The organism is Lentibacter algarum (assembly GCF_018860975.1).
Lineage (GTDB): Bacteria > Pseudomonadota > Alphaproteobacteria > Rhodobacterales > Rhodobacteraceae > Lentibacter > Lentibacter algarum_A.
This window is the reverse complement of sequence record NZ_JAHKQI010000002.1, coordinates 113149-169637: the sequence shown is the minus strand read 5'-3', so window position 1 is coordinate 169637 and position 56489 is coordinate 113149. Positions and strand designations below refer to the sequence as shown.

Sequence of the window (56489 nt, the reverse complement as noted above, 5' to 3'; positions counted from 1 at the left end):
CTGCGTCCAAAGGCGCGCCAAACACAGTGATCAAACGCGCAGCGCAGGACCCAAAGGCAATTTCACCGGCAGCGAGCGTGAGCCAGCGCTGGACCTCGGCCTCAGCCACGGGCGTGTCGGGTATCCAGTCGGGCGCATAGGTCCGGGCAAGGTAGACAAGGATCGCGTTCGAATCCGGCACAATCGCATCGCCGTCTTCCAGAACCGGGACCTGGCCATTGGGGTTCATGGCCAGAAATTCGGGCGACTTATGCGCGCCAGCGGCCAGATCAACGGGCACGGCCTCATGTGCAATTCCTGCGAGTTTGGCGAACACCAAGGCACGATGCGCGTGCCCTGATTTGGCGAAATGGTGAATGCGAACGGCGTTTGGCATCGGTGTCTCCAGTCATTTTGAGCGTCTTGAACTGACATACCTGCTACATTGCATTGCGATAATTGCCGGTTTTAGTGTAAGTTTAAGCCCTGAAAGGGCGCAATAAGATGGACAAGATTGATCGCATGCGCGCATTTGCGCTGGTTGCAAAGAACGCCTCATTCACCGTCGCAGCACAGCGGATGGGGCGATCGGCGCGTTTGGTCAGCAAATACGTAGCAGATTTGGAGAACGCGCTCGGTGTGCAACTGCTTAACCGCACGACGCGCAGCGTGGCTTTGACTGATGCAGGCGCGACATATCTGGCGCTGTGCGAGCCGCTTCTTGACGGGTTTGATGAGCTTGAAGAACGCGTCAAAAATGAACAGGCCTCGCTGCGCGGCGTGATCCACATCTCGGCGCCTACCGGCTTTGGCACTTTGCGTCTTGCACCATCTCTCGCGCGCTTTGCCGCGAAACACCCGAATGTCGAACTTGATCTACAGTTCTCGGACCGAAGGGTCTCCATCGTCGACGAGGGGATTGACCTTGCCATCCGAATTGGCCCCATGCGCGATAGCTCACTCAAAATGCGCCAGCTTGGTCGCATGCCCTTGGTCGTTTGTGCATCTCCTGCCTATCTGGAACGTGCGGGGACGCCCGCTCACCCACGCACATTAGCCACCCACGAGTGTATTCTTGATGGCAATATGACAGAGCCGACCGTTTGGAGATTTCGTATCGAAGGCCAAGAAGAAGCGGTGCAGGTGACCGGACGCTTTCGCATGAGCGCGCCGGCAGGATCAGCCCGCATCGCCGCAGCGGGCGCCGCAATCGCGCGATGCCCAGCCTACACAGTTGCAGATGCCTTGAAATCCGGCAAGCTGGTCGAACTATTCGCCGAGCACCGCGTCTCACCCTATGTTGTGGCCGCGCTCTTTCCCCAAAACCGGCATCTTACGACACGCGTGCGTCGGCTCATTGATCACCTCGCGAGTGATCCGACGTTATGTCCTGATGGTGCATGAAACCGCTATTGTTGGTCCGGCCGTTTGTGCGAATAAGCAGTCAGAGCTACAAACAATGGGCGACACGCTTGTTTACGGTTTACGTAGCGCCTTACAGTCTCTGTCCAAAGAAGTGGGCTTTGAGTTTGATAACCTGGATGTCCGATTGATCTGCGAACTGTAAGCTCGGTGCCCAAGAATTGCTGCTTTGCCGCGGAAGGAACGGTCATTCACGCAAGCCACCGCGAAAATCAGACGTCAAACACACAGATCGCGGACGTTTCTTACGTTCGCCGCATGCTCTCGAATGGCTGGTTTGCAATTCACTTCAGCTCACTCGGCTTGGAAAGTGAGCTCCGTGCGGCGTCTCAACCGTACAATACTATCGTTCGGGGCATGTACCCGATATGCAGCGATCATTGCGGCGTCATCGTCAAATTTCGGCGTGCACTTGTGCTGACGGTCAGCTCCGCCCGATACTGCAACAATCGGTTTTAGATAGCTGCAGTTGTTTTGGCCACTTTTTCGACATTCGTCATTCACTTCTTTTCGAACACGATTATCGCTTCGCCGACGCGAACGCCAAATCGGGAAACATAGGCCCGGTTCAGCACCCGGTCTTTTGTCAGCAGCCACATCCAATCATCGAAATCGACGCGCATCGTTCCTTTTCGGACCGGCAAGTCGATGCGATAGACCCAGTTGAACGTGTCGCCGTTTTCGCGGCCTTTGGCTGTGCCCAAAACACCGGGCGCCGTGCCTTTCCAGGTATCCTCACCGGTCTTTTCAAGTGTCCAGATGCGCTGTTCGGTATCGCCGTCGTCATAGCTGAAATTTTCCACCAGTTTCAGAAAGCGGCCATCCCATGTTCCGGTAATCTGAACATCGAACCGACGTTGAACATTGCCGAAAACGTCCTGAAACTGACCATGGGCTACGGTCTTGCCCTCAAAAAATTCCTCAAGATTGAACGATTGGTTAGAAAGGGTTCTGTCCTCAACATCCGGGGTTCCGGAGCAGGCAACCAGGGTTGAAACGGCCAGAAGGGCAAGTGTCTTTTTCATTGGGGTCTCATGAGTACAAAGCTGGATTTTTCGCGAAGCTTTTTGCAATTGGGTTGCGGAAGATGTGTCGTTGTCACATGCGCCAAGCTCGACCTGACTGACTGCTCAGAAGGACCCTAACGGCCAGCGTGACGATCCCGACCGCAGACAGCGCACTCACAGACCAGTTTTCAGAAGGTGCATTGGCGGCAATGACCCCGATCAGAGCCCACATAACCGCCAGCGGATAGGCCCATTCTGCCGGTCGGAAGGACTGAACTATAACTGCGACAACCAAAACCGCAGCCAGCATGGCCAGTGCAGCAACCTGCGCGGTCAGCACGCCATATCCACCAAGAACCACGCCCGTTCCGACCCCCGTCGCCGCCGTCAACCAGCCAGCATAAAGCGCAACTGGTCGGGCCTGCCAGGCTGGCGCGTCGTTTCCCGCGCGCAGCATCGCCGCTATCGCAAAACCCGCCATAGCAACGATCATGATCGTCGCCAGAATTGGCGCGGCATTGGCGGTGGCAATCCAGAATATGCCGAGGCCAAGACTCACCAACAAAGGTGCACGCATTTTCTGCCAATGCAGGTCGTGCGGCGCATTCAGTAACCCCCAGATCGACCCGAGGATTAACCAGATGTAAATCACGCCCCAGATGCCAAAGGCCCAGCCCGCTGGCTGCACCGGCCAGAATTCCAGAACCACGGGAAACTGCTCGGGCCGGTAACCGGCGAATTCGCTTGTCAAAAGCGGCGAAAGGGCAAACGCGATGGTCGCCAGCATAACCGCAATCGCAAGACCAGGTATTTTTCGGGGCATCACGACAGATCCTTTTCGTTCACAAACACACGTCCATTATTACTGTGCATCGGGGTTGGGGCGCATTGTTGCAATCAGCTCGGCCACTTTGACGCCAAACTTGCGCATCTCGGATTTGTTCATGATGACACCGTTTTCGGTCAGATAAAGCCAATCGATCGCGGTCAGGGTGTGACCGCCGGCGTCCTCTGGCAGTACGATTTGGTATTCCATTTTGATGGTTGATCCGGACACGGTGCCACGCGCCTCACCGACGATATCCTCGGCGGTGGCGGTAAAGCTGTTACCTTCGCCGAGTTTAAGATACCATTTGCGGCTATGTTGCTTGCCGTTGGAATAGGTGAACTCTTCACTCAGCGTGCCGGTGTCACCGTCCCATTCGCCGACCATTCTGGCAACGAAGCTGTTGGTCATCTTGCCGGTTGGTCCATAGATCAAACCCTCGGACAGGATCTCGCCCGACAAATGCGTTTTGGGCGAAAAGGCAGGGCCGCTGTCGGCATAGTCCGATGGGTTCTGCGCGCGAAAGCTAAGAAACATGGATTTGGCGAGCGCGATCAGAAGGACCACAACAAGCAGGGCAGTAAGGAGTTTCATATCGGTTGGTCCTCTCTGGGGAGCGCAAGCACAAGAGCCAGCGCGCCAAGTTTCAGGATGCAGGGAATAACGGCGTAAGTGATGTTGAGCGTGTGCAATGCCGTGGCACTGTTGGATGCACCCGGAGTAAAGCCACTACGCTCTAGCATGGGCAGGACGGCAAATGCGGCCAGTGCAAGGCCAAGCTTGCCGGCGAAGGACCAGATACCAAACGCCAGTGACGCCTTCAGGCCCGCCTTGGTCAGCGCCACGGAAAACATGGCCGGGAGGATCACCATATCGGCCCCCAGTGCGGCCCCGGAGGCCACACAAACCAAAGCAAATCCCACCAAGTTGCCGGGCGCCAGGAATGCCGCGCCGACAAAACCCAGAATGGCCAGTGGCATGGCCATCACCAGGGTGGTTTTCGCGCCCAGCCGTTGGCTCATGCGCGCCCAGAGCGGAACGCTGAGACCGGCGCTGAGGAAGAACAGGATCAACAAAGGTCCGGCTTTGCCCGGCAATTGCAGGCGGTCCTCGACAAAGAACAAAAAGAGCGTGGATGTGATGGCAACAGGCAGGCTGTTGACCAGCGCAAGCGCCAAAAGCCGCAGCGCCCCGGCCTGACTGAGGCCCGCAAGCGAAAAGCCATCCCCTTGGATAGGGGTGCGCCGCCAGATTGGCAGGGTGATCGCGGCTGCAATCAAAGCAATCACACCCAGAAACTGACCAAAGGCAGGATAGCCCTGCGCCCCGTATCCCAAGGCGATGAAAACGGCAGGCGCAATCGCGGCTATGATCACGCCGGCAAGCATGCCGCCTTCGCGAAAGGCGGCGAGCGTCATCAACGCCTTGGGCGTTGGTTCCTTCGCAAGTGTCGCGCTACGCCCGTAGAGCAGGATCATGCCTAGGCTGTAGGCCGAGAACAGCAACACCAGGATCGCCACGAGTTGCGGGATGACGTTTGGCCCCGATCGTGGCGAAAACAGCATGGGGAATCCGATAGCCAGACCCACGGCGGCAGTGGTGGCAAACAATGCTTGCGCGCGCGGCCAGCGGTCAATCGCCCAGCCGATCAGCGGGTCCTGAACAAGATCTATCAGTCGGATGACCAAAAGGATGGTCCCAATGGTGCCCAGCCCGATCCCAAGCTCTACCGAGGCAAAGCGCGGCAGGTGGATATAGAGCGGGATGCCAGCCGCAGCCAGCATCAGCGCATAGAGGCTGACGCGCGGGTAAAGCATCACTGGCCCTTCAGCTCCCGGGTGAAGTATTTCGAGCGCGAGTTGTCGCCCAGGAAAATCGCCATGAAGCGGGTTTTGATCTGCGGGTGGCGCAGGGTGCAGACGCGGGTCCCGTTAAGCCAGAACCCGATCTGGTTTTGCCCCTTGGATACGGCGACATAGCGGTCGCCCTTGCGGACATCCCGGAAGCATATCTGCAGTTGATCCCGCACCGGCAAGGCAGGCCCGGTCCGGTTGAGTTCGCGCATTGTCCCCTCGACAAGGTCATATCCGGTCAGCTTGCGCATGTATTTCAGTTCGAGCCCGAAATCCTTGTTCCAGTCCAGTGGTGCGCCGGATTGGGTGAAAAGCCGTGCTTCATAGAGAGGAAAGCCGACATATCGAAAGGTCGCAACACCACGCAACTCGGCACCGGGCAGGGCGGATTTGACGGTTGAGGCCTGCGCGCTTAACGGAACAAGAAGTGTAGCGGCTATCAGCAAAAGTCTACGCATGAGCCAGCTCAACCTGCACAACATTGGTGTGGCCGACGGCAAAGGAGGCGGCGCAAATCTCGAGGTAGTATTGCCAGTTGCGGAAGAAGCCGTCGCTATATCCCATCTCGGAAATCCGACGTTTTTGAGCGCTCAGACGTTCCGCCCAGATCCGGCAGGTTCGGGCGTAATCCTGACCGAAAGCGAAATTGTCGCGGACCTCAAACCCGGCCCCTTTGGCCTGATGTTCGATCACGCTGTCCGACAACAGCATGCCGCCGGGAAAGACATATTGGCGGATGTAATCGGATGAGCTCTTATAGGTGTCGAAAAAGTTGTCCTTGACGGTGATCGCCTGCAACAGAACACGCCCTCCTTCAGCCAGGTTTCGCTTGAGTGTCGCGAAATAGCTTGGCCAGTAACGGGCGCCCACCGCCTCGATCATTTCGATCGATACGATGTTGTCATATTGCCCGTTGATGTCGCGGTAATCGCACAATTGAATGTCAGCGCGCCCATCAAGGCGGCATTCAGCATAGCTGTGTTGATTGCGCGAGATAGTCACGCCGGTCACGTCGCGGCCTTCGGAGCTCGCGTGTTCGGCAAACCCGCCCCAGCCACAGCCGATTTCAAGCGTACGCTCTCCGTGACCCAGTCGCGACAACACGCGTTCATTCTTGCGCGATTGCGCGCGCGTCAGATCATCGTCGGCCTGTTCGAACAGCCCCGACGAATAGGTCATCCCTTCGTCCAGCCAAAGCCCGTAAAACTCATTGCCGACATCATAGTGCGAGCGGATATTTTTGCGTGATCCACGGCGCGAATTGGCCCGCATGACAGTATCAACCAGCCGAAACTTGGCCTTGTTGAACGGGCTGGCCTGATCGTAAGCGCCCAGATGATCGCGATTGTTCATCGCGACCGACATCAGCCCTTCAACCGACGGCGTGTCCCACAGGCCCTGAACATAGGTTTCGCCCAGGCCCACCTGTCCATGCGCCGCCAAGGCAGACACGGCCCCCCAATCGCGAATGACCATTTCCGCCTCGGGGCCGGAATGACCAAAATGATAGCGTTCACCCTCGGGCGTGCGCAGGGTCAACTGCCCGTCACGCAGACGCTCGCAGGTCGACAGGAAGTTCGATTTCAGGGCTTTGTTGGTGAAGCGCATGGTCAATTCCTTTAGCTTGGTGACGTTCGTTAAGTGCACGCACGATGCGCACGGCACTCGCGATGCCATCTTCGTGAAATCCGTGACGGTTCCAGGCGCCGGCAAACCACGTCCGATTGCGGCCCTGCATCTGGCGGATGTCCTGCTGTGCCCGCAGCGCAGCCTGATCGAACACCGGGTGGGCGAACTCAACCTTGTCATACACCGCTTCCTGCGGAATTTCGGTTGACGGGTTCAGGGTGACAAACAGCGGATCATCTTCCGGGATATTTTGAAGCTTGTTCATCCAGTAAGTGACCCCGATATCTCCACCCTGCGAACGGTAGGCCCAGCTTGACCAACAGGCGCGCCGCTTGGGCATCTGACCCGGATCGGAATGCAAAACGGCGGTGTTTGGCTGGTAACGGATACTGCCAAGAGCATTGCTTTCGGCATCGCTGGCGTCCTCGCCCAGAATGCGAAGCGCCTGATCCGAATGGCAGGCCAGGATCATCTCATCAAACTCCACGGACAGGCCATCGCCCGCGTCAATTCGAACCTCAAATGCATCACGCTGTGCACGATGGACCGGCGTGTTGGTGTGAATGGAACAGCCGCGCGCGATCAATGCGGCTTCAAGTCGGCGAACATATTCGATGCTGCCGCCCTTGACCGTCCACCATTGATGCTGGCCCGCCCCTGCCAGAAGCGCATGGTTGCGAAAGAACTGCACCAGAGATTTCGCCGGGAACTGGTCCACGTCATCCACCGGTGTTGACCAGATCGCGCCGCACATCGGCATCAGGTAGTTGTTGCGAAACCAGTCGCCCAGACCAAGTTCGTCGACCAGTTCGCCAATGGTTTTGTTGTCATCTTTTGCGGCGGCTTCGGCGTGCTTGCCGTAACGGATGATGTCGGCGATCATCTTGTAAAACTGCGGGCGCAGAAGATTGCGTTTTTGAGCGGTAATCGCACCCATGCCGGACAGGCCATATTCCAACCAGCCATCGTTGATGCTGGCACCAAAGCTCATCTCGCTTTTGATGACGGGCACGTCGAGGTCACGAAACAACCGAGTCAGGTAGGGATAGGTCACGTAATTGAACACAATGAAGCCGGTATCGACGGGTTGGTCCCCGTTTTTCCCTGCCATAACCGTGCGCGCATGCCCGCCCAACCTGGGGGCGGCCTCGAATAGAGTGACATCGTGATAGGGCGACAGATAATAGGCTGCCGAAAGTCCCGAGATGCCGCCTCCGACAATGGCGATCTTTTTGCGTGGGCCTTGAGTTTGATCGAACATGCAGTCCTCGTCTTGCAACTGTTATGAGAGGTTTACGCAGGGCCCGAAGGTTCGGATCATTTATTTGTTTGAAAAATTTCTGCGCGAAGTGATCCAAGGCACTCGCGCGCGCGTAATATTTGTATGATGTTGGAACATATACAGGCCCAAACCCACCACGCCCGGCGCGGCGCGCTGAAAAATGCGTTCAGTTACGGTGTGGACTACGTGCTGAGCGACCTGGGGGGTTCGACACCTTGGGTGATGTCGCGCAACCGCTTCAACCTTTGGTCCCTTTGGGACCATCGCCACGGTGGCATCCGGGGTGAAGGCCATGGCGTGGCGTGGTTTAAGGAGGTTCTGCAAACCCGAGGGTTTGAAACAGAAGGCGCCCAGCTTTTGCTGCTAACCCAACCCAGTTTCCTGTGGTTCCATTTTAATCCGGTCAGCTTCTGGATCGCATTGGTGGACGGCACGCCACGGGCCTTTGTCGCCGAGGTCAACAGCACCTTCGGCCAGCGTCATTGCTATTTCTGCGCGCATGATGATTTCAGCCCGATCAAAAGGAAAGACACGCTGATCGCCGAGAAACTGATGCATGTGTCGCCCTTTCAAAAGGTGGCGGGTCACTACCGGTTCAATTTCGGCGTGAGCGAGACAGAAGTCGACATCCGCATTGCATTTGAAAATGGAGACCAGGGCGTTCTGGCCACGTTGTCGGGCAAACGTCGCCCTGCGACCAATGCGTCTCTGCTATGGGCCGCAGTCCGCCGCCCGCTGGGGGCGGTTCGGGTGCTAGCCCTGATCCATTGGCAGGCCGCCATTCTCTACCTGAAACGCGCGCCCTTTTTGAAAAAACAGCCCGCACCAGAACACCCAATGACCGAGAGCCACAATCTTCGCGGGGCCGGCAAATGACTGACTTCTCCGGCAAAACCTACTGGCTGATTGGCGCTAGCGAAGGCTTGGGGCGTGCCCTGGCAAAACAATTGAATGCTAAAGGCGCTCGCTTGGTCCTGTCTGCGCGCAATGCGGATCGGCTTGACTCTCTGAGTACCGAGATATCCGGTGCGCGCGTACTCGCCCTGGATGTCACGGACATTGACGCAGTGCGTCGGGCCGCAGCCTCCATTGGTGACCTGCACGGTGTGATCTACAATGTTGGATCCTACGAACCGATGCGCGCGACCGATTGGGATAGCGACACTGTTCTCGCCATGGCGGATGTCAATTTCACCGGAGCGCTCCGCGTTCTGGGCGAGGTTGTGCCGCAATTTGTCGAACAGGGACACGGCGATATCACACTGGTCGGGTCATTGGCCGGATACCATGGCCTGCCCGCCGCGATCGGTTATGGGGCCAGCAAGGCTGCGTTGGTCAGCCTGGCGGAAACCATGCGGTTTGATCTCAATGGTACGGGCGTCGTGGTCCGGCTGGTAAATCCAGGTTTTATCAAGACCCGCCTGACCCAGAAAAACAGTTTTCGCATGCCAATGTTGATGACACCCGAAGATGCCGCGCAAAAGGTGCTCCGAGCGATGGGAAAACGGCGTTTTCGCACTGATTTCCCCGCTCCGTTCTCATGGCTGATCCGCAGCTTGGACTACCTGCCTGACATTGTCGTTTACCGAAGAAAGTAACCCAAAACCGGCTCAGATGAAGGGGTCGTGCGCCCATTTCAGCTGCGCCTGACGTTGCCTTGGTCTGCAGTAAATGTCACCGGGGTAGCAGTTTGCACGCACCTGTCCGACCTGCCGACAATCTAGCGTATGTTTTACATGCTTGGGGGCTTTGGCCGATCGGCTCCTAAAATGAATTTGGCCAAAGGCATGCCCCGCTGCGCCCTCAGCGGATCACATCCCCACGGCTCCGTGCTGTAATTCGTCGAAAACAAAAAGAAACCACCAGAAAACTGGTGGTTCCATGACGTTCATTCTTTGAGGGGTATCTCTAAATTCGAAACAAGGGCTGTAGCAGCCTGGGCACAAGTGCGCGAAACCTCAACCGCGCGTCCGTAGCCGCCAGACAAATGCAGGCCTCACCAGGATCGGCAACCGGGGTATGCTCCAAATTCTCATCAGCGATCTCCAGATCACCAACCCCGAACCGCCCTGTCTCGTCGCTAAAACTGCCCTGCAGAACGAGGGTCAGCTCCAATCCGTTATGACTGTGATCCGGAACCGCCTGTCGCGGCGGAATGTAAAGCAGGCGCACCGAACCATTGGCATCCGCTGACAGGATGTCCTGTCGCACGCCCATGCCCAGCTTTTTCCAACGTGGTGCACGGCCGTTCATCGCCTCCATAACCGGCCCGGGGAAAATCCCGTTGCGCTCATAAACCGGTTCCGGCGTGAATGGCGCATCGAGTTGGGCCAGAATATTGTCCTTGAGAGACGATGAAACCGCAACGGCACCGGTGTCTTCCAGAACGGCTCCGCCAACCGCTTGATGCGCTTCTAGGGCCACACGGCACTCAGCGCAAAGCGACACATGGCTGGCCACGGCGACGGCGAAGGCGTGCGGGAGATTTCCCGCCGCATAGGCGGCCAGCATGGCATCAGGGATATGGTGGGTTATGGCACTCATTGCTTGAGGTCCTTCAACTCGTGTCTCAGACGTTCCAGGCCGAGCCGGATACGTGATTTAATGGTTCCAAGTGGCAGGCCGGTCTGGGCGCTGATCTCCTGATGGGTCAACTCGCCCAGATAGGCCTTTTCAACTATCTCGCGCTGCTCGGGTTTAAGCGTGGCAAGGGCTTGCTTCAACTGTCCGGCCTCCTGTTCGATGGCAAGGATTTGGCTGGCATCGGGTTCCATGCCCGGTTCTTCTTTCAGCTCTTCCGGCATGGGGCGGTTTTCTTTGCGCGCGATGTCGATCTGGCGGTTGCGAGCAATTTGATAAATCCAGGCCGACACTTGGGCGCGGTGCGGATCAAACATCGCCGCCTTGCGCCAGATCGTCAGCATCACGTCCTGAACGATTTCTTCCGCCTGATGCGCCGACGCCCCCGAGCGGATGATGAATCCTTTGAGCCGTGGAGCAAAATGATCGAACAGCGCCGCAAACGCATTGCGGTCACGGTTATCGCGAACGGCAATCATCCAGTGAGTTTGCTCCGATAATTCGGTTTCGGTTTCGGTTTGCGACACAGGCGTTCTTTCGTAACGGCGGGCCATAGGAGCATGACGAGCGTTGCGCGGGTTATCAAGAGTTTGTGTCAACATACTCTCTTTACGGAGGTCTGTGAGATGCGGATCACATTTTTTTGGATTTTGATCGGGCAACGACCCAGATGATTAAGGGACTACGCAAGCAGTTCGAATAATCTAAGGGCTCACTTACACCCCCACGTTTGATCCGGGCCAATCTCTCGGATGGAAACCCAAAACTGCGGGTTTTGGCATCAATCATTTATAATGTTCGCTTCGCTGCAAAGAATCTCGACCAGCAGATCACTGCCAGACCTGGGTTCTGGCAACAGCGGCTGGACAAGCGCAATTTCACGGATTGCAGCTGCATCTTTCAGCGCACGCAAGCTGACATCCGTGCCGCGGCGGGCCTCAGTCGCGGCGTAGATGCTGGGAAGGACTGCGATTCCAGCGCCGCCCGCCGCCATCAGGCGGATCGCATCAAGGCTTGTCCCTTCATATTCGTCAGACACACGTCCACCAGCCCGGGCGGCGAGACTCGCGACGATATGTGACAGCCGATACTTCGGGCCCAGCGTCAGGAAAGTTTGCCCCTTCAGGGCCCCAAGATCCACCGGCTCTGTGTTGTTTACAAGCGGATGATCCAAGGCCATGGCAATCCAAAACCGTTCCGTAAAGAGGTGCGTGTGCAGGGCCCCTGGGTGGTCTTCGGGGGTGGAAATGATCATGTCGAGCCGGCCGCTACGCAGCCCTTCATCAAGGTCGCGGGTGCTTTCTTCGCGGACCACCAGACGCAAACCGGGGTGTTCTCTGTGCAAACGCCTGACGACCCCGGGCAGAAGGTAGGGCCCGATTGATGGCAATACGCCCAGGCGCAGCCGCCCCTGGAAAATGCCATCTCCCTGCGCTGTGGCGCGCAGGTCTTGTAACTCGTGCAGGATTTGCCGGGCACGTCGAACGATCTCGTCGCCGATGGGTGTTGGTTTGGCACCGGACCGCCCGCGCTGGAACAAGGATACACCCAGGTCGTCCTCGATCGCGGTTAGTTGGGCCGACAGGCTTGGCTGACTGACGTTAAGCTGCGCAGCAGCCAAACCGATCCGCCCGGTTTCAGCTACCGCAACAATGTATTCCAACTGGCGCAAGGTCGGCCGCATTTCATAGCCTCAAACTATATTAATTATAAGAAGCATATATTTGAAATATGTTGCGGACAACCAATATCAGATTAAACCACCGTATCTGCATGGGAGCCATCCGTGGAAAAGACCTTGTCGCGCATTCAAACCTTCATGAAACTCGAAGCCAGTGCTGGGCTGGTGTTGATGGGGGTCGCCCTTATGGCCATGGTGGCTGCAAACAGCGTTTTGGCGCCGCTTTACGATGGTTTTCTGAACACCAATGTCCGGATGGGCGTCGGCGCATTTGAAATCTCGAAACCGGCACTTCTTTGGATCAACGATGGCCTGATGGCGATTTTCTTTTTCCTGGTGGGGCTGGAGATCAAACGCGAAGTTCTGACCGGCGAGTTGTCCAGTTTCGACAAGGCGGCGCTACCTGTTCTGGCCGCCATCGGCGGGATGATTGTGCCCGGAGTGGTTTTTACCGCGCTCAATTGGGGCACCCCTGAAAACCTGCGGGGCTGGGCCATTCCGACCGCCACCGATATTGCATTCGCGCTGGGCATTCTCGCGCTTCTTGGCTCCCGGGTCCCGGTGGCGCTCAAGGTTTTCCTTTTGGCAGTTGCGATCATCGACGACCTTGGCGCAATCGTGATCATCGCGGTGTTTTACACGTCTGATCTATCCACCAACGCGCTGACGCTGTCGATGTTGGGCTTTGCGCTTGCGGTGACACTGAACCGCATGGGTGTGCAGCGGATTGCACCCTACCTGATCGTCGGCGTGTTCATGTGGGTGTTTGTGCTCAAATCAGGTGTGCATGCGACACTGGCTGGTGTGCTGATCGCCCTGACCATCCCATTGAAAGAAAACAATGGGGACAAGGCGCTGCTGCACCGGATCGAACATGGCCTGCACCCTTGGGTGGCCTTCTTGATCCTGCCGATCTTTGCCTTCGCCAATGCCGGGGTCAGCCTTGTCGGGCTAACCGTTGACGATTTCACGCAACCTTTGACTCTCGGTATCATTGCGGGCCTGTTTTTCGGCAAGCAGGCGGGCGTTCTGATTGTCACCTGGGTTGGTGTGAAAAGCGGGCTTGCCAAGCTACCAGAAGGGGTGACCTGGCGCCATATCTACGGTGTGGCCTGCTTGACCGGCGTTGGCTTCACTATGAGCCTGTTCATCGGCTCTCTCGCATTTAGCAGCGATGACACTTTGAATGCGGTGCGGCTTGGTGTTGTTACCGGCTCTGTGCTGTCTGGCCTGCTGGGGTTTGCTGTGTTGCGCACGGCTGCCGCCAAGCCCGCCACCTCAGCGGTACCAGCCGACTGAATCAGGGAAGGGTCGTCCTCGGCCAGCCCTCTCAGCTCTGACGAGCAGTCCAATTGAACCGGCCGCGCATTGGCGCGGTGCAGAGAAGAGCGCCAGGAAAACAGGGGCAAAGGAGAAGACTAAAGTGCGAGCCCGTGAACCCCTTCGGAATCTGATCGAACACCGGGTTTTCCGGCACTTCATCCTGGCTGTGATCTTATTCAACGCGATCGTTCTGGGCGTAGAAACCTCGCAGGAAGCGATGTCGAAATTCGGGTCGATCATCCTGACGCTGGACGCGATATGCCTTGCCATTTTTGTCGTCGAACTCGCCACGAAGATTTACGTTAACCGATGGCAATTTTTCCGCAGCGGATGGAACAACTTCGACTTTCTGATCGTTGCGGTTGCACTTGTTCCCGTCACACAGGGCCTATCGGTTCTACGTGCACTTAGGGTTCTCAGACTCTTTCGTGTTGTCTCGGCCGCGCCAACCTTGCGTCGGGTTGTGGAAGGATTAATCAACGCCTTACCCGGGATGGGTTCCGTTTTTCTTTTAATGGGGTTTGTATTCTACATCGGCTCGGTCATCGCGACCAAACTGTTTGGGTCAGCTTTCCCAGAATGGTTTGGGACATTGGGTGGTTCGGCCTATTCTCTGTTCCAGATCATGACCCTGGAAAGTTGGTCCATGGGAATCGCACGCCCGGTCATGGATGTCTTTCCCCACGCCTGGCTCTTCTTCGTGCCCTTCATTCTGATCACGACTTTTGTTGTGGTAAACCTCGTAGTTGGATTGGTCGTCAATTCGATGCAAGACGCACATAACGTCGAAGCTGACGAGCGGACGGACACCTATCGTGAGGACGTGATCGTTCGATTGTCAGAAATCGAACGACTGTTGAAACCGGCTGAACATCGATAAAGGCGCGTGGCTGCAGAAGCGTCACACCTTACATTGGCCAAACGCGCCAGTGCCACGCGAGCGGCTTGGTCCAGTGCCTCAAAAGCGTTCATGGTTTCGCAATCCAGAGATCAAATGAGAACACCCTAAAACAGAAGCCGATTGTTGTTCAAAATAGCCTGGCATCCGAAACAGCGACGTCCGCTTGAAAAACGCGGCCAACTGCAACGATGCCGATGCGACGCAACTTGGCAGGATCAAGAACGTTGTCCGTCTTGTGAGGTTCAAAGTCCGGAAAGGGCAATCGCACAGTTGTCCATTGCGCCGATGCATGGAATGGCGCGCGAAAGGATTGCCATGGCCGGTCCAGATCATCTGTTCTAATGCGAAGATCATAAATCTCATCATTGCCGCAGACATCAATCTCGATGCCGGCCCAGTTGCTGGCATCCAAACCTGAACCGTCCCGCTTCAGGTCCGATGCCATCTGAATGAAGCCGCCGTTGTTTTCCAGCGAGACCATCCCGGTCAGTCGTGTCGCGCTGCGTCCATCCACAACCTGATTGGCAATTCGACCGCGTGAGACTCCGCCCATGACTGCATCAGCGACAAACTGCCAGTTTGTTTCTAGTTTTAACATACAGCCAATCCTCTCGATATGCTCTCAAACCAGAGTGGGCAGGACCCGTCTTCGTAGATAATGTGCGCGCCATCTGCGACGCTGCCGTGCGATGTTGTCTGCAAGACTACGACGCCTTCGCTTGATTTCTTCATTATACTCTCTCTGTTTCTCACCGGAAAACCGAATTGGACGCTTGGCCTACCGCCACCATCAATGGGCCTCGTAGGCTGCGAGAGCCCTTTTGCGCCCTTCAGCAAGCCCGACAATCGGGGTCGGATAAGCATCATCCGGCGAAAGCCCCCAAGCGCGCGGGCAGGCGTCGAAAAACGCCAGAGCCGCTGGGCCGGGGTCCGGTGCGCACTCGGCCACATATCTTTGAATGTACTTCTGCTCGGCATCGAACTTTTGCGCCTGTGTTTCGGGGTTGAAAACGCGGAAATAGGGCGCAGCATCCGGTCCGCTCCCCGCAACCCATTGCCATCCCATAGCGTTCGCTGCAGGGTCCCAATCAATCAGGCACTCTTCGAACCACTTCTGTCCAATTCGCCAATGCTTGAGCATGTGTTTGGTAAGAAAGGACCCAACAATCATGCGGCCCCGATTATGCATGTGGCCGGTGACATACATCTCCCGCATGGCAGCATCAACGAGGGGAACACCCGTCCGCCCCTGCTTCCATCGCAAGACTGCTTCGTCCTCATGATCCGACCAAGGGAAGGCGTCCCATTCCGATCTCCAGTTCTTACGAGTGATCTCGGGGGTGTGGAAAACCAGATGGTAAGAAAATTCGCGCCATACCAGTTCTTTCAGGAAGTGCTCTGCCCCTCTTTGACCTTCCAGATGCGCACGCAGTCCAGCATGCCAGACCGTACGCGGACCGATCTCACCCCAGGCCAAATTCTCAGACAGGCGGGAGGTCGCGTTTTGCGCCAGGTAGTCGCGACGCTCCTTGTAGTCACCGATTGACCCGCACAGGAAATTAGCAAGGCGCTCATGGGCTGCGGGTTCGCCAACATTTGCATGTCGGGCCAAGACCTGTGCCCCCCGATCCATACTCTTGTCGAGCGCCCAGTCCGAAAGCCGATCAGTGTCCGGCCACTTCTCAGGTGCCAAAAGCCGCAGTGGCGCAGGGTCAGGCGGCGCGACGTCCAGATCTTTAACGGCACGCCACATCGGGCTGTAGATCTTGAAGAAACCGCCCTGCTTGGTCTTCACTGCCCAGGGTTCGAACAGAAGGTGGCCGGGCCAGCTTTTCGCCCCAAAACCCGCGTCTTTCAGACCCGATTTGACTTTGATGTCACGCGCGATTGCTTCGGGATCATAAGCCCGGCTCCACCAGATGTCCCCCGCTCCGGTTTCACGCGCCAGAGCGAGCAGTTCGTCTGCGGCGGTGCCACGACGCAAGATCAGCCGGGATCCAACTTGCTTCAGGCGAGCTTCGAATTGTTCAATCGCTTGCGACAGGCGCCATCTGGGGGCGGAACCGAAGGTTTCGACAACCTCGTCCAGCAAGACCACTGGAACAATGGGGCGCCCGCTTCTGCTTGCTTCAGCAAGCGCCGGGTGATCAGCCAGCCTGAAATCTCTTCGAAACCAGATGATTATCGGTGTTGATTCGTTCATCTCTACGCGGCCTATTGCTTTCATTTCCAAATACGAAGGCCAACCGTGGATGGTTCAAAAAAGCCCAGATTGGAATTCGTTTGTGATCTGAATCTGAGCCTGGACCGTATCAGAAACATGATCGAGAATGCGGACCTGATCACCATGCGGATTCAGGTCTCGGGAGGTTAAGGACCGTGCGAAAAAGCCAGATGCCATCGAAAACATGCCCGGTGTGTTGCCGCCCGTTCTCGTGGCGTCGAAAATGGTCCAGATCCTGGAGCAATGTGCGATACTGTTCCGAGCGCTGTCGCAGGTCGCGAAAGGTAAAAGCAGGATGACGCGCCGCGCACTTGTCATAGGGGCCTCCGGAGGGATCGGCACGGCGCTATGCACGGTTCTTGCAACAAAAGGCACTGAAGTGACGCGGCTTTCGCGCACCGCAGACGGGTTCGATATGAACGACCCCACGAGTGTTGAGGATGCCATGAACAAGCTCCGTGGGCCCTTCGAAACGGTTTTGGTAGCCAGTGGCATTCTGGCCCCTGAGGGCGCACGCCCCGAGAAGTCTCTCGCCGAGGTTGACGCAGAAAACATGGCACGGGTCATGGCGGTGAATGCCATTGGCCCGGCGTTGGTGCTGAAAAACCTGCCACGGCTTTTGCCGCATGGTTCGCGTTGCGTGGTGGGTGTTCTCACTGCCCGGGTCGGGTCGATCGGCGATAACCACCTGGGGGGCTGGTATAGCTATCGCGCGGCCAAGGCTGCGGCCAATCAGATTGTGCGCACGGCTGCCATCGAGATCGCGAGAAAGCGGAAAGATGCCGTTGTTGTGTCATTGCATCCGGGTACGGTGGAGACATCGTTCACCAAAGCCTATCCCGGGCATCCAAAGGTGGCAGCGAGTGAGGCAGCCACGAACCTTGTTGAGGTTCTTGATCAACTGACTTCGGCCCAGAATGGTGGCTTTTTCGATTGGGCGGGGAAACCCGTCCCATGGTGAAACCGCGTCTCATTTTGGTGCTTGGTGACCAACTATGTGCTGACATCTCTTCCCTGCGAACAGCTGAAAAAGAGCGGGACGTGGTCATAATGGCCGAGGTCATGGCAGAGGCAACTTACGTCTCGCATCATCCCCAAAAGATCGCGCTTGTTCTGGCTGCGATGCGCAAATTTGCAGTGGCACTTCGAGAAGATGGCTGGACAGTCGCTTACAGCAAACTCGATGATGAGGCCAACACGGGTTCAATTCCGGGTGAGATCGTCCGCCATGCCTCAGAGTTTGAGGCCGATGAAATTATTGCCACGACCCCCGGAGAATGGAGGTTGATAGCGGCACTGAACGATCTGCCGCTTTTCGTACGCCAGTTACCGGATGACCGCTTTGTCACCTCGCCCAAGGAGTTCGCCAACTGGGCGGAGGGCCGCAAGGAACTTCGAATGGAGTGGTTCTATCGGCAGGTCCGGCGCAAGACAGGTCTGCTGATGGAGGGAAACGCACCGGCGGGGGGAAAGTGGAACTATGACAGCCAGAACCGCAAGCCTGTACCAGAAGACGCCCGCCCTCCGAAACCGCCTGGTTTCCAACCCGACACTGTTGTCGGCGACGTGCTTGACCTCGTCGAAGATCGTTTCGCGGAGCACTTTGGGGAATTGCACCCCTTCAAGTTCGCAACGGATCGGGAACAGGCTCTTGAGGTTCTGGACCACTTCATAACCCATACTCTTGCGCGATTTGGTGATTATCAGGATGCCATGGTCGCAGGTGAACCTTGGCTTTGGCATGCGGTCATCTCGCCATATCTCAACATTGGCCTTCTTCAGCCAATGGAAGTTTGCCTACGGGCTGAAGAGGCCTGGCGTGCAGGTACGGTGCCTCTCAATGCGGTCGAAGGGTTCATCAGGCAGATCATTGGCTGGCGCGAATACGTGCGGGGCATCTATTTCTTCGAAGGCCCGGACTACACGTCACGAAATGCTTTGGACCACAGTCGCTCGCTTCCTCCTCTTTTCTGGGGGGGCGAAACGCACATGCGGTGTGTTAGCGAAGTTGTGGGTCAGACCCGAGATCACGCCTACGCCCACCACATCCAAAGACTGATGATCACGGGCAACTTTGCCCTGCTTGCCGGCCTTGACCCGGGGGCAGTGCACCATTGGTATCTTTCCGTTTTTGTCGATGCGTTCGAATGGGTCGAAGCGCCCAACACCATTGGGATGAGTCAGTACGCAGACGGCGGTGTGGTCGCATCCAAGCCATATGTTTCATCAGGCAACTACATATCCAAGATGTCAGACTATTGTACCGGCTGCCACTACGACGTCAGAGCCAAGACGGGCGCGCGGGCTTGCCCCTTCAATCTTCTCTACTGGCACTTCATCGAACGCAACCGGGACCGCTTTCAACACAACCCTAGAATGGCCGTTATTTACCGAGGTTGGGACAAGCGCGATGCGGGCCAACGAAAAGCTGTATTAAGTGACGCGACGGATTGGCTGGGTCGGCTGGACTCGGGCGAGACTGTATAAGCACCTGTCGATCGCCGGACGGTGCCTTTTTTTGACCGATCGAATAGCCAAATGACCACAGGCCGCCAAGGGTGTCCGGTCAGATGATGAGAACGGAACCGAAAGCGGCATGGCTGTCGTCGTTTGCCGTAGGAGATTTGGTTGTTCCCAAAAAAAAGCGCACCATTTTTGATCCGATCAGGTGAGTGATCCGTAACCTTTATATTCCGCACAACGCGGGTCACAAATGAATGGAGATACCATGTTACGCAGAACTTTTCTCGCCACATCGACCGCCATTGCCATGTTTTCAGCAACCGCGGCATTCGCCGATGGCCACTCGAAAGACATCGTAGACACCGCCATCGACGCCGGTTCCTTCGGGACACTCGTTGCTGCCGTTCAGGCAGCCGGTCTGGTTGATACGCTTAAGAGCGAGGGTCCGTTTACCGTGTTCGCCCCAACCGATGAAGCCTTTGCCGCGCTGCCTGCAGGAACCGTCGAGGACCTGCTGAAGCCCGAGAACAAGGACAAATTGACGGCCATCCTTACCTATCACGTTGTACCAGGCAAGGTGATGAGCGGCGATTTGAGCAACAACATGATGGCGAAAACAGCACAGGGTGGTGACGTCACTATCATGACCGAGGGCGGCGTTACAGTGAACGGCGCCAACGTTGTCACGGCAGACATTGCAGCGTCCAACGGGGTCATCCACGTGATCGACGCCGTTATCCTGCCCGAATAAGCCTGTTCAGGACAGCATTCCGTTCCGGCGATGGCGTCGGAACGGTTTGCCCCTGCTGAGGTCACTCAGTTGAGCTGGCAATATCCCAATGGTTGATGACAGCCGCAAAATGATTGGAAACACCTTGAAAACCATCGTCGTTCTGGCCGTCGCCAGCCTTGTTGCCTCGCCATCACTTGCCGACGTGAAGGTCGCTTTCATTGAAGGCGCGCCGAAAGACAAATTCCTCGTCACCAACATCGGGGCATGTGATCTTCCCGCCGCCAAGGTCACGATTGATCTTTCGAAGTCCGCATCTGGTCTGGTCTTTGACGTGACTGACACAGGACCGGGAGTCGAGGTTTTTCAGCCGTTTCAGATTGTGTCGGGTCAGCACCTTGTAAGCCGTGCAACGGATGTGTTCGATGGCGACAGATCTGTAACACTTGAGCTGGACAGCCTGCCAATGGGCCAGGCCGTGAGCTTTACCATAGACGTGGACGACACCAACGGAAGCCGTGAAATTACGGTTGCGGACGATGAAATCGTGGGGGCAACTGTCGGCGTTATCACCCAAAACGGACAATTCACCGATGTGTTTGTCTCAAACTCCGAAGCCGTGGTGCGCATTCCGGGCTGCGCGGCCTAAAGCCGCTTTCATGTTCGGCAGCCGGACGGTTCCATTGCCTCGGGCGCTGGCGCCTTTACGTTGGTTTGGGAAGCACTTCCTGCCAATGCGACCCGCCCTGTCAGCCCTGTTTGGTCGACTGACCCGCAGTGCCGATATAAAAACCCAATCAGCCAATACTTAGGCTCGAGGCCAGATGTTTCGTCAATAGGTGCTGGAAGCTTGAAAAGGTGAGACTGGAGTTAAGGCAGAACATGCAGACAAACCTGTTCAATGCGGAAACCAGAACCGATGGCCCCATCGATGCCGTCATTACCTGGGTCGACGGAAGCTCAGAAAACCACTACCGCAGGCGTAACCGGTACATGGCGAAAGCACATCACCCGCTTCATGAAAACGCGAGCAATCCGCATCGTTGGGCTTGCAACGACGAAATCCTGTACTGCCTGCAATCAATAGAGAACTACGCACCTTGGGTGCGCAAAGTCTGGATTGTTGTCGACGACGAAATGCCGAGCCTGCCAGGTCTTTCGGACAGTCTGCGGGCAAAAGTAAACTTCGTTTTTCATCGTGAGATTTTTGGCGAATTTGCAGCGGTGCTTCCCACGTTCAATTCACTGGCAATTGAAAGCATGATCTGGAGGATAAACGGGCTTAGCGAGCGATTTATGTATTTCAACGATGACGTGTTTTTAACCGCGCCCTTGCAGCCAACTGACGTGTTTGAAGGGCTTTCTCCAGTTCTGCGCGGAAAGTGGGTGGATTATGGCGATGCTCTGCGAAGTCCCGAAGCCCGACATGATCCCACCAAATTCCATCTCTACATGCAGCTGAACGCTGCCCGCTTACTGGGGTTTGATGAGACTAGGTTGTTTTCATCTGCCCATGTGGTTCATCCACTCCGGCGTTCGGTCCTGTCACAGCTGTTTGATCAGCACCGAGATGTTTTCATGAACAATATCCGGCATCGATTTCGCGATTTGAGCCAGTTTTTTCCTCAAGGCCTGCATAATCACGCATGCATTGCAGCGCATGAGGCTGATTTTTCGGTGACCGAAGATTACCTTCATATCAAGAGTGGCCAAGGGCTAGGATGCTGTCCGTCCGAAACGATGTCGCTTTTGCGCAGGGCGACTGACTCTGTGATCAAGTTTCTTTGCGTCAACGATTTGCCCCAGTTGGAACGGGTCGTCCCTGAGGCGCGTGACTGGCTAAGCGTGGCAATTGGCGGCTTTCCCGGGCCAAAACCGAACAATCGTGGCACTGGATAGAACCAACTGGGCTACACGAGCACACGATAAACGGTGGATTGAACATGCCCCTGTGTGAGCAGGAATAGTATGACAGACCAATCAGGAAATCCGCCCGTCCCTGATTTCGATCCGACTTGTGCATTGCGCGGCGATATCCTCGTCGTGGGTTGAAATCAGGAACGCTGTGTTTTCGCTTTTGTTCACCCGCGTGATCAGGTCCATAACCTGCTGCGCTGACTTGCTGTCCAAATTGCCTGTCGGTTCATCTGCAAGGATCAGGTCGGGGTTATTCATCAGGGCGCGGGCCACAGCGACGCGTTGTTTCTGACCTCCCGACAGTTTTGTTGCTCGGAAGTTGATACGGTCGCTGAGACCCACGATGTCGAGAAGTTCGGCACCGCGGCGGCGGGCGGCGGGGCGTTCGACACCATCGCGCACTGCGCTCGGAAAAATGACGTTCTCCAGCGCGGTGAAATCGGGCAACAGGTTGTGGAGCTGGAAGACAAAGCCGATGTGGCGATTGCGAAAGTCGGTCAGGGTTGCATCGTTTGCCGTGAAAAGGTTCTGCCCCAGCATTGTGAAACCTCCTGATGTTGGTCGCAACAGGGTGCCGAGAATGTTCAGCAAGGTGCTCTTGCCCGAGCCGGATGCGCCGAGAAGGGCGATCATGCCGCCTTTCTGTAAGGTCAAGTTCAGGCCCTTCAACACCTGCGTAGCGGTCTCGCCCGTGCCAAAAGTCTTGGTCAGGTCCTGCAGTTCCAGCAGGGGCGTTTCGTCAGAGGGCATCATTGGCCGATCGCCTCTACCGGGTCGATTCGCGAGGCGGCACGGGCGGGCAGGATCGCTGCAAGTGTCGCGCCAATCATGGTCAACGCAATGGCAAGACCAATGGATCCTTGCGCCACGTCGATCGGCAATTGTCCCGAACGCACCTCGCCGATCGGTGTCAGAGGCGTCAGGATCGCCACTCCAAGCCCTGCGCCGATGAGACCGCCAAACAGCCCGATGATGGCCCCTTGCGACACGAAAACGAACAGGATGAAGTTTTGGCTGGCCCCCATGGCGCGCATGATGCCGATCTCGGGCCGCCGGCGATAGGTCGTCAACATCAGCGACGAGGCAACCCCGATCACAATGGTGAGCAGCGCAAAGGATTTGAGGATCAGCCCGGTATCGGACTGTGCCCGAAGCCCCTCGTAAAGCTGTTGGGCGGTTGCCGTCCAGGGTTCCGCGTCAAGCCCGGTCGTGGCCACGATCCGGGCGGCAACCGTTTCGGCGTCGTAAAGGTCTGTCAGCTTGAGCTCGATCCGGGACACGGCATTGGGCATGTCGAAAAGGTTGCGGGCGGTGCGGATATCAAGATAGGCCGACGCGGTATCAAGCTGGCCAACGCCGGACGAAAAGATGCCAGAAACGCGAAGTATTGCGGTGTTGCCCTGGTCGGTGCGCAGGGTCACCGGGCTCTCGACCGACAAGTTCATGTCATTGGCAAGGATGGCCCCGATCAATATCCCATCCCCTTCCAACGACAATCGCCCGGTATGCAAATACCGTTCAAAGGGGATGATCGCGGTGACCCGATCGGGGGCAAGCCCGGTCACGCTGACCTGTCGCACACGTTCGCCCCGGATCAGCACAGCGCCGCCGGTGATCTGAGCCGAGCTGACGGCAACACCGGGCACCTGATCGATGACCGGCAGCAAAGGCATGGCGTCCTGTATACCGGTGGTGTCGCGGGTGGATTTCTGCCGTGCTACAAGAACCCTGGCTTCGGAGTCGGTCTTAAGCAAAGGCAGCGCCTTGTCTTCGACCTTGATCGTGACATGAGCCAGACCACCCAGCGTCCGGTTGACCATGAGGTCGGCCAGCCCGCCGATCAGCGCGCTCATGAAGATGAAGATAAAGACCGCCACAGCCACGCCAAACACCAGCAATCCCGTCTGGGAGAGGTTGGACGTCAAATGCCGCAAGGCAACTTTGAGACCATAGCGCATGGGCCTAATCGCTTGCTGCTGCGGTGTCTTGCGCGTTCAGCGCCTGACCGTCTTCGATGCCCTCGGGGGACAGCACGATCCGGTCGCCCTCGGTTAGCCCGGACACGACCTCGACCCGATCCGCCGGCCAGTCGACATAGGATATCGGGGTCAGGTGGGCCTTCCCTTTGCGCAGCACAAAGACGGCGGCATCTGCTCCGCTGGACACCATAGCGCTACGCGGCACAGTCACCGCCCTGGCAACCGTCTCAATCCGGATATTCGCAACCGTGGTCAGGCCGATCTGCGCGTCTGGGACAGTGTCGAAGGTCAGTTTGACCCGCAGGCTACCCGTCAATTCATCCACCTCGGCGGCAACAAAGAACACCGCACCGGTCAGGGTTTCCGTCCGCCCTGCCAATTGCAGCCAAGCGCGCTGGCCAACGCGGATTTCGTCAGCGTAGATCTCGTCGACCTGAACCTCGACATGCAGGTTGTCCTTGTTCGCAAGGCGCATCAGGATATCGGAGGGGCTGATCAGGTCGCCCGGCTCGACCGACCGATCCAGCACAAGACCGCTGATTGGGGCGGTGATCCGATAGTCCGGCAAAGTCAGGCGCGCCTGTTCAAGCGCCGCCCTCAGTCGGGCGACCTCGGCCTTGGCCAGAGCAAGATCCCGCTCAGCATTGTCGAGGGCGACGGCCGATACCGTTCCGCTTAGTCTTGCCACGCGATCCCGATCCGCTTGCGCGCTCTGCTCTCTCAGGATCGCCGCATCCAGCACCGCCAAGGCCTGTCTGACGCGGCTGCCTTGTTGCGCGGCATCCAGAATGACAAGCGCATCACCCGCCGCGACGCTATTGCCTTCGTTCACCAAGACCTCGGTCACGCGTGCAGTGACCAAGGACCTGATATCAGAATGGATATCGGTTTCGGTCCGCCCGCTGACGGCCAGAACCCGCTCGACCGGGCCAGCCACAAGTGTTTCCATAGCGGTACGAGGCGCTCCGCCGCTTGCATTCAGCCCCCACCAGGCCGCAGCCAGCACAAGAACAGCCAAGCCAGCGACAACAACCGCAAAACGTCTGCTTTTGCCCAGCGATGGAGTTCGCTGCGGCGTTGAAACCGGCACAAGGCTGTTCGACCGAGCACTCGCCGCAGGTTGCACCAAGGCATCGTCTGTCTTCTGTGAATTCAAGTCTCACCTCGGCCTTGTTACACGCGCGTTGGATACCGAACTTGGCCGAGGATTGAAAGAATGAAATCGGGCAGCTGTTGTGGCCGGGAACAGAAGAAAACCGCTCAAAAACTGGCGAAAGCACTTGTTTTGGTCGTTCCGATGCGTCGCCGAAAAGCCGTTGTTGCATCCGCAGACAAAGATTTGGGATTCGTGCACGAGTATCCGCTGCATGCGCTTTAGTCTGGGAAGTCCACGTCTCGGTTATGGTTGCCACCTGCACGAATGGCCGGTTATTCTGCTGCGCGACAGCATGAAGTTTTTCGCTCATGCCGCATTTCTCCCGCTGCGAGCGCACGCTGCGTTAACCGATTTTGCCTGCCAAAACTGTGCATACGCGTTCTGCACTATGGTATGCACTGCTATATGCACCCGAGTCACAGCCGCTATTACGCCGTTAACCAAGCGGAACGTAGCCATTAACAGATGTTAGAAACCCCAGTTTAACATGGGTGTTTCCTTATTCAGGCGCCTTGGGCTTAAGCGGTCGCATCAGCCCCTCCTGGGCCACACTGGCAACCAGTTCACCGCTCTGCGAAAAGATCGCCCCGCGGTTAAACCCCCGCGCGCCGCCCGTCCAGGGCGCGTCTAAATCATACATGTGCCAGTCCGAAAACTCGATCGGTGCGTGAAACCACATCGCATGATCAAGGCTCGCGGTCATAACCTTGCCCTGAAACCAAGTCAGCCCATGCGGCCGCAATGAAGAGCCGAGCAGGTTCATGTCAGAGGCGTATGCCAGCAAACAGTGCTGCATCTGCGGGCCCTGTCCTTTGGCGGCTTCCATACGGAACCAAAGCTGGTTCTTGTCGCTGGTTTTCTCTGGCGTGAAGAAGTCACGCGGCGCAACTTCACGCAGCTCGATCGGGCGTTGGCGTAAGAAATCATCGTGATATTTCTCGGGCAGCTTCCCGACGTTCGCGGCGCGAAGATCATCGCGGTTCGGCCAGTCTTCCGGCGTGCCTTCAACCTGCATCGGGTGCTGATATTCCCAACCGCTTTCATCGATGTGAAACGAAGCCGACAGGTTGAAAATCTGCTTGCCGTGTTGAATAGCAACAACCCGGCGTGTCGTAAAACTGCCGCCGTCACGGGCGCGATCTACTTGATATATAACAGGAATTTTTGGATCACCCGGGCGGATAAAATAGGCATGCAACGAGTGGCACAGTCGGTCAGGCACGGTGCGGTATGCCGCCATCAGGGCCTGTGCGATCACATGACCACCAAAGATACGCATCGTGGTTTCACCGCCGCTACCGACGCCGCGGAACAGATCAATTTCCAGCTGTTCAATGTCCAAAAGATGCAGCAGTTCGTCAGCAGGTGTCATGTCTAGGCCTTAGGTTTTGGCCCGTGCATTCGCGTAGGCGATAAAGAAATCAAAGCTCTCGGGGTTTGCCATACTATCACGGTTCACCACCTTTGAAGGATCACCGCCAAGCAACAGCTTTTTCACTGGAACTTCAAGTTTCTTCCCAGAAAGCGTGCGGGGTATCTGCGCGACTTCGACAATCTCATTGGGCACAAACCTTGCCGAAACCTGCTCACGGATCACAGCGGTGATCTGCTCTTTGAGCCTGTCATCAAACGCCACGCCATCAGCAGGCACGACAAAAAGCGGCATAAAGCTTTCTTTGCCGAGAAACTCCAGATCAACCACAAGGCTGTCGGCAACCGCTTCAAGCCCCTCAACAGCTTGGTAAATTTCCGCCGAACCAAGCCGCAAGCCCTTGCGGTTGATCGTAGCGTCCGAGCGGCCATAGATCACACTCGCACCTTGTTCATCAATCGCGATCCAGTCGCCATGCCTCCAGACGCCCTCATAGTCGGCAAAGTAGCTGTCAAACAGGCGGCTACCGTCATCATCACCCCAGAAGTATAGCGGCATAGAGGGCAGCGGCTCGGTGCAAACCAGCTCGCCAACTTCTCCCGTAAGTTCGTTGCCCGACGGGTCATATGCACGCACAGCATTGCCCAGAAGGCGGCACTGCATTTCGCCAGCCCGCACAGGCATCCCCGGGTGTCCGCCAACAAAAGCACCGGCGAGGTCAGTTCCACCCGAGATCGGTGCCAGCCATTGATCGGCTTTCACATCGCGGTAAATCCAGTCGTAAGTGTCAGCCGACAGCGGCGAGCCGGTCGAGCCAAGCGACAGCAACGCGCTTAGGTCAACCTCCTCGCGCGGCTTTACTCCGGCCTTCATGCTGGAGCTAAAGTAAGCCGCCCCTGCGCCAAAATATGTCAGCTTTTCAGCGGCAATAAAGCGCCAAATAACACCGAAATCAGGGTAGTTCGGCGCGCCATCAAAGATCGCGACAGTCGCCCCTTGCCCCAGAGAAACCCACTGGTTGTTCCACATGATCCAGCCCGAAGAGGTGAGCCAGCAATAGCGATCCTTGCTGGATATATCTATGTGCAGCGACTGCTTGCACGACTCAATTATGATGCCACCGTGCCCATGCACGATAGGCTTAGGGTTGCCTGTTGTGCCGGAGGAATAGACAATCCACAAAGGGTGCTCGAAAGGCACCTGCAGCGGCTCAAACTTCACGTTGTCTTTGACAAGATCACCCCAAGCGACATGCCCTTCAGGCAGGCCGCCGACAACAGGCAGCGTCACAAATTGCGCTACAGAAGGAAGGCCCGCACCGATCTCGGCCAGCACATCGCGGCGGTCAATGGTCTTGCCTGCGTGCACATATCCGTCTTGCGCAATCAGCACTTTCGGCGCGATTTGTTTGAAGCGGTCAAGGATAGCAACGTGCCCCATGTCAGGCGCACAAAGCGACCAGACAGCTCCGATGCTCGCACTGGCCAGACAGGCGATTAACGCCGTTTCGGTGTTGGGCAGTATCGCTACAACGCGGTCACCCTGCTCAACACCCATCCCCCGCAATCGCGCCGCGACACTGGCAACCCGGCTTCGCAGTTGCCCCCATGTCAGCTCGGAGCGGCCAAAGGTTTCTGACTGCACGATAAGCGCTTGATCGCCCTCGCGCCCCTCGGCGTTTTTCAAGATGTTTTCAGCGTAGTTAAGCAACCCGCCTGTGCCCCATTCCATGTCGGGCAGTTGTCGCTTCACCAGGATTTTCTCGGGCCGCACAGAAGCACGCACATCAAAGAAATCCCAGATCGCATTCCAGAAATCCTCCAGATCATCAACGCTCCAACGCCACATGGCGTTGTAGTCGTCAAACGTCAGGCCGCGTGTCTCTTTGACGTAACGCTCGAACTGCGCCATGGTTGAAGCATCGGCGCGTTCCTCGCTCGGCGTCCACAGAACCTTTCCACTCATCTCAGAGCTCCTTGTACCAGCGCCTTGAGTTGTGCCCTTGAAGGGTATGAACTGCTCGGTGCGAGCTGTGTGAAAAACACAACCGACAAGTCATGCACAGGATCGATCCAAAAGAATGTCGACGCCATGCCACCCCAAGAGAAGTCGCCATCTGATCCGGGAACCCGCGCACGCGCCGCGTCAAGCACGACGGCCCCGCCAATACCAAAGCCCATTCCCTCCATCGGCTGTTCAGCAAAGCTGGAAGGGCCCATCGACGCGATGTCACCGTTCAAATGGTTGCGCATCATAAACGAAACTGTGTGTGGTGACAGGATACCGCTACCGCCCTTGCGCAACATTTCTGTGAACTTGAGGTAGTCATCAATCGTTCCGAGCAAGCCGCCGCCGCCGGATTGCAATGTTGTGTCAAGAAACGGCGAGTTTTCAGTGTCATCAGCCTGCCGCAAACTGTCTTTGCTTTTGGCTGTTGCACTCAGATCAAACGAGCTGCCAGCCAAGGGCGTATAGAGAGCGGCATAGCGTTCTTGAGTTCCCTTTGGCACGCGAAAGCGTGTTTCGTTCATGCCCAGCGTGTCGAAAAACTCCTCGATCAAAAACGCCTCAAGCGACTTTCCGGTGATAACTTCTATCACACGACCGATGATGTCGATGCCGACAGAATACTCCCAGCGCGTGCCAGGATGAAAGACCAACGGCAAGCTCGCGACTTCATTCGCCACTTGCTCTAGGGTCTGCGGGCCAGGCGCGAAATCAAGCTTCTTCTCGCGCATCGCGTCAGACACCGGACCACTGTTGAATGAGTAACTTAAACCAGATGTATGCGTGAGCACTTGGTGCAGTGTCGGCGTCGCGCATGGCTCAGTTTGGGTGATGTCTGTCGCGCCCTTAACAAGGCAGCGCGCCTCAGAAAAACCAGAGATAAACTCCGACACAGGCGCATCCAGATGCACCAAACCACGCTCGACCAGCAGCATCAGCGCAGCCGAGGTTATCGGCTTGGTCATCGAATAGATGCGCGCCACGGTGTTGCGCCGAAACGGCTGTTTGTTGGCAATGTCACGCAGGCCACAATCGTGGTAGAAAACCTCATTGCCATTCTGAGAAATCAAGACCGAACAACCAGCATATTTCTGGTCGTCAACATAGCCCTGCATCCAACCCCTGATCCGCTCAAGACGATGCTTCTCAAAGCCGTTTTTCACTTGCAATCCTCCAGTCATTTCCGGTGCATTCCCTTTGCAATCGGCTGCGCCTGCTCGACCCGCAAATTAGAGATGCAGCGTTTCGCCAACTTTGACGCCATCTGTCACTTTGAAAGACTCGCACACACCCGAGAAGAGTCAAGTTTGCTGGCCGAAGTTTCCTTACGAAACTTGACACCGCAGAACAATCAATTCGCAGGCCGAACACTCAAGGCCTTCGCTGACTCGATAAGCATCGGGCCATAGACAGCCTCAAGCTGCTTGGGTTTCACACGAAAGGAGGGGCCTCCCGTGTTCAATCCATACACCCGTGACCCACTAAGCGAGAATACCGGAACAGCAACGCCGTTCACGTCAGATCGCCAAGTGCCGTAGCCCGTGCAGAAGCCTTTGTCCTGATAAACAGCGCTGGCTTCGGAAAATCTCGATCGGCCTTCTGCTTCAACCTCTGGCCCCCGACGCCCGGCAATTTCAAACACCGCTTCGCGGGCGTCGTCGGTCATGCCAACCAAGATCGCCTGCCCTATGGCCGAGTGAAAGATCGGCAAGCGCGTGCCGACTCCAATCGCCAACGAAACGTCTTCGCGGCTGTTGCAAGTCGCGAGGTAAACCACATCCAGCTGGTGCTGTTCACCAATCGCAACGGTGATGTAGGAGTTCGGTCCATCGCGTAGCTGCTCCATCTGCTGTTGGGCACGGTCCTGTATGTCCATTGCCGACAACACACCAAACCCCAAATGCAGCACCCCTGCACTCAGCCGGTAAGTTCCTGCGCGATGGTCAGCAACCAGATAATCCAGCGCACAGAGCGTGTAGGTCAGCCGCGAAATTGTCGCCTTGGGAAGACCCGTGCGTTCCGAAAAATCAGAGTTGGTTAGCGTCACCTCACCACTGCGAAAGCAACGCAAAATTTCAAGCCCGCGCGCCAGAGCCGTGACGAAGTTTCGCTCCTTGCTGTCGTCATGCTGGAACTCGTCCGCCATACCGCTTTAACCTTTCTTCAGTGCGTCAAGCCCGTGTTGCGCAAAGACAGGCACAAATGCCCCGAGTTTCATCGCACGTTCGGGGTTTGACGCATTACCATCAAGTGCGCGCTTCAGCACCCCTTGAATAATGCCCGCCATACGGAAAAAGCAGAACCCCAGATAATACCCAAAATTGTCGATGCCCGCCAAGCCGCGACGCTCACAGTATTGAGCGATAAATTCCTGATCGGACGGCAGGCCCAAAGCTTTGCGGTCAAGCCCGCCCATACCTCGGCCTTCGGAACCAGCAGGCAGTTGCCACTGCATAATCACACCAGCGAGGTCGGCAAACGGGTGGCCTATGGTTGAGAGCTCCCAGTCTAACACCGCACGGCACTGTGGGCCGGTCGCATCAAAGATCATGTTATCAATGCGATAATCACCGTGCACCAGCGTGCGTTGTCCGTCGTCTGCTGGTTGCGCCTCAACCAGCGCACCCATCAGCTCGTTCATCGCCGGAATGTCGACAGTTTCGGAAGCCCGATACTGCTTTGACCATCGCGCAACCTGTCGCTCGAAATAGTTGCCCTCAGGCCCATAGTCACTTAGCCCCACAGCGCTGATGTCAACTTCATGCAGGGCCGCCAACACGCGGTTCATATCGTCGATCACACCGCTGCGGTCTGCGTTCGTGAGTTCTGGCATCTCAGGATCAGAAAAATTGCGGCCCGCAACGTGGTCCATGATATAAAACATCGAGCCGATCACGCTATCATCTTCGCAAAGTAGATGCATTTTGCTGACAGGAACCTCCGAGCCTTCAAGCGCTTTTTGCACTCGAAACTCGCGGTCAACTGCATGCGCTGACTTGAGAAGAACTCCCGGCGGCTTGCGGCGCAGCACATAATTATGCGCTGGCGTTTTTAGCATAAACGTCGGGTTTGACTGGCCGGTTTGAAACTTGGAAACTTCCATCGGCCCTTCAAAACCGGCAAGGTTTTCGCGCAAGTAGCGGGCAACTGCGGCCTCGTCGAATGTTTGTGTGTCCATGCCTAAACTCCCTCTAACTGTAGCTTAACAGAGCCGTGCCGCTCCGTGTCATGAAATGCGGTGTGGCGTTAAACTCATGCAAAGAGCAGCGCTCGCCTTTGAACATAAAGCGTGTCATCGAAGTGTTCTTTATCTGCAAGTTCAGCTCCATCATGTGCCGTTTGTTCGCGCCAAGAGCCGTGGAGGCCAACTGGCCGATCACGCCGCCCGAGGAAACGACCAAAACCCGTTTGGCTTCTGTGTCGGTGGCAAACTTTCGAGCTGCCTCCACCCGCTCGGCAAACTCCGCGTAAGTTTCCGAAGCGCCGTCAAAAGCCGCATCTTGCCACTCGAACACGGTTTCGCGTAGCGCCTTGAAATGGGTCTTGCGATCGCCCTTCACGAGGTCAGGCACATCGCCCTTGTAACGCGCGTTGAGCAAGTCGCCAAAGTCGTACTCATCAAAGCCCGCGTGCTCTTCCGGCGCCTGCGCAAAGCCCATAGAGGCTAGCGTTTCTTTCTGGCGGGTTAGCCTGCCAGTGATCAAGCGGTCAGGCGCCCAGCCGAGCTCGCGCAGCAACGCACCAACAGCCGCCGACTGCTTGTGGCCCAGCTCGGACAGCACATCATAGTTGTCCTGCCCGAACGAGGCTTGCCCGTGGCGTATGACGAGAAGTTCAGCCACGACGCCCCCTTTGGGCGGCGCGCGGGTGGCAGCGTTCGCCTTCGAGCGCGTACCCGCTCCGTTTCAATGGCAGAGCAACGTTCATGAGAACTCAGCCGCCAGCTTCTTGCCTGCCGCCGCATATTCAGCAGCCATACGATCAACAATCGCGCCCGCAGGCCCAACTGATTTGATAGCGCCAATACCTTGGCCAGATCCCCATATGGTTTTCCAGGCCTTCGGCTTTTCGCGGTCAGATCCGAAGTTCATCGTCGATGCGTCAGCCATCGGTAAGTTGTCAGGGTCCATACCCGCCGCCTCAACCGAGCCTTTGAGGTAGTTCCCCCAAACACCGGTGAACAGCGAGGAATAGACAATATCTTCTGCGCCGCTTTCAACGATCATGTCTTTGTAAGCTTGGTCGGCGTTGGCCTCATCCGTGGCAATAAACGGCGATCCTGTATAGCCCAAGTCAGCGCCCATCGCCCGCGCCGCCAGCAGTGACTCACCTGTGGCGATAGAGCCTGACAAAGCCACTGGCCCGTCAAACCACTCGCGGATTTCGTGCATCAGCGCAAAGGGCGACTGCTGCCCGGCGTGCCCACCAGCGCCAGCCGCAACAGCGACCAATCCGTCAGCACCTTTCTCAACCGCCTTCTGAGCAAAGCGGTTGTTGATGATGTCGTGCAGCACAATGCCTCCGCAAGAATGGGCGGCTTCGTTTACCTCAACGCGCGCACCAAGAGAGGTGATCCAGATCGGCACATCATGCTTCACACAAATCTCCAGATCACGTTCGAGGCGCCCGTTCGAGCGGTGCACAATCTGGTTCACCGCATAGGGCGCGGCTGGTGTGTCGGGGTTGGCTTGGTTGTGACGGTCAAGCTCTTCTTTAATTTGCGTCAGCCATGTGTCGAGCAGCGGGTGCTCGCCTTCGCCCTCGCGCGCATTGAGCGCGGGAAAGGAGCCAACAATACCCGCTTTGCACTGCGCTATAACCAGTTCAGGCACCGAAATGATGAACAAAGGCGAAGCGATCAGGGGTATTCGCAACCCCTGAAGTGCCTTTGGCAAGTGGCTCTCGTCACGCATTTACAGAACCTCGAACAGGCCAGCAGCGCCCATGCCGCCGCCAACACACATGGTGCAAACAACGTATTTCGCACCGCGGCGTTTGCCCTCAATGAGCGCATGCCCAACCATCCGCGCGCCTGACATGCCGTAGGGGTGCCCGATCGAGATCGCGCCGCCATCGACGTTGAGAAGCTCATCAGGAATGCCCAGAACATCACGTGACTGGATCACTTGCACGGCGAATGCTTCGTTGAGCTCCCAGAGGCCGATGTCGTCCATCGTCAGCCCATGCGCCTTCAAGAGCGGCGGCACAGCGTAGATCGGGCCAATGCCCATTTCGTCAGGCTCACAGCCCGCAGCCATAACGCCAACATAGCGGCCAAGCGGCTGAAGGCCGGCTTTCTCGGCGGCTTTCGCTTCCATCACAACACAGGCTGAAGCACCGTCTGACAGCTGCGAAGCGTTACCAGCGGTGATGAACTTGCCTTCCTTTATGTGGATTCCGTCTTTGTGCACTGGCTTGAGGCCAGCAAGGTTTTCAGCCGACGTCCCCGGGCGGTTGCCCTCGTCTTTGGCAAGCGTCACTTCGTGCTCGCTGATCTCTTTTGTCTCGCGGTCTTGCACCAGCATGGTTGATTTGAGCGGCACAATTTCGTCGTCAAAACGGCCCGCTTCCTGCGCCTTTGCTGTCAAGTCTTGGCTGCGAGCAGCATACTCGTCCTGACGTTCGCGGCTCACGTTGTAGCGCTCGGCAACGGTCTCGGCCGTTTCCAGCATCGACATGTAAATCTCCGGTTTGTTTTCCTTCAACCATGGATCAGCCTTCACGCGCATTTCTGGTGTCTGCACCATCGAGATGCTCTCAACGCCGCCGCCGACAACAACATCCATACCGTCCATCACAACCTGCTTGGCGGCAGTCGCAATCGCCATCATCCCCGAGGCGCACTGGCGGTCCATCGACATGCCTGCCACTGACACAGGTAAGCCTGCGCGCACAGCCGCTTGCCGCGCAATGTTGCCGCCCGAGTGTCCTTGTTGCAAAGCCGCTCCGAGCAGCACGTCTTGCACCTGCGCCGGATCAACTCCCGCGCGCGCAACGGCATGCTCGATCGCATGTCCCGCAAGTTCCTGCGGCGTCGTGTTGTTAAAGGCGCCCCGATAGGCTTTGCCAATGGGTGTTCTTGCGGTTGAAACGATGACTGCGTCACGCATGATATCTCTCCTGAGTTTACTCTGTTACCAACCCAGCTTAAGGCCACGGGCCTTAGCTGCATTGAGGGCGTATTTCTTGGTTTGGCTGAACGCGTCAGCCAGCTCTTCTTGTGTTTGGTTGTCGCTCACGTCAGCAAACTGCGCTGCAACCGCTTCGGGCGTGTTGTCACTATCAAGCAGCGTTATGCCCTCGGTTTCATACACCCGTGTCTGAGCAAAACTGCCAGCGCCAGCACCAAGGATCACCTTTGAAGGCGCGTCCTCCGACACCAGATACAGTAGCCCCGGTGTGATCAATTCAGGTGCTAGCAGCTCTGCGGCCTCTGGCGGCAGAAGCTCTTCTGTCATCCGTGTCGCCGCTGTCGGGGCGAGGGTGTTAACACGGATGTTGTCGCGCGCGCCCTCAATGTGCAGCACGTTCATCAAACCCAGCATAGCCGCCTTCGCAGCACCATAGTTGGCTTGCCCGAAGTTGCCGTAGATACCTGAAGCCGAGGAGGTGAATACAATGCGGCCATACTTTTGCTCACGCATAATCGGCCAGCAAGCATGCGCCACATTGGCTGAACCAATCAGGTGCACATCAACCACCTTGCGGAAATCTGACATCTCCATTTTGGCGAATGTCTTGTCGCGCAGGATACCTGCGTTGTTGACGGCAATATCAACCCGCCCCCAAGCATCCATCGCTTGCGCAACCATGTCTTTAACGCCAGCCTCATCAGAGACATCGCAGCCGTGCGACATTGCTTCACCGCCCGCGGCTTTGATCTCGGCAACAACCGCATCGGCAGCTTCCGAGGAAGCTCCGACACCATCACGCCCAACGCCTAAGTCATTGACAACAACCTTAGCACCACGCGCTGCCAGCCCAAGCGCATGTGAGCGCCCTAGGCCTGTGCCGGCGCCCGTAACGATCGCCACGCGGTCTTTGAATGTGATCTCGCTCATCAGTGCAGCGCCTGTTCAAATATGTTTGGCCCCGACATAACATTGATGCCACCGGAAACAGGCACAACCGCACCGGTGATATATGCACCGCCGCGTCCGCACAAAAACAGCATGCAACCTGCGATGTCTTCATCACGGCCCACACGCCCGATCGGCACATCGTCACCAACCTTGCTGCGGGTTTCTTCGTCATGCGTTGCAAAGGCCGTCATCCGGCTCACAAATGGCCCCGGCGCAAGGGCGTTCACGGTGATCGCATCACCCGCCAACTCCTTAGCCAAAATCTTGCTCATATGAATAACCGCAGCTTTTGAAGCCGCGTAGCTGTAGGCCCCGTCACCCATCTCGCGCTCGCCCATCACCGAGCCAACGTTAACAACTCTGGCCGGGTCATCAACCGTACCCGACGCTTTCAGCATCGGCAGCAATTTTTGCGTAAGGTCAAACAGGCCAGCAACGTTCACGTCCATCACCTTGCCCCATGCCGCAAAAGGAAACTGGCCCAAAGGCGCGCCCCAAGTGATGCCCGCATTGTTCATCAAAATGTCGAGCTTGTCAGTGCGTTCCTTGACGCTCGCAATCAGCGCGTCAACGCCCTCTTCCGTTCCGACGTCACCCGCGAAACCAACAGCTTTACCACTCGCGCCAAGCGCGTTCAGCTCTTTCGCGACGGCCTCGCAAGCCTCGCCCTTGCGGCTGGCGATCAGCACAGTCGCACCTGCACGCATGAGGCCCTCGGCGGCCATGCGTCCAATGCCGGTTGCGCCACCAGTGACCAAGGCAACCTTGCCCTCAAGTCCGAATAACGTATCAATATCCATCGTCTAACTCCTCAAAAACCTCTGTGTTTCGCGACGACTTCGGCGTGGTAGGAATAGTCACCCAACCACTCAGCCCCAACCCGCGCGCGCTTCATGTAAAAGCCCATGTCAAAAGCGTCGGTCATGCCGATACCGCCATGCATCTGCACACCTTCTTGCACCGCCAGAATAGCAGTATTCGTGGCCCGCGCCTTGGCCAGTGATACGGCCATCTCAGCGTTATCAGGCTCTTCATCCAGCATCCGCCCCGCATTGAGAATAGCACTGGAAGTAACTTCGATCTCACACCACAAATGCGCAGCACGGTGTTGCAGCGCTTGAAAGCGGCCGATCTCGACGCCGAATTGCTTGCGCTCTTTGAGGTAGTCAACCGTCATGCCAAAGGCACCCGCCGAAAGCCCCGTCATTTCTGCGGCCAATGCCGCCTGCCCTGCATTGAGAGCCGGCTTCAAAACGTCCATCGCGCTGTCAACCGCGCCGAGCACGTCCTCACCTGTCGCCTCGACATTTTCAAAGGTAATCCGCGCCGCGTCACGTGCATCAATCATGCTTGAAGCCTCACGACTGACGCCCGCTCGATCCGCTGGTATATCAAACAGCGTCAGCCCGTTGTCCGTGCGCGCCAAGACAAGCACGCGATCCGCCAAAGAGCCATCAACGACAAACTGCTTCTTGCCCGAAAGCCGAAAGCCGTTGCCGTCACGCTTGGCCTGCATTTGCACAGCGTCAGGGTCAAATTTCACGCTCTCGTCAACGGCCAATGCGTAGGTCACATCACCGCTGGCTATCTTCGCAAGGGCCGCCGTAGCGCGCGTGTCAGACACCTGCCGCAATGCTGTCGCCGCGATCACGGCGGTTGACAAGAACGGCGAGACAGCAAGCGTCTTGCCCATTTCCCGCGCAATCACATTCGCTGCCGCAAAGCCCATGTCAGAGCCGCCTGCCGCCTCGGGCACAAGCACACCGGCCCAGCCCATATCAGCCATCTCTTTCCACAGGGCCGCGTCGTGAGTCATGCCCGCATCGCGCATTTCACGCAACTTGCCTACAGGCGCTGCGCCGTCGAGAAAGCCACGCGCCATATCGGCGAGCATGGTCTCTTCTTCTGTCATCACTAACTTAACCATATCTCTTACCCCGGTAGCCCAAGAACACGCCGCGAAACGATAGAAAGCATCACCTCGCTCGTGCCACCTTCAATCGAATTTGCTTTTGTGCGCAGCCAGTCACCCGCGCGGTTGCCAAGCGGGCCGTCCCACTCAAGCGCATCCGAGCCGCCGGCGTTCATCATCAACTCATGGCGCTGCTTGTTCAGCTCGGTGCCCATATATTTGAGCATCGCCGAAGCATCACCAGCGCCCTGACCGGCCTCAGACTGGTCCTTGTAGCGCTCGAGCGTGAGGCCGATCGCCAGCGCATCAACTTCGCAGCGCATCGCGTCAGCGCGGGTGTTGGCGTCGAGCACATCCATCGTGTCGGCAAGCACCGCACCAAGCGCACGCCCGCCGCCAGAAAGGCCAGCACCACCGCCCGAGATCATCTCGCGCTCGTGGGTCAGCAGATATTTTGCAACATCCCAGCCTTTGTTTTCTTCACCAACAATCTGCTCCTTCGGAATGACAGCATCGGTGAAAAATGTCTCGCAGAACGGCGAAACGCCACTGATCATTTTGATCGGACGCGTCTCAACGCCCGCCTGCTCCATACTGCACAGCAAAAACGAAATGCCTTTGTGCTTGGGCGCGTCTTTGTCCGTGCGGATCAACGCAAAAATCCAGTCGGCTTTGTCGGCGTATGATGTCCAGATCTTCTGGCCGTTCACCAACCAGTGGTCGCCCTTGTCCTCGCCCTTGGTTTGCACATTCGCAAGGTCAGAGCCCGCGCCCGGCTCCGAGTAACCCTGACACCAGCGCACTTCACCGCGCGCCACGGGCGGAAGGTAGTGCAGCTTTTGTTCGTGGGTGCCAAAGTGCAGCAAGGCTGGCCCGAGCATCCAAATGCCAAAGCTTTCAAGCGGCGAGCGTGCGTTGATACGCGCCATCTCTTCGTCAAACACTTTTTCTTGCTCGCGGCTCAGCCCCGCGCCGCCGTATTCAACTGGCCAAGTCGGCACAGTATAGCCCTTGGCGGCGCAGCGCTTAAGCCACAACTCTTGCGCCTCCGAAGTAAACACCCAGTCTTTGCCACCCCAACAGATCGCGTCTTCGGTTAACCCGCCGTCGCGCATTTCCTCGGGGCAGTTCTCTTCGAGCCAGCCGCGCAACTCGGCGCGAAAACTCTCTGTAGGGCTTTCTGTGGAGCCTGCAGTCATCGTCATATTCTCCCTCAAAAACGTCGCGTCAAAATGCGGACATCTATTCCGCTATGCAGAATGAACCAGCATATTACGATTGACAAGATGTGACGGCGCGTCTCTTTTTTAACCGAACGTAACTTGAGGGAAGAACATGAAAGCAATGCTCAGCACAGAGGTTGGCGGGCCCGAAACACTGGTGCTCACCGATATGCCGACGCCGGAACCGGGCAAAAAACAATTGCTTATCAAAGTGCATGCGGCCGGAGTCAACTTTCCTGACACGCTGATCATCCGCGACATGTATCAGGTCAAGCCGCCGCGCCCTTTTGCCCCCGGCGGAGAGATAGCTGGCGTGGTTGAAGCCGTCGGTGATGGCGTCACAGGTTTCGCTGTCGGCGACCGTGTGCTTGGCATGACAGGCTTCGGCGGGTTTGCGACCCACATCCTGGCCGATGCCAATAGTGCGATCAAAATTCCCGACAACATGCCCTTTGATGAAGCCGCATGTTTCGTGCTCACCTACGGAACATCGCACCACGCCCTCAAAGACCGCGCCAACATTCAGGCCGGCGAAACGCTCTTGGTGCTTGGCGCTGCTGGCGGTGTCGGCGCAGCTGCAATCGAGCTTGGCAAAGCCGCTGGTGCACGGGTTATCGCGGCTGTCTCGTCTGAAGACAAAGCGCAGTTTTGCCGTGACCTCGGCGCAGACGAAACGCTGATCTATTCGCGCGATATGTCAGACCGCGCCACGCAAAAAGATTTCTCCGCGCAGATCAAAAAGCTCACAGGCGGTGACGGGGTTGATGTCGTCTATGACGCTGTTGGCGGCGACTACGCCGAGCCAACCGTGCGTGCCCTCGCATGGAAAGGCCGCTACCTTGTCGTCGGCTTTCCCGCTGGCATCCCCAAACTGCCGCTCAACTTAACCTTGCTCAAAGGTTGCCAAGTCGTCGGTGTTTTTTGGGGCGCACATACAGTGCGCGAGCCACAAAGCCACGCCGAGAATATGCGCGATCTCTTCCGCCTCTACAGTGAAGGCAAGATCAAACCGCGCATTTCAGCGCGCTACCCGCTGGCTCAGGCAGGCGACGCACTGCAACTGCTACAAGATCGCAAAGTCTTGGGCAAAGTTGTCGTCACAACGTCTTAGCCGCGCAGATGCGAAACGTCGTTGAAACCACGCAGGATCATCTGTTCGCCGCGCACCACGACGCGGCTGATCGAGCCGTTTTCAGCGCCCATGAAAGTGAACGCCGGTGTGCCGGTTGCGATGGCCAGAGCCGCCGCTATGACACCGCCGTGCACAACAACGGCGACCAACTCATCAGGGTGTGCCGCCGCGATGCGCAGCAAACCCGCCTTAACCCGCGCCTGAAACTCCGCCGTGGTCTCCGCACCCGGAATCTCACCCCACTCCTGCCGTTCCTTGGCACGCAGAAAGGCCGGGTCTTTCTCGGCTGCACGAAAGCGATACTCGCCACCGTCCCAGTCGCCCAGAAACACCTCCCGCAGGTCACGCTCAACTTTTGGCTTCAATCCAAGATGCCCCGCCAAAGGTGCGGCCGTCTGGTGCGTTCGCTGCATCGTGGTCACGTAGATCGCCGATATGTTTTCTCCACGCAGCCGCTCCCCGACAGAAACAGCCTGCATCTCTCCGTCAGGATGCAGCGCCGGATCTCCCTGCCCCTCAACCGTCGGAAAACTCTCGCCGCGAACGGCGGCTTGTGTCTCACCATGCCGAACCAAAAGCAGGTCAGCCGCGCCTTCGGCCGGTGCAAACCTGTGCTGTCTCGCTTCATTCATTTTGCTCTCCATTTTCGTCAATAACGCACAGCCCGTCATAAACCGCCAGTCTAACAATCGCCGCTCAAAAGGATCTCGCTATGTCATCTCTGCAAAACGCCCTCAAACTAAGTGAAACCCAGATCGGAACCGAGATCGGGGTGTCTAACTGGATATTGGTTGACCAGCCGATGATCGACCAGTTCGCGACCACAACCCATGATGAGCAGTGGATTCACATCGACCCAACACGTGCTGCCGCCGAAACCCCCTTTGGCGGCACGATCGCACATGGGTTTCTGACACTCTCGCTCGCCAGCCGCTTCGCCTATGACTGCATGCCAATGATGGAAGGGCAGGTCATGGGCATCAATTACGGTATGAACAAACTGCGCTTTCTACAGCCGGTGCGCAGCGGCTCGCGGCTGCGTGGGCGTTTCACATTGCAAGCTGCAACTGCCCGCAACGAAACCGATCTTTTGCGCACCAACTTGCTGACGATCGAGATCGAAGGTGAAGACAAACCCGCGCTCATCGCCGAGTGGCTTGGCCTCTCTGTCTTTTCCGACTGATCGCAATGCACAGGTGTCGCATCTGAACTTGACGGCTCTCGGCTTTCGGCCTTCACTCCTCTCAAACTAGAGAGAGCCAGCCGATGCATTTTGAACGCACGCCCTTCACCGAAACCGAGTATGCCCGCCGCCTCGCCCTGACACGCGCCGCGATGGATGCCGCCGGAATTGATCTTCTCTACGTTCAAGACCCGTCAAACATGGCGTGGCTCACAGGCTACGACGGGTGGTCTTTTTACGTGCATCAAGGTGTCATTCTCACCTCCGAGGGCGCGCCATATTGGTGGGGTCGTCGGCAAGACGCAAACGGCGCAGTCCGCACGGTCTGGATGGAAGATGAGAAAGTCTTCGGCTACCTCGATCACTACGTCCAATCAACCGAGCGGCACCCGATGCAAGACCTCGCAGAGAGGCTCAAGGAGCTTGGCAAAGCGGATGTTCGCATCGGCGTCGAGATGGACAACTACTACTTCTCGGCTAAGGCGTTTCAGACACTGCTAGAGGAGCTCCCGCAGGCGCAGTTCATCGACGCAACCGCGCTGGTCAATTGGCAGCGAGGTATCAAGTCAGAGGAAGAGTTGGTGCTCATGCGCCGCGCCGGAAAGATTTCCGACAAGATCATCAACGGTCTTTATGAACGCGTCGAAGTTGGCCTGCCCAAAAACGAAGTCGTCGCCGAAATCCAGCGTGACGCCCTGCGCGGAGCAGACGGCCATTGGGGCGATTACGCCGCCATCGTGCCGCTCTTGCCCTCCGGCTCAGATGCCGCTGCGCCACACCTCACATGGGATGGTCGCCCGTTCGCGCGCGGTGAGGCAACTTTCTTTGAAGTCTCCGGTTGCTACCGCCGCTATCACGCCCCGATCAGCCGAACGATCTTTCTTGGCGAGCCGTCAGACATGCTCAAACGCGCCGAGGCTGCCCTTGTCGAGGGGCTTGAGGCCGGCCTGGCCAAAGCCCGCGCTGGAAACCGCGCCTGCGACATCTCCGAGGCCTTGGCAAAACCGCTGGAGGCCGCGGGTATCGAGCGCGGCGCGCGTTGCGGTTACCCCATCGGGCTCAGCTATCCTCCCGACTGGGGCGAACGCACGATCTCACTGCGCGACAGCGACGAAACCGTGCTCGAACCCGGCATGACATTTCACTTCATGCCCGGCCTCTGGATGGACGATTGGGGCCTCGAGATCACCGAGTCAATCCGCATCACCGACGAGGGCGCACCCGAGACGTTCTGCAACCTGCCGCGCGAAATGTTGATCAAGCCATGAGCACAATCACCCGCGCGCAAGAACTGCTCGAACAGCTCATCGCCTTCCCGACTGTCTCAACCGACAGCAACCTCGATATGATCACCTTTATCGCTGATCACCTCACCGCCTTAGGCGCGCGCGTCAACGTCTTTCATGATCCAACAGGCAGCAAAGCAAACCTCTTCGCAACACTCGGCCCCGAGGGTGACGGCGGCATCGTGCTCTCCGGCCACTCCGATGTTGTCCCCGTTGCCGACCAAGTCTGGAGCAGCGATCCGTTCACCCTACGCGAGGCTGATGGTCTGCTCTATGGTCGCGGCACCTGCGACATGAAGGGCTTCATCGCCTGCACTTTGGCAACGGCCGAGCGCTACGCAACACTCACCCTCACCCGCCCCATTCACTTCGCCTTCACCCACGACGAAGAAACCGGATGCATCGGGGCACGCGCCTTGATCGACGCGTTGCAAAAGCAAGGCCTGCGCCCTGCCATCGCCATCATCGGCGAGCCAACTGAAATGCGCATCATCGAGGGCCACAAAGGCTGCTGCGAATACACCACAAGCTTCACCGGCCTCGCGGGTCATTCCTCGCGCCCCGAGCTGGGTGTAAACGCCGCCGAATACGCCGTGCGCTACGTCAGCAAACTGCTTGAACTCAGACACACGCTCACGTCGCGCGCGCCGAGTAACAGCCGCTTTGTGCCGCCGCATACCACGCTAAATGTCGGCAAGCTATCAGGCGGTGTTGCGCACAACGTGATCGTCGGCAAAGCCGAGGTCGAATGGGAGTTCCGCCCCGTCCAAAACAGCGACTATGACTTCGTGAAGAGCGAGATGAAGAACTACGCCGAAACCGTGTTGCTGCCCGCGATGCAAGCCGTGCACCCCGAGGCCAACATCACTATGGAAACCAAAGGCGAAGTCGCCGGCCTAACCCCGATGGACGACAACGAAGCCCGCGATCTCTGCGCCGCCCTCACTGGTGAAAACGGCGCCGATGTCGTCGCCTTCGGAACCGAAGCAGGCCTGTTTCAAACTCTCGGCCTGTCTGCCGTCGTCTGCGGCCCGGGCTCGATTGACCAAGCCCACAAACCCGACGAATTCATCGCCAAATCGCAACTAGAAGCCTGCCTCAAAATGCTAAAAAGCCTAGGCCAAAAAACTTCGGCCTAGGCTTTCTCTTTTGTCTAGATTCTCTGTCTTAGCTCGCAGCAACCCAAAGGCCAGCGGCTTTGACTTCCTCATAAGCCTCATCAAGCGCCGTGCGTGCGCGCTCAATCAGCGTGTCGATCTCGGCCTTGGTAATAACCAACGGCGGTGAAATCACCATGCGATCACCAACGTGACGCATGATCAGGTTGTTGGCGAAGCACCGCTCGCGGCACATAAAGCCGACAGTCCCCGCATCAGACGCAAACTTCGCCCGCGTGGTCTTGTCCGGCGTCAGCGCCAGCGAGCCCATAAGGCCAACAATGCGCACATCGCCAACCATCGGATGATCGCCAAGGCTTTCAAACCGCTCCTTCAAGTAGGGCGCAGTCTCGCGACCTGCCGTCTCAACGATGCCCTCCTCGTCCAGAATGCGTAGGTTTTCGAGCGCCACAGCCGCGCTCACGGGGTGCCCGGAGTAGGTGTAACCGTGGTTAAACTCACACCCGTTCATCACTGTCGCAACTTCATCACTCACGATGCTCGCTGAAATCGGCGCATAACCGGAACTCAGCCCCTTGGCGACAGTCATGATATCGGGCTTGATGCCCAGCGTCTGACAGCCAAACCAGTTGCCCGTGCGGCCAAAACCACAGATCACTTCATCGGCAATCAAAAGGATCTCGTATTTGTCACAAATGCGCTGGATCTCGGGCCAGTATGTTTCTGGCGGAATGACAACACCGCCCGCGCCCTGCACCGGCTCACCGATAAAGGCCGCAACACGGCCCTCGCCGAGTTCCAAGATCGCCGCCTCAAGCTCCTGCGCGCGCGCAAGGCCAAACTCCTCAGGCGACATATCACCGCCCTCGGCCCACCAGTTCGGCTGGTTGATATGGTGAATGTCAGGGATCATCCCGCTCTGTGCGTGCATGCCCGACATCCCGCCCAGCGCCGAAGCGGCCACTGTCGAGCCGTGGTAAGCATTGTGCCGGCTGATGATAACCGTCTTCTCGGGCTTTCCTTTTTCTGCCCAATAAGTGCGCACCATGCGGATATTTGTATCGTTGGCCTCAGAACCTGAACCGGAGTAGAACACATGGTTCAAGTCGCCAGGTGCAAGCTGCGCCAGCCGCTCTGACAAAGCAATCGCAGGCACATGTGTGGTCTGGAAAAACGTGTTGTAGTAGGGCAGCTCTTTCATCTGCCGCGCTGCAACTTCGGCAAGCTCTTCGCGGCCATAGCCGAGGTTCACACACCACAAGCCAGCCATCGCATCCAGAATCTCGTTGCCCTCGCTATCGGTCAGCGTCACGCCCTTTGCGCGGGTAATCACGCGCGCGCCTTTTGCGTTCACCTCATCACCAGTGGTGAAAGGGTGCATATGATGCGCGGCATCAAGCCGTTGCAGTTCTTCGGTGGGCATGTGGTTGGTGATCTTATTCATGGCGGGCCTCGCTTTCAAATGCGCTCAAAAGGCGTGAATCAATCTTGCCGTCAGAATATGATCAAATTAATTACTGTCAATCTCTGTCAATCAATAGTGCCTTCAGAAAGCGCACGCCGCACTTGTTCCATGCCTTGAATAACGTCCTCACGCATCGCTTTGGCGGCAGCTTGCGCATCGCCTCCGCGCATAGCATCAAGGGCTTCATGGTGTTGATCAGGCAGGTTTTGCGTGCCCATTCGACCACAAACAACTCGAAGGCTTGGCCCGAACCTAAGCCAAAGCCCATCCGCCAAAGCGGCCAGAATGGGCGCACCAGCCATCGCATAAAGCGTGGCATGAAAGCGGTAGTTTTGTTCAAGGTAGTTGCGCAAGTCACCCTTCTCGATCGCTGCGTCAAGGGCGCTGTCAATCTCGGCAAGCTGTTCAAGCTCGGCGTCGGTTGCTCGCTCGGTTGCTCGCAAAACAAGCTGTGGCTCAATGGCTTGCCGCGCAAAAATCAGCTCGTTCACATTCTCGACTGACAATTCGGGAACAACAACGCGCCGGTTGCCTTGAAGGGCAAGAGCACCTTCGGCACACAACCGCCGGATCGCTTCTCGCACAGGCGTCATACCTGCGCCGAGCTCTTCGCAAATGCCTTGGATCGTAATCGGCTGCCCTGGCGCCAATTCGCCAAACAAGATCAACTCCCGCATTTGCCGGTAGACGACTTCATGCGCAGGCAAATCAACCGTTGTTGTGTCATCCTGCGAGGTAAAACTCAGCAACTTAGCTGTCTTCTTCTTACTGCCCACAAACCGGCCCCTTTTTCTCGAATCTCTTGCCAAGACAGACAAAACTTGATCAAATCTTTCGTCAAGAGGCATGGCCTCACCAACTGGGAGAAATAAATGAAGTATCATCTAATCGGCGCTACAGCCACACTCGCACTATTTGCCGGTATGGCTCAAGCAGAAGAAGTTCGCGTCTATAACTGGTCTGATTATATCGACGAAGAACTGCTCACAAAATTCCAAGAAGAAACCGGCATCAAGCTGATCTACGATGTGTTTGATTCCAACGAAGTGCTGGAAACCAAAATGCTCGCGGGCGGCTCTGGCTACGATGTCGTGGTTCCAACAGGAACATTCCTTCAGCGTCAGATCACAGCCGGTGCTTTCCAAAAGCTCGACATGAGCAAACTGCCAAACCACGCCAACGTTTGGGATATGGTTGAACAACGCACCGCTCAGTATGACCCTGATAACGCCTATTCGATCAACTACATGTGGGGCACAACCGGCATCGGCGTAAACGTCGGCAAGGTCAAAGAGATCCTTGGTGAAGATGCGCCCATCGACAGCTGGTCACTGGTGTTTGATCCGGCCAACATGGAAAAACTGGCCGAATGTGGCGTGCATTTCCTTGATGCACCCGCCGAGATGATCCCGGCGGCGCTCAAGTTCCTCGGAGAAGACCCGGACAGCCAAGACCTCGAAGTTATTGGCAAAACCGAGGCGGTCTATGCTGGGGTCAGCGAGTATATCCAGAAGTTCAACAGCTCAGAATACATCAACGGTTTGGCCAACGGTGACATCTGTGTTGCAGTCGGCTGGTCGGGTGACGTTCTGCAAGCCCGCGACCGAGCCGCCGAAGCCGAGAACGGTGTCGAAATCGCGTTCAACGCCCCCAAAGAAGGCGCGCAGATGTGGTTTGACCAAATGGCCATCCCAGCTGACGCTCCAAACGTGGACGGCGCCCACAAGTTCCTGGACTTCATCCTTGATGCTCAGAACATGGCAACCGCTTCAAACTACGTCTATTACGCCAACGGCAACAAAGCCTCGCAAGAGTTTCTTGTCGAAGACGTGATCGGCGATACCGCGATCTACCCTGATGAAGCAACGCTCAGCAATCTCTTCACCACACGGCCTTATCCAGTCAAAGTTCAGCGCGCCGTGACGCGCCTTTGGACTAAGATCAAATCTGGCGTCTAAACTAAAATCAGCCCGCAAACTCAGGTTTGCGGGCTTACTTTTTACATGTGGGGGCACCATGGCCGAAACAGCATTCGCACCTTGGAACGACGAGAGCGCAACGCCGCTTATCCAGTTCAAAAACGTCACCAAACGCTATGGTGATTTCGTCGCAATCGACAACCTTACACAGGATATCTACGCTGAAGAGTTCTTTGCGCTGCTCGGCCCTTCCGGCTGCGGTAAAACCACGATGATGCGCATGCTCGGCGGGTTTGAAACCGTCACCGAAGGCCAGATCCTGATCGCCGGGCAAGACATGAACAATGTGCCGCCCAACAAGCGAGCGGTGAACATGATGTTCCAGTCCTACGCGCTGTTTCCGCATCTCACGATCTCTGAAAACATCGCCTTTGGCCTCAAGCGTGAGGGCAAGCCCAAGCCCGAAATCGACGCCCGCGTTGACGAGATGCTGCGCCTGACGCGGCTCGAGAAGTTCGCCAAGCGCAAGCCTCACCAAATTTCCGGCGGTCAGCGTCAGCGCGTTGCCCTTGCCCGCTCACTCGCCAAAGCACCGAAACTGCTGTTGCTTGACGAACCCCTCGGAGCGCTCGACAAAAAGCTGCGCCAAGACACCCAGTTCGAGCTGATGGATATTCAGGAGAAAACCGGCACGACCTTTGTCATCGTCACCCACGACCAAGAAGAAGCGATGACAGTCGCCTCTCGCGTTGCGGTGATGGACGAGGGCCAGATCATCCAAGTTGCAACACCGGCCGACATTTATGAGCGGCCCAACTCTGTCTACGTTGCCGACTTCATCGGAGACGTGAACATCATCAACGGGCACGCCACCCGCGCTGGCGACGGCTATGATGTCACTTATGCTGAAGGCACGGCCCCCCTGCACGCCAAAACCAGCAATGACCTCGGGAATTCTGCCAAGTGTGCGCTGGCGATCAGGCCGGAAAAAGTCTCTATTACCGCTCAAAAGCCCTCAAAAGCGGCGAACACTGTCAAAGGCAAGATCATCGACATCGCCTACCTCGGCAACCTCTCGACATATCATGTCGAGCTCGCCAACGGCCAGATGATGAAAGCCCAAGCCGCCAACACCCGCCGCCTTGAGCGCCGTGCCTTCACTTGGGAAGACAGCGTCTGGCTAAGCTGGACAGACACCGCAGCAATCGTGTTGGAGGCCTGAGCCATGCGCCGCTTTACCCTCATTGCTGTTCCTTACTTCTGGCTTTTGGTCTTGTTCCTCGTGCCGTTCATTATCGTCTTCAAGATCAGCCTGTCAGACACCGCACTGGCGATCCCGCCCTACACCCCAACGCTCGATCTAAACTCCGGCTGGGAGGGCATCAAAGGCTTCTTCGCCGATCTCGATTGGGAGAACTTCACCTTCCTCACCACCGACGATCTCTACTGGAAAGCCTACCTTTCCAGCCTCCAGATCGCAGCGATTTCAACACTGTTTACCCTGCTCATCGGCTATCCCATCGCCTACGCTATGGCACAGTCCGCTGACGAGTGGCGCCCAACCCTGATGATGCTGATCATCCTGCCCTTCTGGACAAGCTTTCTGATCCGCGTTTACTCATGGATGGGCATCCTCTCCAACGAGGGTTTCCTCAACCAGTTCCTGATGTGGACGGGGCTCATCTCCGAGCCGTTGGTCATTCTCAACACCAACACGGCGGTCTATATCGGCATCGTTTATACCTACCTGCCCTTTATGATTTTGCCGATCTACGCAGCATTGGAAAAACTCGATGCATCCTTGCTTGAGGCCGCAGAAGACTTGGGCTGCTCACGCCTCACGGCATTTTGGCTGGTGACAATCCCGCTGAGCAAACAAGGCATCATCGCGGGCTGCTTTCTCGTGTTCATTCCAGCATTGGGCGAGTTCGTCATTCCCTCGCTCCTCGGCGGTTCAAAAACCCTGATGATCGGTAAAGTCCTGTGGGAGGAGTTCTTCTCCAACCGCGACTGGCCCGTTGCATCCGCTGTCGCCGTCATCCTCCTGCTCATCCTGATCATCCCGATCGTGCTGTTCCAGCGCAACGAGCAAAAACAGCGCGAGGCAGAAGGCCAATGAGACGTTTCACATGGTTCAACGCAACCTCCCTTACCCTCGGTTTTGTCTTTCTTTACCTGCCGATGGTCATCCTGGTCATCTACAGCTTCAACGCGTCAAAACTGGTCACTGTTTGGGCGGGCTTCTCAACCAAATGGTATGGCACGCTGTTTCAAAACGAAGCCTTCCTTGACGCAGCATGGGTGACAATCAAAGTCGCTGTCGTCAGCTCAACATTCGCAGCGGTGCTTGGCACAATGGCGGCCTATGTCCTCGTGCGCGGCGGCCGCTTCATGGGCCGCACGCTCTTTTCGGGCATGATCTATGCACCCCTCGTGATGCCCGAAGTGATCACTGGCCTGTCGCTTCTCTTGCTCTTCATTGGCATCGGGTTTGACCGTGGCATGATGACAATCATCCTCGCTCATACAACCTTTTCGATGTGCTATGTCTCGGTGGTGGTTTCGTCACGCCTCGTCAGCTTTGATCGCTCTCTAGAAGAAGCTGCACTTGATCTTGGCTGCTCACCCTTCGAGGCTTTTCGTCTCGTGACACTTCCGGTCATCGCCCCCGCAGTTATCTCGGGTTGGCTGCTCGCCTTCACCCTATCGCTCGACGATCTCGTTATTGCGTCCTTCACGTCTGGCCCTTCGGCAACAACCCTGCCGATCAAGATCTACTCAGCCGTGCGCCTCGGAGTGTCACCCGAGATCAACGCACTTTCGACAATGATGATCAGCATCGTCACTGTCGGGGTTATCTCGGCCTCGCTCATCTCTAAGCGGGCCGCGGTGCGCCAGCAACGTGAAGAGCGGGCCGCCGAGCGGATAGACGACTGATGCGTCGCATCTTTTCGGATCACGCCTATGATTATGCCCGTATAGAAAACTGCTATTGGGCCGAAACAGTGCCTGATTCAACACTAATGCGCCCGGCTCTCATTGGTGCAGAAAAAGCTGATGTTGCCATCATCGGAGCAGGCTTTACAGGCCTTTCAGCGGCGCTCAGGCTCGCTGAAAGTGGCGTCAAAACCGTTGTGCTCGACGCCACTTTCCCCGGCTTTGGTGCTTCAGGTCGCAACGGCGGTTTTTGCTGCCTCGGTGGTGCAAAGGCTTCCAATGGCATGATCGACCGCATGCATGGAAAGCCCGCTCGCCTTGAGTATCGTCAGGCCGAAGTTGCCGCCGTCAAACATGTCGCCGAAACCCTTTCAACGCATGAAATCGACGCTGAGACACATAGTAAAGGTGAGACAATTGTCTCGCATAAAGCTGGCTATCCGTTCGAAGCCGAGGCGCGCGAAATTGAAGAAAATTACGGTGTAACCCCAACACTGCACAGCAAATCCGAGCTTGAAACCCTCGGCATGCCCGGCCCGTTTCATGGTGGCATGACAACGCCTATCGGCTTTGGCCTCAACCCACGCAAGTATCTCGTAGGGCTGCTGCGCGCCGCCGAAGCTGCTGGCGTCACAGTATATGGCGCTTCGCCGGTTTCCGACATTTCCCGCAGTGGAACTTACGCGCTCAAAACACCGCAAGGCACACTTGAAGCCGAGCAGCTCACCCTCGCGACCAACGGCTATTCTTCTGAAGATGTGCCACCGTGGCTCGCCGCCCGCTATATGCCTTCGCAATCGTCGGTGATCGTCACTCGCGAGCTAACAGATGCAGAGCTTGCCGCAGGCTGGCACTCCGATCAGATGTCTTACGACAGCCGCAATCTCTTGCACTATTTCCGCCTCATGCCCAACCGCCGCTTTCTCTTTGGCATGCGCGGAGGGCTTACCTCAAGCGACCTCAGCGAAGCCGCTATCAAACGCAAAATCCGCAGCGACTTTGAAAGCATGTTCCCCGCTTGGGCGCAGGTCGAGACACCACATTACTGGTCTGGCATGGTTTGCTTGTCGGCTGGCCTCACGCCCTTCGCGGGCCCCGTTCCCGACATGCCAGGCACCTACGCTGGCTTCGCCTATCACGGCAACGGCGTTGCTATGGGCAGTTACACAGGCGCGCTTTTGGCCGAACAAATCCTTGGGTCACAAAAGTTGCTCTCACCAAAACTGATGCAGAAACCGCCTTTGAAGTTTCCGCTGGGCCGCGCCCGTCGCGCTCTAATGCTCGGTATCTACGCAGGCGCAGCCCTCAAAGACTGGTAACCGCGCCTGCGGCTTTTTGCCTGGATACTCAGATCAAACCGAGCCAAAACCCACATCCAGCGCGTTGATGATCACATCGACTTCGCTCTCTGAAATTGTCAGCGGCGGTGACATCAATACATTGTTGCCCCCAAGCCGAACCATGGCTCCGGTTTCATAAGTCGCCTTGTGAATGGCCTTCATCACAGCCATGTCCATCGGCGTCTTTTCAGCCTTGTTAGAGACAATTTCAACGCCGGTCATCAAGCCATGCCCTCCGCGCACATCGCCGATAATGTCGTATTTTCCAGCCAGAGCTTTCATCCCCTCAAACAGCTGTGTGCCGCGCGCCGCTGCGTTGGTTTTGGTGTCCAGACGTAGCGTCTCGCTCAGCGTCGCAGTCACCGCGGCTGCCCCAACAGGGTGCGCGGAATAGGTGTAGCCGTGGAATATCCCTGCTTCACCCGACGTGTCTTTTTCAAACACATCCGCCACAGCCTCGCTCATCATCGCCGCCCCAACAGGGAAGTAGCCTGAAGTAATGCCTTTCGCGAGGCTCATCATGTCGGGCTTCACGCCCCAGTGCCGCGCGCCGCTCCAGTCGCCGGTGCGGCCAAATCCGGTGATCACCTCATCAGAGATCATCAAAATTCCGTGCCGCGTGCAAATTTCCCGAAGCATCGGCATCAAGCTCTCATGCGGCACAATCACCCCACCCGCGCCCTGAATCGGCTCCATGATAAACGCCGCAATCGTGTTCGCCCCTTGGAAGTTGATCTCGTCTTCCATCGCTTGCGCAATAAGTTGCGCGAGCTTGGCAGGGTCGCTCTCGTTAAACGGGTTGCGGTAGTCGTACGGGCTCGGCAGGTGAAAGCAACCCGGCAAAAGCGGCTCGTAAGCAATGCGAAAACGGTTGTTACCGTTCACACTTGCACCGCCAAAATGCGTGCCGTGATAGCCCTTCTTGAGGCTCAAAAACTTGGTGCGCGTCGGCTCGCCCTTGATGCGGTGATACTGTCTCGAAAGCCGCAGACATGTCTCAACCGAATCAGAACCGCCGGAGGTGAAAAACACCCGCCCCATGCCGTCATCCTTAAAGAACTCACGCACAGCATATGACGCCTCAATCGCCGTCGGGTTACTCGTGCCCGCAAAGGCCGAGTAGTAGGGCAGCTCATACAGTTGCTTGGCAATCGCATCTTTGACCACGTCATTAGAGTAACCAAGGTTAACGCACCAAAGCCCGCCAACGGCATCAACAACTTCAGCGCCGTCAAGATCAGTGATCTTCACACCCTCGGCGCTTTTAATGATCGTAGGTGGGTGCTCAAGGCTGTCGCCGGGCGCTCCCATAGGGTGCCACATGTGACGCGCGTTGTTCTCTTTGAGGAAGTTATCATCTTTCATAGCGTGCTCCATCAGGCTGACCAATAATTTGATCAAATTTAGCACGCCGTTTGATTCTGTCTAGTCTGATAGCGACCGATAGCGCTCCACAAAGCTTCGCAAGATACTGGCGGGTGCCGTCACATTTGCGGTGCGGCACATGGCAATCAGGCCCTCGGCCTCTGCCGGCGCAAAGTAGCCTTTGTGCTTATAGATATTGATCCGGATTTCAAACTCGGCTCCGTCAGCCTCGGGGTGAAACTGCGTTGCGTAAACATTCTGCCCATACCGGATCATTTGGTAAGGGCAACTCGGCGCTTCAATAAGGTGTTCACACCCGTCAGGTAGGCTCTGCATTGCCTCTTTGTGCCCTACAAAGGCATCAAACCGCTTTGGCAAACCGGCACAAACCGGATCAAGTTCTCCGGCTGTTGTCAGCCTGCAATCAGCGGTTCCTACCGGCTCCGAGTAACGCTCCTTGCTAACATTTTGCGCAAGATGATGGCCCAGAATTCCGATCCCGTAGCAGCACCCCATGAAGGGAAAGTCGCGCTCGGTTATCTGCGGCATGAGGCCCAATATCTCAGCCTCAATCCGCGCTTCATCATCCGTTTTCTGTGCAGGTGCATCGCTCACGCACCCCGGCCCACCGCCGACAATAACACCGGAGAAATCATCAAGATTTAGCTCTGTTGGCAAAGCTTCTTGATCAAGCCTGATCCGCTTCACTTCATTCGCGTCCAAGCCCGCATTGCGGCAAATCGCAAAAAACTCGCTGTCGGAAGCCGCTGCTTCAGGGCGCAGTTGCAAGATCAAAAATGGTTTCATACCGGGCTCCATACTCGCTTCACTAAATGCATCGGCTTGACCATAGATGGCAATGCCTTAGGTTAACGCAATCGCGCAAAGAGGTTAATCACGTGCCAAGAGCCCAATGGTAAAACCACTGCTAACAGGCCTGCTTTCTCGTGGTGGACGCAGTCAAAAGTCGTCGACTTCGGGAAGCGCGGACGCGCAGGTCATTGATCTGTGGTTTCACGCGACAGAACCTGCGCATTTGCCGGCCTTTTTGCAGCTTCGCCGCGCCTTGCTTGCCGAACGGCCCGATCTTAGCTGCCTCGTCACCACCGACGGCAGCGTGCTTCAGCCCGAAGGCTTCGATCCATTCGTCGCTTGGCATGTGTTTACAAGTGACAAGCCCTCTGAAAACGCCCGTTTCTTCGAGAAATACAATCCTCGCCTTTGTCTTTGGGCCGGTGGCTGGTTAAGAACCGCCCTCATCAGCGAAACCGCCAAGCGGGGCACACCCTTGTTGATGATCGACGCTCAGTCACAAGGCTTGTTAACAGGTCGCTGGCGGTCTCTTAGCCACGCCGAAAAGCGGGCGGTTCAGGCCTTCGCATCCTACTTTGCCCGCGATGCAGAGGCCTCACTATTGCTAGAGCGCTTCGGCGTCGATGCCGCCGATGTCACTATCGCCGGCCGTATGCAGGAAGGCATTCCGGCTCTGCCCTATAACGCAACCGATCTGGAAGAGCTGCGCGGTGCAGTTAAGTCCCGCCCGACTTGGCTCGCGGCCTGTGCGCGGCTCGAAGAGCTTGATACCGTGCTTGAAGCCCACGCCAAAGCCAATCGCGCAGCACATCGCCTGCTACTGCTGCTTGTGCCCGACGATGAAGACGAATTTTCCGGCTTCAAACAGTCTCTAATAAGGCATAACTTGCGATTTTCAGTCTGGCCCGACCTTGCCGGAATCGCCGATGAAACAGCCCAGGTTTTACTCGCTGAAGACCCTTTCGAAATGGGCCTCTGGCTACGTCTCGCACCTGTTGCCTTTATGGGGGCTTCGCTCGTTCCGGGCTTCGGCGGGCACAATCCTTACGCTCCAGCCAACCTTGGATCAGCGATCCTATACGGCCCAAATGTCGGGCGTCACCTTGAAAGCTACTCGCGTTTCGCCAGCGTAGGCGGCGCCCGAATTGTCCGTGATACCGAAACACTCGCCGCCGCCGTCACACAGCTTTCCGCCCCTGACCGCGCGGCGCAAATGGCTATGTCAGCATGGGAAATCGCGACCGAGGGTGCCGAAGTAACTGACAAGATCACTGCCCTCGTTCATGATATTCTCGATAACTTGGGAGCTCCGTAATGCAAACCCCCAGTTTCTGGTTTCGCCCGTCAAGTTGGCAAGCCACGTTGCTCGCCCCAATCGGCAAGCTCTATGCATGGGGAACTGCCCGCCGCCTCTCGCGCGGCACGCCACAAAAACTTCCAATACCCGTAATTTGCGTCGGCAATATCAACGCAGGCGGCACCGGCAAAACGCCGACAGTTATCTATCTGCTGCAACACCTCGTCGGGCAGGGCCACACACCCCATGTCGTGACGCGAGGATACGGCGGATCACTCGTAGGGCCCGTGCAAGTCGTTGAGCGTCAGCACTCCGCGTCCGAAGCTGGCGACGAGCCATTGTTGCTGTCAGCTTTCGCCCCCGTCTGGGTGTCAAAAAACCGGTTAGCAGGCGCACAAGCCGCCGTTAACGCGGGCGCATCTCACATCATCCTGGATGACGGCTTTCAAGATCCGTCCCTGCATAAGGATATATCGCTCGTAGTGGTCGACGCCAAACGTGGTTTCGGCAATCAACGCTGCATCCCTGCCGGCCCCCTTCGCGAGCCTGTCACAACTGGTTTAGCGCGCGCCGAGGCTCTCGTTCTGATCGGCGAAGGTCCACAGCCAAACACCGGCAAACCTCTGTTTCATGCAATGTTAGAGCCGCTTTCTACCGGAATGGACTGGCAAGATACCCGCGTCCTCGCTTTCGCAGGTATAGGCCATCCAGAAAAGTTTTTCGCAACACTACGCAGCCTCGGCGCAACTCTTGTTCACACCGAGGCCCTCGCCGATCACCAGCCACTTTCGCAACCCCTCATGACCCGCCTGCTCGCCGACGCTCAGCGCCACAACGCGCGCCTTGTCACCACAGAAAAAGATGCAGTGCGGCTTCCCAAGGCTTTCAGACAGGAGGTGCTCACACTCCCCGTCCGCCTCAAACTCCAGAATCCCGAAGGCCTGAATGCACTTCTCGAAAGCCATACCTAAGTTCATTTTCTTGGAAAAAATATCCCGGGGAGCGCGAGGGGCTGGCCCCTCGCATTGATCGGATTTTGCGAAGCAAAATTCGAAAGCAGCCCTACCCGTCTTCGTTCAGCTTCGGTGAAGGTCGTTTCAACGCCAGTTCTGCATCCGAAAACACGAAAGGTGCTCGCACACCGGGCACGCCATCAAGCTCGAACTGCATCCCCCGGGCCTGCACATGTGGATCAGCAAACATCTCAGCCATATCATTGATCGGCCCCGCGGGAATTCCTTCAGATTCACAGCCAGCAAGCAACTTCGCTTTGGTCAGCTTCGCAGTTTCACCCATCAGGAGCGCTATCATAGCAGGCCGGTTCTTCACCCGATCAGAGTTGTGCAAATAGTCAGCGTGGTCTTTCATCCAGTCGAGCCCGAGAAGCCCGCAAAGCCGCTGGTACTGGGCGTCATTTCCCGTCGCAATAATGATATGCCCGTCAGCGCAATCAAACACCTGATAAGGCGTGAGGTTGGGGTGATAGTTCCCCGTGCGGCTCGGGGCGGTGCCGGTCGTCAGATAGTTCAGCCCTTGGTTCGCAGACACCGATACAGCCACATCCAGCAGCGCCATATCAACATGCTGCCCACGCCCGGTGCGCTCGCGCTGGTACAAAGCGGCCAGCACACCAGCAACAGAGTAAACACCTGTGAACACATCTGTGATCGCCACGCCGGCCCGCTGCGGTTGTCCGTCAGGTTCTCCGGTGATCGACATGAGGCCCGACATGCCTTGAATAATGTAGTCATACCCCGCGCGATGCGCATAAGGTCCCGTCTGCCCGAAGCCGGTGATCGAACAATAGATCAGCCGCGGGTTCACTTCCGCCAAGCTCTCATAATCAAGGCCATACTTCTTCAGTCCGCCAACTTTGAAATTCTCGATCAGGATATCTGCATCAGCGACCAACTCACGCACCTGCGCTTGCCCCTCAGGCGTGCGAAAGTCGAGCGCAACGCTGGCCTTGCCACGGTTGCAGGCGTGAAAGTAGGAAGCCGAAGTATCGCCATCACGCTCAACAAAGGGAGGGCCCCACTGGCGCGTGTCGTCACCTTGCGGGGCCTCAACCTTGATCACTTCTGCG

At 57.0% G+C, this 56489-nt stretch carries 57 protein-coding genes (2 of these 57 only partly in view); 23 read left to right on the top strand and 34 right to left on the bottom strand.

From position 1 onward, the window contains the following. Positions 1-376: the 5' portion of a glutathione S-transferase family protein gene (locus KO498_RS01495; protein WP_215958099.1), read on the bottom strand. It extends 248 nt beyond the left edge of the window; the window shows 376 of its 624 coding nt (coding positions 1-376); it begins with the start codon at positions 374-376; the stop codon falls past the left edge of the window. Positions 377-483: 107 nt separating this feature from the next. Between KO498_RS01495 and KO498_RS01490 the strand changes: the two genes are divergently transcribed. Then, entirely contained in the window at positions 484-1383 is a 900-nt protein-coding gene (locus tag KO498_RS01490; RefSeq protein ID WP_215958098.1) for a LysR family transcriptional regulator, read from the top strand. Between the two features lie 518 nt (positions 1384-1901). On the opposite strand, the gene KO498_RS01485 is transcribed toward KO498_RS01490, so the two are convergent. The 7 genes from KO498_RS01485 to KO498_RS01455 all read right to left on the bottom strand — a co-directional run bounded on the left by KO498_RS01485 (position 1902) and on the right by KO498_RS01455 (position 7977). Next, positions 1902-2426, bottom strand: coding sequence for a DUF3833 domain-containing protein (locus KO498_RS01485; protein WP_215958097.1), 525 nt, complete (start codon positions 2424-2426; stop codon positions 1902-1904). Positions 2427-2499: 73 nt separating this feature from the next. Next, positions 2500-3231 (bottom strand): hypothetical protein, encoded by a 732-nt coding sequence (locus KO498_RS01480; protein WP_215958096.1) that lies wholly within the window; start codon positions 3229-3231, stop codon positions 2500-2502. 39 nt (positions 3232-3270) lie between these two features. Then, a complete protein-coding gene (locus KO498_RS01475; RefSeq protein WP_215958095.1) occupies positions 3271-3828 on the bottom strand; it encodes a DUF3833 domain-containing protein in 558 nt (185 codons plus the stop codon). Continuing rightward, positions 3825-5051, bottom strand: a complete 1227-nt coding sequence (locus KO498_RS01470; protein ID WP_215958094.1) for an MFS transporter — start codon at positions 5049-5051, stop codon at positions 3825-3827. The genes KO498_RS01475 and KO498_RS01470 overlap by 4 nt, the downstream gene beginning before the upstream one ends. After that, positions 5051-5545, bottom strand: coding sequence for a hypothetical protein (locus tag KO498_RS01465; RefSeq protein ID WP_215958093.1), 495 nt, complete (start codon positions 5543-5545; stop codon positions 5051-5053). The genes KO498_RS01470 and KO498_RS01465 overlap by 1 nt, the downstream gene beginning before the upstream one ends. Continuing rightward, positions 5538-6695 carry an SAM-dependent methyltransferase gene (locus KO498_RS01460; protein ID WP_215958092.1) on the bottom strand — a complete coding sequence of 386 codons (1158 nt, stop codon included), beginning with the start codon at positions 6693-6695 and terminating at the stop codon, positions 5538-5540. Before KO498_RS01460 ends, KO498_RS01465 begins: the two co-directional genes overlap by 8 nt. Then, a complete protein-coding gene (locus KO498_RS01455; protein WP_215958091.1) occupies positions 6634-7977 on the bottom strand; it encodes an NAD(P)/FAD-dependent oxidoreductase in 1344 nt (447 codons plus the stop codon). The genes KO498_RS01460 and KO498_RS01455 overlap by 62 nt, the downstream gene beginning before the upstream one ends. Positions 7978-8100: 123 nt before the next feature. Between KO498_RS01455 and KO498_RS01450 the strand changes: the two genes are divergently transcribed. Next, positions 8101-8874: a DUF1365 domain-containing protein gene (locus tag KO498_RS01450; protein WP_354667604.1), complete on the top strand. Its 774-nt coding sequence runs from the start codon at positions 8101-8103 to the stop codon at positions 8872-8874. Then, complete coding sequence (locus KO498_RS01445; RefSeq protein ID WP_215958090.1) at positions 8871-9596, top strand: SDR family NAD(P)-dependent oxidoreductase; 726 nt, start codon at positions 8871-8873, stop codon at positions 9594-9596. The genes KO498_RS01450 and KO498_RS01445 overlap by 4 nt, the downstream gene beginning before the upstream one ends. A 310-nt stretch (positions 9597-9906) precedes the next feature. Here the strand turns inward: KO498_RS01445 and KO498_RS01440 are convergent, their stop codons facing one another. From KO498_RS01440 to KO498_RS01430, 3 genes are all read right to left on the bottom strand, one after another. Then, positions 9907-10542 (bottom strand): ChrR family anti-sigma-E factor, encoded by a 636-nt coding sequence (locus tag KO498_RS01440; protein ID WP_215958089.1) that lies wholly within the window; start codon positions 10540-10542, stop codon positions 9907-9909. Next, on the bottom strand, positions 10539-11180 hold the full coding sequence (locus tag KO498_RS01435; protein ID WP_215958323.1) for a sigma-70 family RNA polymerase sigma factor: 642 nt from the start codon (positions 11178-11180) through the stop codon (positions 10539-10541). Before KO498_RS01435 ends, KO498_RS01440 begins: the two co-directional genes overlap by 4 nt. 179 nt (positions 11181-11359) lie before the next feature. Next, entirely contained in the window at positions 11360-12262 is a 903-nt protein-coding gene (locus tag KO498_RS01430; RefSeq protein WP_215958088.1) for a hydrogen peroxide-inducible genes activator, read from the bottom strand. A gap of 102 nt (positions 12263-12364) precedes the next feature. Here KO498_RS01430 and nhaA point away from each other — a divergent pair, with 102 nt between their 5' ends. Then, positions 12365-13558, top strand: a complete 1194-nt coding sequence (gene nhaA, locus KO498_RS01425; protein WP_354667603.1) for a Na+/H+ antiporter NhaA — start codon at positions 12365-12367, stop codon at positions 13556-13558. Between the two features lie 124 nt (positions 13559-13682). Then, positions 13683-14462 (top strand): ion transporter, encoded by a 780-nt coding sequence (locus KO498_RS01420; protein WP_215958087.1) that lies wholly within the window; start codon positions 13683-13685, stop codon positions 14460-14462. Positions 14463-14610: 148 nt separating this feature from the next. Here the strand turns inward: KO498_RS01420 and KO498_RS01415 are convergent, their stop codons facing one another. Together KO498_RS01415 and KO498_RS01410 are read right to left on the bottom strand one after the other, a co-directional pair. Continuing rightward, the gene (locus tag KO498_RS01415; RefSeq protein WP_215958086.1) at positions 14611-15081 is read right to left on the bottom strand and encodes a CIA30 family protein; all 471 of its coding nucleotides are present in this window, start codon (positions 15079-15081) and stop codon (positions 14611-14613) included. A gap of 192 nt (positions 15082-15273) precedes the next feature. Continuing rightward, positions 15274-16686, bottom strand: a complete 1413-nt coding sequence (locus KO498_RS01410) for a cryptochrome/photolyase family protein (protein ID WP_215958321.1) — start codon at positions 16684-16686, stop codon at positions 15274-15276. 191 nt (positions 16687-16877) lie between these two features. Between KO498_RS01410 and KO498_RS01405 the strand changes: the two genes are divergently transcribed. The 6 genes from KO498_RS01405 (at position 16878) to KO498_RS01380 (ending at position 21799) form a co-directional block, all read left to right on the top strand. Continuing rightward, entirely contained in the window at positions 16878-17006 is a 129-nt protein-coding gene (locus KO498_RS01405) for a DUF2256 domain-containing protein (protein ID WP_215958085.1), read from the top strand. Further along, positions 17003-17668: an SDR family NAD(P)-dependent oxidoreductase gene (locus KO498_RS01400; protein ID WP_215958084.1), complete on the top strand. Its 666-nt coding sequence runs from the start codon at positions 17003-17005 to the stop codon at positions 17666-17668. The genes KO498_RS01405 and KO498_RS01400 overlap by 4 nt, the downstream gene beginning before the upstream one ends. Then, positions 17662-19194 (top strand): cryptochrome/photolyase family protein, encoded by a 1533-nt coding sequence (locus tag KO498_RS01395; RefSeq protein WP_215958083.1) that lies wholly within the window; start codon positions 17662-17664, stop codon positions 19192-19194. Before KO498_RS01400 ends, KO498_RS01395 begins: the two co-directional genes overlap by 7 nt. A 241-nt stretch (positions 19195-19435) precedes the next feature. Further along, positions 19436-19921: a fasciclin domain-containing protein gene (locus tag KO498_RS01390; RefSeq protein ID WP_215958082.1), complete on the top strand. Its 486-nt coding sequence runs from the start codon at positions 19436-19438 to the stop codon at positions 19919-19921. An 88-nt stretch (positions 19922-20009) separates the two neighbouring features. Beyond that, positions 20010-20549, top strand: a complete 540-nt coding sequence (locus KO498_RS01385) for an aggregation factor core protein MAFp3, isoform C (protein ID WP_215958081.1) — start codon at positions 20010-20012, stop codon at positions 20547-20549. A gap of 233 nt (positions 20550-20782) precedes the next feature. Beyond that, positions 20783-21799, top strand: coding sequence for a stealth family protein (locus KO498_RS01380; protein ID WP_215958080.1), 1017 nt, complete (start codon positions 20783-20785; stop codon positions 21797-21799). Positions 21800-21880: 81 nt separating this feature from the next. Here KO498_RS01380 and KO498_RS01375 read toward each other — a convergent pair whose 3' ends face one another. From KO498_RS01375 to KO498_RS01365, 3 genes are read right to left on the bottom strand one after another with little or no spacing between them, the layout of a single operon-like run. Next, entirely contained in the window at positions 21881-22570 is a 690-nt protein-coding gene (locus KO498_RS01375; RefSeq protein ID WP_252731210.1) for an ABC transporter ATP-binding protein, read from the bottom strand. After that, the gene (locus tag KO498_RS01370) at positions 22567-23775 is read right to left on the bottom strand and encodes an ABC transporter permease (RefSeq protein WP_215958079.1); all 1209 of its coding nucleotides are present in this window, start codon (positions 23773-23775) and stop codon (positions 22567-22569) included. The genes KO498_RS01375 and KO498_RS01370 overlap by 4 nt, the downstream gene beginning before the upstream one ends. A 4-nt stretch (positions 23776-23779) precedes the next feature. Next, positions 23780-24952 carry an efflux RND transporter periplasmic adaptor subunit gene (locus KO498_RS01365; protein ID WP_215958078.1) on the bottom strand — a complete coding sequence of 391 codons (1173 nt, stop codon included), beginning with the start codon at positions 24950-24952 and terminating at the stop codon, positions 23780-23782. Positions 24953-25012: 60 nt separating this feature from the next. On the opposite strand from KO498_RS01365, the gene KO498_RS01360 reads away from it, so the two are divergent. Continuing rightward, on the top strand, positions 25013-25174 hold the full coding sequence (locus KO498_RS01360) for a hypothetical protein (RefSeq protein WP_215958077.1): 162 nt from the start codon (positions 25013-25015) through the stop codon (positions 25172-25174). Positions 25175-25451: 277 nt separating this feature from the next. Here KO498_RS01360 and KO498_RS01355 read toward each other — a convergent pair whose 3' ends face one another. From KO498_RS01355 to KO498_RS01300, 12 genes are all read right to left on the bottom strand, one after another. Next, complete coding sequence (locus KO498_RS01355; RefSeq protein WP_215958076.1) at positions 25452-26324, bottom strand: acyl-CoA thioesterase; 873 nt, start codon at positions 26322-26324, stop codon at positions 25452-25454. Between the two features lie 9 nt (positions 26325-26333). Further along, the gene (locus KO498_RS01350) at positions 26334-28289 is read right to left on the bottom strand and encodes an acetoacetate--CoA ligase (protein WP_215958075.1); all 1956 of its coding nucleotides are present in this window, start codon (positions 28287-28289) and stop codon (positions 26334-26336) included. Beyond that, positions 28286-29512 (bottom strand): serine hydrolase domain-containing protein, encoded by a 1227-nt coding sequence (locus tag KO498_RS01345; protein WP_252731209.1) that lies wholly within the window; start codon positions 29510-29512, stop codon positions 28286-28288. Before KO498_RS01345 ends, KO498_RS01350 begins: the two co-directional genes overlap by 4 nt. Before the next feature lie 170 nt (positions 29513-29682). After that, entirely contained in the window at positions 29683-30477 is a 795-nt protein-coding gene (locus tag KO498_RS01340; protein WP_215958074.1) for an IclR family transcriptional regulator, read from the bottom strand. A 6-nt stretch (positions 30478-30483) separates the two neighbouring features. Then, on the bottom strand, positions 30484-31509 hold the full coding sequence (locus KO498_RS01335) for a phosphotransferase family protein (RefSeq protein WP_215958073.1): 1026 nt from the start codon (positions 31507-31509) through the stop codon (positions 30484-30486). Positions 31510-31522: 13 nt separating this feature from the next. Next, on the bottom strand, positions 31523-32173 hold the full coding sequence (locus KO498_RS01330) for a histidine phosphatase family protein (protein ID WP_215958072.1): 651 nt from the start codon (positions 32171-32173) through the stop codon (positions 31523-31525). An 81-nt stretch (positions 32174-32254) separates the two neighbouring features. Beyond that, a complete protein-coding gene (locus KO498_RS01325) occupies positions 32255-33244 on the bottom strand; it encodes an NAD(P)H-dependent flavin oxidoreductase (protein ID WP_215958071.1) in 990 nt (329 codons plus the stop codon). Then, positions 33245-34441 carry an acetyl-CoA C-acyltransferase gene (locus tag KO498_RS01320; protein ID WP_215958070.1) on the bottom strand — a complete coding sequence of 399 codons (1197 nt, stop codon included), beginning with the start codon at positions 34439-34441 and terminating at the stop codon, positions 33245-33247. A 24-nt stretch (positions 34442-34465) separates the two neighbouring features. Next, complete coding sequence (locus KO498_RS01315) at positions 34466-35392, bottom strand: SDR family NAD(P)-dependent oxidoreductase (RefSeq protein ID WP_215958069.1); 927 nt, start codon at positions 35390-35392, stop codon at positions 34466-34468. Further along, entirely contained in the window at positions 35392-36213 is an 822-nt protein-coding gene (locus tag KO498_RS01310; protein ID WP_215958068.1) for an SDR family NAD(P)-dependent oxidoreductase, read from the bottom strand. Before KO498_RS01310 ends, KO498_RS01315 begins: the two co-directional genes overlap by 1 nt. Positions 36214-36224: 11 nt before the next feature. After that, positions 36225-37340: an acyl-CoA dehydrogenase family protein gene (locus tag KO498_RS01305; RefSeq protein ID WP_215958067.1), complete on the bottom strand. Its 1116-nt coding sequence runs from the start codon at positions 37338-37340 to the stop codon at positions 36225-36227. A gap of 5 nt (positions 37341-37345) precedes the next feature. Then, entirely contained in the window at positions 37346-38530 is a 1185-nt protein-coding gene (locus tag KO498_RS01300; protein ID WP_436835920.1) for an acyl-CoA dehydrogenase family protein, read from the bottom strand. A 130-nt stretch (positions 38531-38660) separates the two neighbouring features. On the opposite strand from KO498_RS01300, the gene KO498_RS01295 reads away from it, so the two are divergent. Next, a complete protein-coding gene (locus KO498_RS01295; protein ID WP_215958065.1) occupies positions 38661-39659 on the top strand; it encodes an NADPH:quinone oxidoreductase family protein in 999 nt (332 codons plus the stop codon). On the opposite strand, the gene KO498_RS01290 is transcribed toward KO498_RS01295, so the two are convergent. Next, complete coding sequence (locus KO498_RS01290) at positions 39656-40312, bottom strand: histidine phosphatase family protein (protein ID WP_215958064.1); 657 nt, start codon at positions 40310-40312, stop codon at positions 39656-39658. The genes KO498_RS01295 and KO498_RS01290 overlap by 4 nt on opposite strands. Before the next feature lie 80 nt (positions 40313-40392). Between KO498_RS01290 and KO498_RS01285 the strand changes: the two genes are divergently transcribed. The 3 genes from KO498_RS01285 (at position 40393) to argE (ending at position 43288) form a co-directional block, all read left to right on the top strand. Continuing rightward, a complete protein-coding gene (locus tag KO498_RS01285) occupies positions 40393-40863 on the top strand; it encodes a MaoC family dehydratase (protein WP_215958063.1) in 471 nt (156 codons plus the stop codon). Positions 40864-40946: 83 nt separating this feature from the next. Further along, positions 40947-42131 (top strand): M24 family metallopeptidase, encoded by a 1185-nt coding sequence (locus tag KO498_RS01280; RefSeq protein ID WP_215958062.1) that lies wholly within the window; start codon positions 40947-40949, stop codon positions 42129-42131. Then, positions 42128-43288, top strand: coding sequence for an acetylornithine deacetylase (gene argE / locus KO498_RS01275; RefSeq protein ID WP_215958061.1), 1161 nt, complete (start codon positions 42128-42130; stop codon positions 43286-43288). Before KO498_RS01280 ends, argE begins: the two co-directional genes overlap by 4 nt. Before the next feature lie 28 nt (positions 43289-43316). Here argE and KO498_RS01270 read toward each other — a convergent pair whose 3' ends face one another. Both KO498_RS01270 and KO498_RS01265 read right to left on the bottom strand, forming a co-directional pair. Then, entirely contained in the window at positions 43317-44711 is a 1395-nt protein-coding gene (locus KO498_RS01270; RefSeq protein WP_215958060.1) for an aspartate aminotransferase family protein, read from the bottom strand. Positions 44712-44797: 86 nt separating this feature from the next. Next, positions 44798-45481, bottom strand: a complete 684-nt coding sequence (locus KO498_RS01265; protein WP_289847815.1) for a GntR family transcriptional regulator — start codon at positions 45479-45481, stop codon at positions 44798-44800. A gap of 123 nt (positions 45482-45604) precedes the next feature. Between KO498_RS01265 and KO498_RS01260 the strand changes: the two genes are divergently transcribed. From KO498_RS01260 to KO498_RS01240, 5 genes are read left to right on the top strand one after another with little or no spacing between them, the layout of a single operon-like run. Continuing rightward, complete coding sequence (locus KO498_RS01260) at positions 45605-46690, top strand: polyamine ABC transporter substrate-binding protein (RefSeq protein ID WP_215958058.1); 1086 nt, start codon at positions 45605-45607, stop codon at positions 46688-46690. 58 nt (positions 46691-46748) lie between these two features. Next, positions 46749-47873 (top strand): ABC transporter ATP-binding protein, encoded by a 1125-nt coding sequence (locus KO498_RS01255; RefSeq protein ID WP_215958057.1) that lies wholly within the window; start codon positions 46749-46751, stop codon positions 47871-47873. A gap of 3 nt (positions 47874-47876) precedes the next feature. Continuing rightward, the gene (locus tag KO498_RS01250) at positions 47877-48770 is read left to right on the top strand and encodes an ABC transporter permease subunit (protein WP_215958056.1); all 894 of its coding nucleotides are present in this window, start codon (positions 47877-47879) and stop codon (positions 48768-48770) included. Beyond that, entirely contained in the window at positions 48767-49588 is an 822-nt protein-coding gene (locus tag KO498_RS01245; RefSeq protein WP_215958055.1) for an ABC transporter permease, read from the top strand. The genes KO498_RS01250 and KO498_RS01245 overlap by 4 nt, the downstream gene beginning before the upstream one ends. Then, complete coding sequence (locus KO498_RS01240) at positions 49588-50907, top strand: NAD(P)/FAD-dependent oxidoreductase (RefSeq protein WP_215958054.1); 1320 nt, start codon at positions 49588-49590, stop codon at positions 50905-50907. The genes KO498_RS01245 and KO498_RS01240 overlap by 1 nt, the downstream gene beginning before the upstream one ends. Before the next feature lie 33 nt (positions 50908-50940). Here the strand turns inward: KO498_RS01240 and KO498_RS01235 are convergent, their stop codons facing one another. Both KO498_RS01235 and KO498_RS01230 read right to left on the bottom strand, forming a co-directional pair. Continuing rightward, complete coding sequence (locus KO498_RS01235; protein WP_215958053.1) at positions 50941-52293, bottom strand: aminotransferase class III-fold pyridoxal phosphate-dependent enzyme; 1353 nt, start codon at positions 52291-52293, stop codon at positions 50941-50943. 60 nt (positions 52294-52353) lie between these two features. Next, the gene (locus KO498_RS01230; RefSeq protein ID WP_215958052.1) at positions 52354-53100 is read right to left on the bottom strand and encodes a glutamine amidotransferase; all 747 of its coding nucleotides are present in this window, start codon (positions 53098-53100) and stop codon (positions 52354-52356) included. A 106-nt stretch (positions 53101-53206) separates the two neighbouring features. On the opposite strand from KO498_RS01230, the gene KO498_RS01225 reads away from it, so the two are divergent. Both KO498_RS01225 and lpxK read left to right on the top strand, forming a co-directional pair. Next, positions 53207-54421, top strand: a complete 1215-nt coding sequence (locus KO498_RS01225; RefSeq protein WP_215958051.1) for a 3-deoxy-D-manno-octulosonic acid transferase — start codon at positions 53207-53209, stop codon at positions 54419-54421. Beyond that, positions 54421-55374: a tetraacyldisaccharide 4'-kinase gene (lpxK, locus tag KO498_RS01220; RefSeq protein ID WP_215958050.1), complete on the top strand. Its 954-nt coding sequence runs from the start codon at positions 54421-54423 to the stop codon at positions 55372-55374. The genes KO498_RS01225 and lpxK overlap by 1 nt, the downstream gene beginning before the upstream one ends. A gap of 91 nt (positions 55375-55465) precedes the next feature. On the opposite strand, the gene KO498_RS01215 is transcribed toward lpxK, so the two are convergent. Further along, positions 55466-56489: the 3' portion of a CaiB/BaiF CoA transferase family protein gene (locus KO498_RS01215; RefSeq protein WP_215958049.1), read on the bottom strand. 89 nt of this gene lie beyond the right edge of the window; 1024 of the gene's 1113 nt are visible here — the last part of the coding sequence; its start codon lies beyond the right edge, outside the window; the stop codon is at positions 55466-55468.

Coding starts and splice junctions, on each gene's coding strand:
- KO498_RS01490 (WP_215958098.1), top strand. CDS start 484: ATGGACAAGATTGATCGCATGCGCGCATTTGCGCTGGTTGCAAAGAAC.
- KO498_RS01485 (WP_215958097.1), bottom strand. CDS start 2,426: ATGAAAAAGACACTTGCCCTTCTGGCCGTTTCAACCCTGGTTGCCTGC.
- KO498_RS01480 (WP_215958096.1), bottom strand. CDS start 3,231: ATGCCCCGAAAAATACCTGGTCTTGCGATTGCGGTTATGCTGGCGACC.
- KO498_RS01475 (WP_215958095.1), bottom strand. CDS start 3,828: ATGAAACTCCTTACTGCCCTGCTTGTTGTGGTCCTTCTGATCGCGCTC.
- KO498_RS01470 (WP_215958094.1), bottom strand. CDS start 5,051: ATGCTTTACCCGCGCGTCAGCCTCTATGCGCTGATGCTGGCTGCGGCT.
- KO498_RS01465 (WP_215958093.1), bottom strand. CDS start 5,545: ATGCGTAGACTTTTGCTGATAGCCGCTACACTTCTTGTTCCGTTAAGC.
- KO498_RS01460 (WP_215958092.1), bottom strand. CDS start 6,695: ATGCGCTTCACCAACAAAGCCCTGAAATCGAACTTCCTGTCGACCTGC.
- KO498_RS01455 (WP_215958091.1), bottom strand. CDS start 7,977: ATGTTCGATCAAACTCAAGGCCCACGCAAAAAGATCGCCATTGTCGGA.
- KO498_RS01450 (WP_354667604.1), top strand. CDS start 8,101: ATGATGTTGGAACATATACAGGCCCAAACCCACCACGCCCGGCGCGGC.
- KO498_RS01445 (WP_215958090.1), top strand. CDS start 8,871: ATGACTGACTTCTCCGGCAAAACCTACTGGCTGATTGGCGCTAGCGAA.
- KO498_RS01440 (WP_215958089.1), bottom strand. CDS start 10,542: ATGAGTGCCATAACCCACCATATCCCTGATGCCATGCTGGCCGCCTAT.
- KO498_RS01435 (WP_215958323.1), bottom strand. CDS start 11,180: ATGTTGACACAAACTCTTGATAACCCGCGCAACGCTCGTCATGCTCCT.
- KO498_RS01430 (WP_215958088.1), bottom strand. CDS start 12,262: ATGCGGCCGACCTTGCGCCAGTTGGAATACATTGTTGCGGTAGCTGAA.
- KO498_RS01415 (WP_215958086.1), bottom strand. CDS start 15,081: ATGTTAAAACTAGAAACAAACTGGCAGTTTGTCGCTGATGCAGTCATG.
- KO498_RS01410 (WP_215958321.1), bottom strand. CDS start 16,686: ATGAACGAATCAACACCGATAATCATCTGGTTTCGAAGAGATTTCAGG.
- KO498_RS01405 (WP_215958085.1), top strand. CDS start 16,878: ATGCCATCGAAAACATGCCCGGTGTGTTGCCGCCCGTTCTCGTGGCGT.
- KO498_RS01400 (WP_215958084.1), top strand. CDS start 17,003: ATGACGCGCCGCGCACTTGTCATAGGGGCCTCCGGAGGGATCGGCACG.
- KO498_RS01395 (WP_215958083.1), top strand. CDS start 17,662: ATGGTGAAACCGCGTCTCATTTTGGTGCTTGGTGACCAACTATGTGCT.
- KO498_RS01390 (WP_215958082.1), top strand. CDS start 19,436: ATGTTACGCAGAACTTTTCTCGCCACATCGACCGCCATTGCCATGTTT.
- KO498_RS01385 (WP_215958081.1), top strand. CDS start 20,010: ATGGTTGATGACAGCCGCAAAATGATTGGAAACACCTTGAAAACCATC.
- KO498_RS01380 (WP_215958080.1), top strand. CDS start 20,783: ATGCAGACAAACCTGTTCAATGCGGAAACCAGAACCGATGGCCCCATC.
- KO498_RS01375 (WP_252731210.1), bottom strand. CDS start 22,570: ATGATGCCCTCTGACGAAACGCCCCTGCTGGAACTGCAGGACCTGACC.
- KO498_RS01370 (WP_215958079.1), bottom strand. CDS start 23,775: ATGCGCTATGGTCTCAAAGTTGCCTTGCGGCATTTGACGTCCAACCTC.
- KO498_RS01360 (WP_215958077.1), top strand. CDS start 25,013: ATGAAATCGGGCAGCTGTTGTGGCCGGGAACAGAAGAAAACCGCTCAA.
- KO498_RS01355 (WP_215958076.1), bottom strand. CDS start 26,324: ATGACACCTGCTGACGAACTGCTGCATCTTTTGGACATTGAACAGCTG.
- KO498_RS01350 (WP_215958075.1), bottom strand. CDS start 28,289: ATGAGTGGAAAGGTTCTGTGGACGCCGAGCGAGGAACGCGCCGATGCT.
- KO498_RS01345 (WP_252731209.1), bottom strand. CDS start 29,512: ATGACTGGAGGATTGCAAGTGAAAAACGGCTTTGAGAAGCATCGTCTT.
- KO498_RS01340 (WP_215958074.1), bottom strand. CDS start 30,477: ATGGCGGACGAGTTCCAGCATGACGACAGCAAGGAGCGAAACTTCGTC.
- KO498_RS01335 (WP_215958073.1), bottom strand. CDS start 31,509: ATGGACACACAAACATTCGACGAGGCCGCAGTTGCCCGCTACTTGCGC.
- KO498_RS01325 (WP_215958071.1), bottom strand. CDS start 33,244: ATGCGTGACGAGAGCCACTTGCCAAAGGCACTTCAGGGGTTGCGAATA.
- KO498_RS01320 (WP_215958070.1), bottom strand. CDS start 34,441: ATGCGTGACGCAGTCATCGTTTCAACCGCAAGAACACCCATTGGCAAA.
- KO498_RS01315 (WP_215958069.1), bottom strand. CDS start 35,392: ATGAGCGAGATCACATTCAAAGACCGCGTGGCGATCGTTACGGGCGCC.
- KO498_RS01310 (WP_215958068.1), bottom strand. CDS start 36,213: ATGGATATTGATACGTTATTCGGACTTGAGGGCAAGGTTGCCTTGGTC.
- KO498_RS01305 (WP_215958067.1), bottom strand. CDS start 37,340: ATGGTTAAGTTAGTGATGACAGAAGAAGAGACCATGCTCGCCGATATG.
- KO498_RS01300 (WP_436835920.1), bottom strand. CDS start 38,530: ATGACGATGACTGCAGGCTCCACAGAAAGCCCTACAGAGAGTTTTCGC.
- KO498_RS01295 (WP_215958065.1), top strand. CDS start 38,661: ATGAAAGCAATGCTCAGCACAGAGGTTGGCGGGCCCGAAACACTGGTG.
- KO498_RS01290 (WP_215958064.1), bottom strand. CDS start 40,312: ATGAATGAAGCGAGACAGCACAGGTTTGCACCGGCCGAAGGCGCGGCT.
- KO498_RS01285 (WP_215958063.1), top strand. CDS start 40,393: ATGTCATCTCTGCAAAACGCCCTCAAACTAAGTGAAACCCAGATCGGA.
- KO498_RS01280 (WP_215958062.1), top strand. CDS start 40,947: ATGCATTTTGAACGCACGCCCTTCACCGAAACCGAGTATGCCCGCCGC.
- argE (WP_215958061.1), top strand. CDS start 42,128: ATGAGCACAATCACCCGCGCGCAAGAACTGCTCGAACAGCTCATCGCC.
- KO498_RS01270 (WP_215958060.1), bottom strand. CDS start 44,711: ATGAATAAGATCACCAACCACATGCCCACCGAAGAACTGCAACGGCTT.
- KO498_RS01260 (WP_215958058.1), top strand. CDS start 45,605: ATGAAGTATCATCTAATCGGCGCTACAGCCACACTCGCACTATTTGCC.
- KO498_RS01255 (WP_215958057.1), top strand. CDS start 46,749: ATGGCCGAAACAGCATTCGCACCTTGGAACGACGAGAGCGCAACGCCG.
- KO498_RS01250 (WP_215958056.1), top strand. CDS start 47,877: ATGCGCCGCTTTACCCTCATTGCTGTTCCTTACTTCTGGCTTTTGGTC.
- KO498_RS01245 (WP_215958055.1), top strand. CDS start 48,767: ATGAGACGTTTCACATGGTTCAACGCAACCTCCCTTACCCTCGGTTTT.
- KO498_RS01240 (WP_215958054.1), top strand. CDS start 49,588: ATGCGTCGCATCTTTTCGGATCACGCCTATGATTATGCCCGTATAGAA.
- KO498_RS01235 (WP_215958053.1), bottom strand. CDS start 52,293: ATGAAAGATGATAACTTCCTCAAAGAGAACAACGCGCGTCACATGTGG.
- KO498_RS01230 (WP_215958052.1), bottom strand. CDS start 53,100: ATGAAACCATTTTTGATCTTGCAACTGCGCCCTGAAGCAGCGGCTTCC.
- KO498_RS01225 (WP_215958051.1), top strand. CDS start 53,207: ATGGTAAAACCACTGCTAACAGGCCTGCTTTCTCGTGGTGGACGCAGT.
- lpxK (WP_215958050.1), top strand. CDS start 54,421: ATGCAAACCCCCAGTTTCTGGTTTCGCCCGTCAAGTTGGCAAGCCACG.